Annotated in this window: 52 protein-coding genes and 3 pseudogenes (1 of these 55 only partly in view); 29 read left to right on the top strand and 26 right to left on the bottom strand. The window is 70.1% G+C overall.

Going from position 1 to position 57105, the window contains the following annotated elements:
* A protein-coding gene (locus tag E1295_RS09580) for an anticodon-binding protein (RefSeq protein WP_132629714.1) crosses the window boundary here: on the bottom strand, positions 1–102 show its beginning. 522 nt of this gene lie to the left of the window's left edge; only the first 102 of its 624 coding nucleotides appear in the window; its start codon is at positions 100–102; its stop codon lies off the left edge, out of view.
* Between the two features lie 10 nt (positions 103–112).
* Positions 113–1960: a hypothetical protein gene (locus tag E1295_RS09575; RefSeq protein ID WP_246079945.1), complete on the bottom strand. Its 1848-nt coding sequence runs from the start codon at positions 1958–1960 to the stop codon at positions 113–115.
* A 74-nt stretch (positions 1961–2034) separates the two neighbouring features.
* On the opposite strand from E1295_RS09575, the gene E1295_RS09570 reads away from it, so the two are divergent.
* Together E1295_RS09570 and treS are read left to right on the top strand one after the other, a co-directional pair.
* Positions 2035–3669 carry an asparagine synthetase B family protein gene (locus tag E1295_RS09570; RefSeq protein ID WP_132629712.1) on the top strand — a complete coding sequence of 545 codons (1635 nt, stop codon included), beginning with the start codon at positions 2035–2037 and terminating at the stop codon, positions 3667–3669.
* 261 nt (positions 3670–3930) lie between these two features.
* Positions 3931–5667, top strand: coding sequence for a maltose alpha-D-glucosyltransferase (gene treS, locus E1295_RS09565; RefSeq protein WP_132629709.1), 1737 nt, complete (start codon positions 3931–3933; stop codon positions 5665–5667).
* Here treS and E1295_RS09560 read toward each other — a convergent pair.
* The 3 genes from E1295_RS09560 to E1295_RS09550 are packed head-to-tail and all read right to left on the bottom strand — an operon-like array spanning position 5654 to position 9183.
* On the bottom strand, positions 5654–7921 hold the full coding sequence (locus tag E1295_RS09560; protein ID WP_132629707.1) for an ABC transporter permease: 2268 nt from the start codon (positions 7919–7921) through the stop codon (positions 5654–5656). The genes treS and E1295_RS09560 overlap by 14 nt on opposite strands.
* Positions 7922–7951: 30 nt before the next feature.
* The gene (locus tag E1295_RS09555) at positions 7952–8680 is read right to left on the bottom strand and encodes an ABC transporter ATP-binding protein (RefSeq protein ID WP_132629704.1); all 729 of its coding nucleotides are present in this window, start codon (positions 8678–8680) and stop codon (positions 7952–7954) included.
* The gene (locus E1295_RS09550; RefSeq protein WP_132629702.1) at positions 8677–9183 is read right to left on the bottom strand and encodes a PadR family transcriptional regulator; all 507 of its coding nucleotides are present in this window, start codon (positions 9181–9183) and stop codon (positions 8677–8679) included. The genes E1295_RS09555 and E1295_RS09550 overlap by 4 nt, the downstream gene beginning before the upstream one ends.
* Positions 9184–9314: 131 nt before the next feature.
* Here E1295_RS09550 and E1295_RS09545 point away from each other — a divergent pair, with 131 nt between their 5' ends.
* The 7 genes from E1295_RS09545 (at position 9315) to E1295_RS09515 (ending at position 15750) form a co-directional block, all read left to right on the top strand.
* Complete coding sequence (locus tag E1295_RS09545) at positions 9315–10562, top strand: ABC transporter substrate-binding protein (RefSeq protein WP_246079944.1); 1248 nt, start codon at positions 9315–9317, stop codon at positions 10560–10562.
* Between the two features lie 7 nt (positions 10563–10569).
* Complete coding sequence (locus E1295_RS09540) at positions 10570–11889, top strand: ABC transporter substrate-binding protein (protein WP_132629700.1); 1320 nt, start codon at positions 10570–10572, stop codon at positions 11887–11889.
* 12 nt (positions 11890–11901) lie between these two features.
* Entirely contained in the window at positions 11902–13278 is a 1377-nt protein-coding gene (locus tag E1295_RS09535; RefSeq protein WP_132629698.1) for an ABC transporter permease subunit, read from the top strand.
* Positions 13279–13304: 26 nt separating this feature from the next.
* Positions 13305–14204, top strand: coding sequence for a carbohydrate ABC transporter permease (locus E1295_RS09530; RefSeq protein ID WP_132629788.1), 900 nt, complete (start codon positions 13305–13307; stop codon positions 14202–14204).
* Positions 14205–14302: 98 nt separating this feature from the next.
* Positions 14303–14980 carry a uracil-DNA glycosylase gene (locus E1295_RS09525; RefSeq protein WP_132629696.1) on the top strand — a complete coding sequence of 226 codons (678 nt, stop codon included), beginning with the start codon at positions 14303–14305 and terminating at the stop codon, positions 14978–14980.
* A gap of 10 nt (positions 14981–14990) precedes the next feature.
* Positions 14991–15311 (top strand): hypothetical protein, encoded by a 321-nt coding sequence (locus tag E1295_RS09520; protein ID WP_132629694.1) that lies wholly within the window; start codon positions 14991–14993, stop codon positions 15309–15311.
* A 148-nt stretch (positions 15312–15459) separates the two neighbouring features.
* Positions 15460–15750 carry an MTH1187 family thiamine-binding protein gene (locus E1295_RS09515; protein WP_132334102.1) on the top strand — a complete coding sequence of 97 codons (291 nt, stop codon included), beginning with the start codon at positions 15460–15462 and terminating at the stop codon, positions 15748–15750.
* Between the two features lie 70 nt (positions 15751–15820).
* Here E1295_RS09515 and E1295_RS09510 read toward each other — a convergent pair whose 3' ends face one another.
* Positions 15821–17419 carry an alpha/beta hydrolase gene (locus E1295_RS09510; protein ID WP_132629692.1) on the bottom strand — a complete coding sequence of 533 codons (1599 nt, stop codon included), beginning with the start codon at positions 17417–17419 and terminating at the stop codon, positions 15821–15823.
* Positions 17420–17648: 229 nt separating this feature from the next.
* Between E1295_RS09510 and E1295_RS09505 the strand changes: the two genes are divergently transcribed.
* Complete coding sequence (locus tag E1295_RS09505; protein WP_132629690.1) at positions 17649–18437, top strand: helix-turn-helix domain-containing protein; 789 nt, start codon at positions 17649–17651, stop codon at positions 18435–18437.
* A gap of 51 nt (positions 18438–18488) precedes the next feature.
* Here E1295_RS09505 and E1295_RS09500 read toward each other — a convergent pair whose 3' ends face one another.
* Positions 18489–18704 (bottom strand): heavy-metal-associated domain-containing protein, encoded by a 216-nt coding sequence (locus E1295_RS09500; protein WP_132629688.1) that lies wholly within the window; start codon positions 18702–18704, stop codon positions 18489–18491.
* Positions 18701–19141 (bottom strand): nuclear transport factor 2 family protein, encoded by a 441-nt coding sequence (locus E1295_RS09495; protein WP_132629686.1) that lies wholly within the window; start codon positions 19139–19141, stop codon positions 18701–18703. The genes E1295_RS09500 and E1295_RS09495 overlap by 4 nt, the downstream gene beginning before the upstream one ends.
* A 78-nt stretch (positions 19142–19219) precedes the next feature.
* Between E1295_RS09495 and E1295_RS09490 the strand changes: the two genes are divergently transcribed.
* On the top strand, positions 19220–19804 hold the full coding sequence (locus tag E1295_RS09490; protein WP_132629684.1) for a TetR/AcrR family transcriptional regulator: 585 nt from the start codon (positions 19220–19222) through the stop codon (positions 19802–19804).
* Positions 19797–19979: pseudogene (locus E1295_RS51780) on the top strand (hypothetical protein); the annotation flags it as partial. The gene E1295_RS09490 and the pseudogene E1295_RS51780, both read left to right, overlap by 8 nt.
* A 144-nt stretch (positions 19980–20123) precedes the next feature.
* On the opposite strand, the gene E1295_RS50785 reads toward E1295_RS51780, so the two are convergent.
* Positions 20124–21266: an acyltransferase family protein gene (locus E1295_RS50785; RefSeq protein WP_246079943.1), complete on the bottom strand. Its 1143-nt coding sequence runs from the start codon at positions 21264–21266 to the stop codon at positions 20124–20126.
* Positions 21267–21287: 21 nt separating this feature from the next.
* Here E1295_RS50785 and E1295_RS09475 point away from each other — a divergent pair, with 21 nt between their 5' ends.
* Positions 21288–21995, top strand: coding sequence for a TetR/AcrR family transcriptional regulator (locus E1295_RS09475; protein ID WP_246079942.1), 708 nt, complete (start codon positions 21288–21290; stop codon positions 21993–21995).
* 222 nt (positions 21996–22217) lie between these two features.
* Complete coding sequence (locus E1295_RS09470; RefSeq protein WP_132629680.1) at positions 22218–23813, top strand: FAD-dependent monooxygenase; 1596 nt, start codon at positions 22218–22220, stop codon at positions 23811–23813.
* A gap of 112 nt (positions 23814–23925) precedes the next feature.
* On the opposite strand, the gene E1295_RS09465 is transcribed toward E1295_RS09470, so the two are convergent.
* Together E1295_RS09465 and E1295_RS09460 are read right to left on the bottom strand one after the other, a co-directional pair.
* On the bottom strand, positions 23926–24873 hold the full coding sequence (locus E1295_RS09465) for a hypothetical protein (RefSeq protein WP_132629678.1): 948 nt from the start codon (positions 24871–24873) through the stop codon (positions 23926–23928).
* 160 nt (positions 24874–25033) lie between these two features.
* Positions 25034–25444, bottom strand: a complete 411-nt coding sequence (locus tag E1295_RS09460) for an ATP-binding protein (RefSeq protein WP_132629676.1) — start codon at positions 25442–25444, stop codon at positions 25034–25036.
* A 163-nt stretch (positions 25445–25607) separates the two neighbouring features.
* On the opposite strand from E1295_RS09460, the gene E1295_RS09455 reads away from it, so the two are divergent.
* Both E1295_RS09455 and E1295_RS09450 read left to right on the top strand, forming a co-directional pair.
* On the top strand, positions 25608–26420 hold the full coding sequence (locus tag E1295_RS09455) for a helix-turn-helix domain-containing protein (protein ID WP_132629674.1): 813 nt from the start codon (positions 25608–25610) through the stop codon (positions 26418–26420).
* Positions 26410–26622, top strand: coding sequence for a DUF397 domain-containing protein (locus E1295_RS09450; protein WP_132629672.1), 213 nt, complete (start codon positions 26410–26412; stop codon positions 26620–26622). Before E1295_RS09455 ends, E1295_RS09450 begins: the two co-directional genes overlap by 11 nt.
* A 49-nt stretch (positions 26623–26671) precedes the next feature.
* Here E1295_RS09450 and treZ read toward each other — a convergent pair whose 3' ends face one another.
* From treZ to glgX, 3 genes are read right to left on the bottom strand one after another with little or no spacing between them, the layout of a single operon-like run.
* Positions 26672–28399: a malto-oligosyltrehalose trehalohydrolase gene (treZ, locus tag E1295_RS09445; protein ID WP_132629670.1), complete on the bottom strand. Its 1728-nt coding sequence runs from the start codon at positions 28397–28399 to the stop codon at positions 26672–26674.
* The gene (gene treY / locus E1295_RS09440) at positions 28389–30545 is read right to left on the bottom strand and encodes a malto-oligosyltrehalose synthase (protein WP_132629668.1); all 2157 of its coding nucleotides are present in this window, start codon (positions 30543–30545) and stop codon (positions 28389–28391) included. Before treY ends, treZ begins: the two co-directional genes overlap by 11 nt.
* Positions 30538–32631, bottom strand: a complete 2094-nt coding sequence (glgX, locus tag E1295_RS09435; protein ID WP_181957968.1) for a glycogen debranching protein GlgX — start codon at positions 32629–32631, stop codon at positions 30538–30540. Before glgX ends, treY begins: the two co-directional genes overlap by 8 nt.
* Positions 32632–32843: 212 nt before the next feature.
* Between glgX and E1295_RS09430 the strand changes: the two genes are divergently transcribed.
* Complete coding sequence (locus tag E1295_RS09430; protein WP_246079941.1) at positions 32844–33413, top strand: hypothetical protein; 570 nt, start codon at positions 32844–32846, stop codon at positions 33411–33413.
* A gap of 19 nt (positions 33414–33432) precedes the next feature.
* Entirely contained in the window at positions 33433–34392 is a 960-nt protein-coding gene (gene pip / locus E1295_RS09425) for a prolyl aminopeptidase (protein ID WP_132629666.1), read from the top strand.
* Here the strand turns inward: pip and E1295_RS09420 are convergent.
* A complete protein-coding gene (locus E1295_RS09420) occupies positions 34358–34906 on the bottom strand; it encodes a phosphatase PAP2 family protein (RefSeq protein WP_132629664.1) in 549 nt (182 codons plus the stop codon). The two genes, pip and E1295_RS09420, sit on opposite strands and share 35 nt — an antisense overlap.
* 179 nt (positions 34907–35085) lie before the next feature.
* On the opposite strand from E1295_RS09420, the gene E1295_RS09415 reads away from it, so the two are divergent.
* Positions 35086–35880: a universal stress protein gene (locus E1295_RS09415; protein ID WP_246079940.1), complete on the top strand. Its 795-nt coding sequence runs from the start codon at positions 35086–35088 to the stop codon at positions 35878–35880.
* Positions 35881–35883: 3 nt separating this feature from the next.
* Here the strand turns inward: E1295_RS09415 and E1295_RS09410 are convergent, their stop codons facing one another.
* Genes E1295_RS09410 through E1295_RS50780 form a run of 3 tightly spaced genes read right to left on the bottom strand, consistent with a single transcriptional unit; the run spans position 35884 to position 38243 of the window.
* The gene (locus tag E1295_RS09410) at positions 35884–37002 is read right to left on the bottom strand and encodes a glycosyltransferase (RefSeq protein WP_132629662.1); all 1119 of its coding nucleotides are present in this window, start codon (positions 37000–37002) and stop codon (positions 35884–35886) included.
* Entirely contained in the window at positions 36999–37973 is a 975-nt protein-coding gene (locus tag E1295_RS09405) for a glucosyl-3-phosphoglycerate synthase (protein WP_132629660.1), read from the bottom strand. The genes E1295_RS09410 and E1295_RS09405 overlap by 4 nt, the downstream gene beginning before the upstream one ends.
* A gap of 24 nt (positions 37974–37997) precedes the next feature.
* The gene (locus tag E1295_RS50780) at positions 37998–38243 is read right to left on the bottom strand and encodes a hypothetical protein (RefSeq protein ID WP_246079939.1); all 246 of its coding nucleotides are present in this window, start codon (positions 38241–38243) and stop codon (positions 37998–38000) included.
* Here E1295_RS50780 and E1295_RS52385 point away from each other — a divergent pair.
* The 3 genes and pseudogenes from E1295_RS52385 to E1295_RS09395 all read left to right on the top strand — a co-directional run.
* A pseudogene (locus E1295_RS52385) lies at positions 38139–38381 on the top strand (Gfo/Idh/MocA family oxidoreductase); the annotation flags it as partial. The gene E1295_RS50780 and the pseudogene E1295_RS52385 overlap by 105 nt on opposite strands.
* Before the next feature lie 39 nt (positions 38382–38420).
* Complete coding sequence (locus tag E1295_RS09400) at positions 38421–39059, top strand: Gfo/Idh/MocA family protein (protein WP_246079938.1); 639 nt, start codon at positions 38421–38423, stop codon at positions 39057–39059.
* Positions 39056–40165, top strand: coding sequence for a zinc-binding dehydrogenase (locus E1295_RS09395; protein WP_132629658.1), 1110 nt, complete (start codon positions 39056–39058; stop codon positions 40163–40165). The genes E1295_RS09400 and E1295_RS09395 overlap by 4 nt, the downstream gene beginning before the upstream one ends.
* Before the next feature lie 9 nt (positions 40166–40174).
* Here the strand turns inward: E1295_RS09395 and E1295_RS52380 are convergent.
* From E1295_RS52380 to E1295_RS09380, 3 genes and pseudogenes are all read right to left on the bottom strand, one after another.
* Positions 40175–41416 (bottom strand): annotated as a pseudogene (locus E1295_RS52380) (MGH1-like glycoside hydrolase domain-containing protein); the annotation flags it as partial.
* The gene (locus E1295_RS09385; protein ID WP_132629656.1) at positions 41347–42132 is read right to left on the bottom strand and encodes a sugar phosphate isomerase/epimerase family protein; all 786 of its coding nucleotides are present in this window, start codon (positions 42130–42132) and stop codon (positions 41347–41349) included. The pseudogene E1295_RS52380 and the gene E1295_RS09385, both read right to left, overlap by 70 nt.
* Positions 42129–43163 carry a zinc-dependent alcohol dehydrogenase gene (locus tag E1295_RS09380; protein WP_132629654.1) on the bottom strand — a complete coding sequence of 345 codons (1035 nt, stop codon included), beginning with the start codon at positions 43161–43163 and terminating at the stop codon, positions 42129–42131. Before E1295_RS09380 ends, E1295_RS09385 begins: the two co-directional genes overlap by 4 nt.
* Before the next feature lie 114 nt (positions 43164–43277).
* Here E1295_RS09380 and E1295_RS09375 point away from each other — a divergent pair, with 114 nt between their 5' ends.
* The 5 genes from E1295_RS09375 to E1295_RS09355 are packed head-to-tail and all read left to right on the top strand — an operon-like array spanning position 43278 to position 48510.
* Entirely contained in the window at positions 43278–44165 is an 888-nt protein-coding gene (locus tag E1295_RS09375) for a sugar phosphate isomerase/epimerase family protein (protein ID WP_132629652.1), read from the top strand.
* Positions 44166–44197: 32 nt separating this feature from the next.
* A complete protein-coding gene (locus tag E1295_RS09370) occupies positions 44198–45574 on the top strand; it encodes an ABC transporter substrate-binding protein (protein ID WP_132629647.1) in 1377 nt (458 codons plus the stop codon).
* An 8-nt stretch (positions 45575–45582) separates the two neighbouring features.
* Positions 45583–46494 carry a carbohydrate ABC transporter permease gene (locus tag E1295_RS09365; RefSeq protein ID WP_246079937.1) on the top strand — a complete coding sequence of 304 codons (912 nt, stop codon included), beginning with the start codon at positions 45583–45585 and terminating at the stop codon, positions 46492–46494.
* Positions 46491–47336 (top strand): carbohydrate ABC transporter permease, encoded by an 846-nt coding sequence (locus E1295_RS09360; RefSeq protein WP_166427157.1) that lies wholly within the window; start codon positions 46491–46493, stop codon positions 47334–47336. Before E1295_RS09365 ends, E1295_RS09360 begins: the two co-directional genes overlap by 4 nt.
* A 4-nt stretch (positions 47337–47340) precedes the next feature.
* Complete coding sequence (locus tag E1295_RS09355) at positions 47341–48510, top strand: ROK family transcriptional regulator (protein WP_132629644.1); 1170 nt, start codon at positions 47341–47343, stop codon at positions 48508–48510.
* A gap of 4 nt (positions 48511–48514) precedes the next feature.
* Here E1295_RS09355 and E1295_RS09350 read toward each other — a convergent pair whose 3' ends face one another.
* Positions 48515–49264 (bottom strand): helical backbone metal receptor, encoded by a 750-nt coding sequence (locus E1295_RS09350; protein WP_132629642.1) that lies wholly within the window; start codon positions 49262–49264, stop codon positions 48515–48517.
* Between the two features lie 64 nt (positions 49265–49328).
* Between E1295_RS09350 and E1295_RS09345 the strand changes: the two genes are divergently transcribed.
* A complete protein-coding gene (locus E1295_RS09345) occupies positions 49329–50240 on the top strand; it encodes a TIGR03619 family F420-dependent LLM class oxidoreductase (protein ID WP_132629640.1) in 912 nt (303 codons plus the stop codon).
* Here the strand turns inward: E1295_RS09345 and tpx are convergent.
* From tpx to icmF, 4 genes are all read right to left on the bottom strand, one after another.
* Positions 50210–50710, bottom strand: a complete 501-nt coding sequence (gene tpx, locus E1295_RS09340) for a thiol peroxidase (RefSeq protein WP_132629638.1) — start codon at positions 50708–50710, stop codon at positions 50210–50212. The genes E1295_RS09345 and tpx overlap by 31 nt on opposite strands.
* Before the next feature lie 70 nt (positions 50711–50780).
* Complete coding sequence (locus E1295_RS09335) at positions 50781–51755, bottom strand: helix-turn-helix domain-containing protein (protein WP_132629636.1); 975 nt, start codon at positions 51753–51755, stop codon at positions 50781–50783.
* A 95-nt stretch (positions 51756–51850) separates the two neighbouring features.
* Complete coding sequence (locus tag E1295_RS09330; RefSeq protein WP_132629634.1) at positions 51851–52513, bottom strand: hypothetical protein; 663 nt, start codon at positions 52511–52513, stop codon at positions 51851–51853.
* Between the two features lie 88 nt (positions 52514–52601).
* Positions 52602–55814, bottom strand: coding sequence for a fused isobutyryl-CoA mutase/GTPase IcmF (icmF, locus tag E1295_RS09325; protein WP_132629632.1), 3213 nt, complete (start codon positions 55812–55814; stop codon positions 52602–52604).
* A gap of 104 nt (positions 55815–55918) precedes the next feature.
* Here icmF and E1295_RS09320 point away from each other — a divergent pair, with 104 nt between their 5' ends.
* Positions 55919–56968 (top strand): glucose 1-dehydrogenase, encoded by a 1050-nt coding sequence (locus tag E1295_RS09320; protein ID WP_132629630.1) that lies wholly within the window; start codon positions 55919–55921, stop codon positions 56966–56968.
* The last annotated feature ends 137 nt before the right edge of the window (positions 56969–57105 follow it).

The following is a 57105-nucleotide window of genomic DNA, read 5'->3' as shown; positions in this document are numbered from 1 at the left end:
CCGCCTCAGCGCGGCGGCCGAGACGTACGCGGCCTCGTGCTCCCACGTCCCCTCGGGCGCCGGCGGCTCCCCCAGCACCTCGGCCAGCTCCCCGGGCGTCATGGGGACCGGCTCAGATGAGGGCGTGCGGCTCGGCGGAGCCGTACTCGACCAGGTGGGCGGCGCCCAGCAGCCAGCGGTCCTCGTCGCGTACGCGCACGTAGCCGAAGCGGTCGGCCGAGAACACCTTGATCCCGTCGGTGCGGCACTGACGCATCAGCACCTCGTCCCATCCGTCGGTGAGGTCGGCGAAGCGCAGCTCGCGCAGCGTGTTCCTGCGCGCGAGCAGGGACGCGCCGGCGATCTCGGGCAGGTAGGAGTATTCGGCATCCGGCTGTTTGAGCAGCGTGGCCTGCGGCTTGCGCAGGTGGGCGTAGTAGGCGGCCTTGCCCACGATGTCGGCGGTGCTGAACAGGAACGCCCTCCGCAGGTCGGACAGGTAGTGGGCGCCGTAGACGTCGCGCGGGTCCATGACCGCCACCAGGTCGGCCTCGCAGAGGTCGATGCCGGAGTTGAGCATCGCGCCCTCCGTCATCGACGGCTGCGGCCTGCGGTAGATCACGTCCACGTCGGGCAGCACGTCGCGGACCCGCAGCTCGGCCTCCGGCGGCCCGATGACGATGAGCTGGTCGACGCCCGACTGCTTGGCGACCTGGGCCAGCGCGTGCTCCATCAGGTAGGGGTCGAGGACGGGCAGCAGGACGGAGGTGTTGAGGGTGGCGCGGGCGCTGGGCAGCCCGATCGCGTCGAGCAGCTCGTCGATGCGCTCGGTCATCGTGCCCATCTGGTACGCCCTGCGCAGCGCCACGTGCGCCCGCCGCGCGTCGGGCTCGTCGCCGATGGGCGTGCCGCAGGCGGCGATCTCGGCCAGCCGCCACTGGGGCGTGCCAGGCGGGCAGTCGGCCGCGGCCGGCCAGCGGTAGGAGGTCAGCACGTCGGGGTAGGCCAGGTGGCCGGGCAGGAGCTGGTCAAGCGTGAGCACCCGGTCGATGCGCCCGCCGGCGAGCGGCAGCGGGTTGTGCACCCGGGGCTGCACCCCGAACTGCAGCCGCGGCCAGGCCACGGTCAGGTCGGTCGTGAAGCGGTGCTCGAACAGCTCGGCCGCCGCGGCGTAGGCGGCCACGTCGCCCCCGGTGTGCCAGAAGACCGTGCGGATGCCGCGCTCGGCGCACCAGGCCAGCAGCGCCCTGAGCCCGTCGCCCGGCTCGCCGGTGATCTCCTCCGCCCACGGGCCCTGCGTGACCGACTCGACCACGAGCAGGTGGGGCATCTCCAGCGGGAGCACCCTGGCGAAGTCGCGCGGCGTGAAGCCCGTCGTCTGCCGCCACTCGTAGCGCAGCAGCGCCTCGGCGTGGGGGTCGGCGATGACCGCGGCCGTCAGGTGGGGCCGCGTGTTGGGGCCGGTCGGCACGCGGAACGGCTTGAGCTTGAAGGAGGCGCCGTTGAGCGTCCTGGTGGTGCTGGTGGCCTGGAACGCCGCTCCAGGGCGCTCGTCCTTGGCCTTGCCCGCGCCGGCGACGGGCTTGCGCTTGGGCGCGGTCGGCCGCTTGACCGGCTTGGCGGCGCCCCTGAGGCCCTTGGCCAGGCGCACGGGGTTGCTCTTGCCGCTCTTGATGGCGTCGCCGAGCCGGTTCCAGCGCGCGACCTTGATCGAGGACAGCTTCCAGTTGGCCACCTCGGCCTGGAAACGTTGCTCGGCCAGCTCCCTGCGGAGCTTGTCGGCCGCCGCCTGCTCGGCCTCCAGCCGTTGCTCGGCCTCGCTCAGCTGCTCGGCCAGCGCCTTGGCCTCCTCGGTGCTCTGCTCGGCCGCCGCCAGCTTGGCCTGGGCGGCGTCCAGCAGCCTCGCCAGCTCGGCGGCGCGCTCGGCCTGTGCCACGGCGTCCCGCAGCGCCCTCCGCGTGCTCTCCAGCTCAGTAGACAAAAACTGGCCCTCCGCTCTCTCGGCCCGGCAAAGGATACTCTTTTGCTGCAAGCGTCTCGAAGGGATGAGATCCGGTGCAGTTCAACGTGCGGCCCTACGTATGCGGCGCTCTCGGCCGGATCGACACCGCCATGCTGGGCAAGCTGACCGCCGCGGGCCCCAAGGTCCGGCCGGCGCTCCAGACGGCCGAGGCCGCGCTGTTCAGCTCCACTCCGCTGCCGCCCTACCACCGGGCCGAGAGCTCGTTCGCGTTCTCCTGGGGTGAGCGCAAGCCCGCGGCTCCCGACGACTGGATGACGGTCGCGGAGACGTACGAGACCCCGGGCCTGATCGGCGACGGCCGCCGGGTGACGCTGCACACGGGGGCGCTCGGCCTGGTCGACGTCTATTACGTACGCCACGGCGAGGCGGTCTACTTCTCGTCCCTGATCCAGCCACTGCTCAGCCTGGTGCCGATCGCGATCGACTGGGCGGCGTGGGCATCGATCATCCAGGTGACGTTCCCGATGGGCGAGGCGACCCCGTACACCGAGGTCAAGCGCCTGCCCGGGTCGAGCGCGCTGGTGTTCGAGCATGACCGGCCGATGGTGGAGCGCAGGTTGCCGCGCTGGTTGCGCACCGAGCCGTACGAAGCGTGGATCAGCCCGCAGGAGATCGTCGAGCTGCTGCACGAGGTCTACGCCGGCTACGAGGGGCGCCCGCTGCTCGTGCCGGTCAGCGGCGGCTACGACTCGCGCCTGCTGGCGAGCGTGGCCAAGGCCCGCGGCGCCGACGTCGAGTCGTGGACGACCAGCCCCGACGACGGCACCGACACCGACATCGCGTTCGCCCGGTCGATCACCAGGGAGCTGGGCATCCCGCACCGGGTGATCAATCAGGACGCCGCCGACTACCCGGCCGACACGGTCGACGTGGCCCGCAGGCTCGAATATCTGACGCCCCACCACGCCTGGTACGCCCCCTTCGCCAAGGAGGTGCACCGCTCGGGCCGCATCCTGATCGACGGTCTGGCGGGCGGGCCGCTGCTGAAGAACTTCATGGTCAGCGGGGCCGCCCTGGAGGCGAGGACCCAGGCCGAGCGCTCGGCCGCCGTGCTGAGGTCGTTGTCGCTGGGCGCTCCGTCGCAGCCGTTCCTGTCCAAGTCGGCGGCGGAGTGGATGGAGGAGACCGTACGCGAGCAGTTCGTGGCGGCCACGTCGATGCTCCACGGGCACCGGGCCGAGCTGCCGCTGTCGGTGCTGCACACCAGGACCGTGCGGGGCATCGCGCGCTCGGCGGTCAACCTGGTGGGCCCGGAGGCGTCGTTCGCGGCGCCGTTCATCCATCCCCGCTTCTTCGACGCGGCGCTGTCGGTCGGCGTGGCCCGCAAGGACAAGGGGCGCTTCTACCGCGAGGTGCTCCACGCCGCCAACCCGCGGGTGGCCGCGCTGCCCTCGACCAACGTCGTCAAGCAGCCGCTGCGGCGGGTGCCGCTGCGGTCGACGGCCGCTCCTGCCCGAAATTATTCGCACCGGATGCTGGAGACTCTGGTGAACCGGGTCCCCGGTCTGCTGTCGGATGAGCTGCACGAGGTGATCTCGGGCGGCCCTGACGCGCTGACCAGGTTCAACGGGTGGAACGATCGCTTCTGGGTGCGCGGTTTGGTGTTGTTCGGGCTCTGGCTGAGCGACTTCGAAAACGACCTCTCGGACGTCGCGCCACCTTTTTAGTGAACTCTGGGTAACAGGGTGATTACATACGGATCTCTCGGGTATGAACCCGGCACAGCAGAAGCGGGTTCCGGAAAGCCAACGGGCTGGTAGTGTTCGGCCCGTAAGCGCCGCACAAACGGGCACCAGATCACAAATCCGGTCTCGTTCATGGGCATGGGGTTCGCAGGGATGACGACTCCAGGCGGCGCGGTCACCAGATAAGAACGCCGGGGTAACCGGTGACTTCGTCCTGCCCACATCTCTTCCTGTGAGCGACATATGATCAACGCATCCCCAACACCGGAGCCGATCTCCGAGGCGTTCGTCTCGGAGGATCCAGCCTGGTACAAGCGGGCGGTGTTCTACGAGGTCCTCGTCCGGGGGTTCAAGGACTCCAACGACGACGGCACCGGCGACCTGCGCGGCCTCATCGAGAAGCTCGACTATCTCGAGTGGCTGGGCGTGGACTGTCTGTGGCTGCTGCCACTGTACGAGTCCCCGCTGCGCGACGGCGGTTACGACATTTCGGACTATATGAAGATCCTCCCCGACTTTGGGGATCTGGGCGATTTCGTCCAGTTGATCGAGCGGGCGCACGAACGCGGCCTGCGGATCATCACCGATCTCGTGATGAACCACACCAGCGATCGGCACCCCTGGTTCCAGGCCTCCCGGCACGACCCCGAGGGGCCGTACGGCGACTTCTACGTGTGGTCCGACCACCCCGGCGCCTATCCTGACGCGCCGATCATCTTCATCGGGGCCGAGGAGTCCAACTGGACCTACGACCCGGTGCGCAAGCAGTACTACTGGCACCGCTTCTTCCACCACCAGCCGGACCTGAACTACGACAACCCGGCGGTGCAGGAGGCGATGCTGGAGGTCCTGCGCTTCTGGCTCGACCTCGGCATCGACGGGTTCCGGCTGGACGCGGTGCCCTACCTGTTCGAGCGCGAGGGCACGGCGTGCGCCGGGCTGCCGGAGACGCACGCCTACCTGAAGAAGATCCGCGCGGAGGTCGACCGGCTCTACCCCGACCGGGTGCTGCTGGCCGAGGCCAACGGCTGGCCCGAGGACGTCGTCGAATACTTCGGCGACCCGACCACCGGCGGCGACGAGTGCCACATGGCCTTCCACTTCCCGCTGATGCCGCGCATCTACATGGCGGTGAAGAAGGAGACCCGCGAGCCGATCTCCGAGATCATGTCGCTCACTCCGAAACTTCCCGAGACCGCCCAGTGGGGCATCTTCCTGCGCAACCACGACGAGCTCACGCTCGAGACGGTGACCGAGGAAGAACGCGACTACATGCACAAGGAATATGCCAAGGACCCGCGCATGCGGGCCTACCTCGGCATCCGGCGCCGGCTCGCCCCGCTGCTCGACAACGACAGGGACCGCATCGAGCTGTTCACGGCACTGCTGCTGAGCCTGCCGGGCTCGCCGGTCATCTACTACGGCGACGAGATCGGCATGGGCGACAACATCTGGCTGGAGGATCGCGACTCGGTCCGTACGCCGATGCAGTGGAGCCCCGACCGCAACGCCGGGTTCTCCAACGCCGACCCCGGACGCCTCTACCTGCCCGCCGTCATGGACCCGATCTACGGCTTCCAGGCGGTCAACGTGGAGGCCCAGCAGCGCCATGAGGGTTCACTGCTGCACTTCACCCGCAAGATGCTGGAGATCAGGCGCAGGCGCCCGGTGTTCGGGGTGGGGGCGTACACCGAGATGTGGTCCTCGAACCCGTCCGTGCTCACCTACGTGCGCGAGGACCGCGACGACGCGATGTTGTGCGTCAACAACCTGTCGAAGTTCCCGCAGCCGGTCGAGCTCGACCTGCGCCGCTTCGAGGGCATGGTCCCCGTCGAGGCGCGCGGCGGGGTGCGGTTCCCGCCGATCGGCGAGCTGCCCTACCTGCTCACGCTGCCGGGCCACGGGTTCTACTGGTTCGCGCTGAAGCGGGAGGAGCCCGCGCGGGCGCGCCCGGTGAGCGAGCCGGTCAGCGCGCGGTGACCGGCACCTGGGCACGGGCCGCGCGGCGGGCGGGGATCAGCGCCACCGCCAGGGCCGTGCCCACGGCGATCAGTATGGCCACGGCCAGCGTCAGCGGCGAGGGGGGCCGGCCGATGCCGGCGCCCACGCCGCTGGTGTGACCCTGCAGGTCGATCAGCCAGGTCACGACGGAGGCTCCGGCGGCGGCACCCGCGCCGACGCCGAGCACCACCAGCAGCCCGGTGCCCGTCACGAGCGTGGCCATGACCTGCCGGGGCGTCAGGCCCATGGCCTTCAGCACGGCCAGGTCCAGGGCGTGGTCACGCAGGCCCAGTGCGCTCGCGGTGAGCAGGTTGGCCAGGCCGATCAGGGCCAGCACGGCGATCAGTGCGACGATCACGACCCTGATGACCGACAGGCGGTCCGCCGGGTTGACCGCGGCCTGCACGTCCAGGCCCTCCGCCGACTCCGCCAGCAGCCGCCCCCGCACCTCCGCGCGGTCGGCGCCCGGTTTGAGGGCGAGCGCGTAATATTCGGGCGGTACGGAGTCCTTGGCGGCCAGGCTGTCCAGCCCCACCGACAGCACCACGCCGTCCTGGTCCGGCTCGACGGTCCTGCCGACGATCCGCAGGATCAGCGGCGAGCCGCCCACCGTCAGCCGCACCCGATCGCCGATCTTGATGCCGAGCAGGTCGAGCAGGCCCTGCCCGGCGACGGCCTCGCCCTGGCGGGCATAGCTGCGCCCCTCCACCACGGGGAACGGGTAAGGCTCCGTCGAGCTGCCGACGGCCCGCACCCGCACCGAACGCGCCTCCCCCGGCGCCAGGGCGTTGACGTCGGTGCCCGGATAGACCGCGGCCACGTCCCTGTCGCGCCCGGCGATGCGCCTGGCCTCCGACGCCTCCAGCTTGCCCGGCCTGACGTAGAGGCCGGCGTGCTGGCCGACCTGCTCGGGATGGCTGAGAAAGTTGTCGAGCGTGGCCCACACGCCGAGGCCGATGGTGATCATCATCATCGGCACGGCCAGCCCGAACGCCGTCAGGAACGCCGGCACCCGCCTCGTGAACGCGTCTCTGGTGCCGAGGACGAGGGCCGGCGGGAGGCGTACGAGCAGAGCCAGCCTGGCCAGCCTCGACAGGTGGCCGCGCGGCGGTGAGGCGGGCGCCGCGGGGATCGGCGGCGTGCGGCCGCCACGCCACGCGGGCAGTCCCACCGCGGCCAGCACCACCAGCGCGGTGCCCGCGACGATGGCCAGCACTGGCACCGGCGCCACGGAGGTCGGGCCGAGCACCACGGCCATCACCCCCCAGCCCCCCAGCGCGCCGAGCGCGACCCCGAGCAGGCCGAGCGCGCCGTGCTCGACCACCAGCAGCAGCGTGACCTGGCCCCTGGTGAAGCCCATCGACTTGAGCGTGGCCAGGTCGCGCAGCTGGCCGAGCACCCGGCCGCCCGCCGCGTTGGCCAGCGCGAGCGCCGCCGCCACCAGCCCGACCACCCCGAACAGCGCGAGCAGCGTGCCGAGCAGCCGGTTGTCCAGCTCCATGGCGCTCCTGACCTCGCGCCAGGTGTAGACGCGCTGGAGCCGGTCCTCCAGCATGACGACCACGCGCTGGGAGACGACCTGGGCGGCGTCGGGGTCGGCCAGGCGCAGCCCGGTCACCCACTCGCTGCGGCCCAGCATGGGTTCGATGTGGTCGAGCGTGGCAGGCAGCACGTAGGCCAGGCCAGGCGTCCACTCGGGGTAGAAGCCGTGTTCGGCGGTGTCGGCGATGCCGCGTACGTACAGGGTGTGGCGCTCGCCGCTCAGCGCGATGATCGTGAAGGGCGCCCCGACCCCGAGCCGCAGCGAGGACGCGAACGACCGCTCCACCACCACGCCGTCCGGCTGGGCGGGGTCGAGCCAGCCGCCCTCGGCCACCAGCGGGTGCGCCACCCGCGCCGGCGTCTCCGGCATCGCGCGCAGCGCCGCGGGCTCCCGCTTGCCGTCCTGGGCCACGGTCACGGGCGCCGAGCGGTAGGGGCCCGCGATCTGTGTCACGCCGTCGATGCCGCCCAGGGCGACCTCGGGGCTGTCGCCGGTGTAGAACCACACGTGGGCGCCGTCGGTCTGGGCCGACAGGCTCCGCCACGGGTTGGTGCCGTCCTCCAGCAGGGTGACCGCGGTGATCAGCGCGGCCACGATGCCGGCCACGGCCAGCACCGTCAGCGCCGCCTGGCCCTTCCTGGCCCGCAGGTCGGCCCTGACCCACCGGCTGCCGGCCGGCACGGTGCTCATCGCCCGCCCGCCGTTCGTCTCATCGTCGGCTCACCGGAGGTCGATCACTTCACCGGCCGTGCGCGTACGTCTGCGGGTGAGGCGGCCGTCGTCGACGATCTCCCCGTCGAACAGGGAGACCACCCGGTCGGCCAAGGCGGCCACGCGGGCGTCGTGGGTGACCATGACGATGGTCTGGCCCTTCTTGTGCACCTCGCCGAGCAGGCGGAGCACGTCGCGTGTGTTGCGGCTGTCGAGGTTGCCCGTGGGCTCGTCGGCCAGCAGCAGGCTGGGCTCGTTGGCCAGCGCCCTGGCCAGCGCCACCCGCTGCTGCTCGCCGCCGGAGAGCTGGGCGGGGGCGGCGTCGGCCCTGTCGGTCAGGTCGAGCGCGCCGAGCAGGCTCTCCCTGCGCTCGCGGGCCACCTTGGGCGAGGCCCCGGCCAGCAGGGCGGGCAGCTCGACGTTGTCGCCGACGGTCATGTTGGCGACGAGGTTGAAGAATTGGAAGACGAATCCGACCTTCTTGCGCCGCAGCAGCGCCCACGCGCTCTCGGAGAGGGTGTCGACCCGTTTGCCGTCGAGCCAGATCTCGCCGCTCGTCCTCGCGTCGAGCCCGCCGAGCATGTGGACGAGCGTGGACTTGCCCGAGCCGGACGGACCCATGATCGCGATGAACTCACCCGGCTCGACCTGGAGATCCACCCCGCGCACCGCGGGCACGGGGATGGCACCATCCTGGTAGATTTTGACCAGATTGACCGTTTTCAGCACGGTGCTCATGCCAGATCCTCCTGGCAACGTTCCAGCCAGTCAAGATCCGCCTGGAGGTGCAGCATGGCGCCCTCGATGAGGAGGATCGCCACCCGGTCGGACGGGGAGGTGCGGTCGAGGAGGTCGTTGAGGTCGCTCATGAGCGACAGGTAATGACGGCGCTGCCTGTTGATCAGCGCCATGCGGTCGGCGATGCCGGTCAGCGGGGCGAGGACGAGCTTCATGAAGAACTCGTCGCGCACCCGGGGACCCTCGGTGGGCTCGTCGACCCAGGTGGTGAGGTGCTCGCGGCCCTTGGCGGTCAGGTAGTAGACCTTCTTGTTGGGCCGGTTGGACTGCTCGACTCCCACTGCCCTGACCAGACCGTCCTTCTCCAGCCTGCCGAGCGTCACGTAGATCTGGCCGATGTTGGGGGACGGATAGGCGCTGCCGAAGGTCTGCTCCAGCGCCTGCTTGAGCTCGTAGCCGTGAGCCGGCTCTTTGGCCAGGAGTGCCAGCAGGTGAAGCCGCACCGCCCCACCTCCCCGCTGTGTTACGCATGCGTTACGAAGCTATCCGTTGACCTAGAGATTACCGCTGTGCATAACATGAATGCATCTACCTAACACGAATGTAAACCCTCTGAACACACGGAGGAAACAGAGTGCATCGTCCGCTCGCGCTCCTGCTGGCCGTGGTCCTCACGGCCGGATGCGCGGCGGCGGGCGACCAGGGCGGCGGCACGACGGGAACGGGCGGCACCGGCCCCATCACGTTCGCCACCGGACGCGACACCACGGCTTACCTGCAACCGCTGCTGGACCGCTGGAACCAGGCCCACCCGGCCGAGAAGGTGACGCTGCTGGAACTGCCCGAGGCCGCCGACGAGCAACGTGCCCAGATGGCAGCCAACCTCCAGGCCCGGAGCAACCGTTACGACGTGCTGGGGCTCGACGTGGTGTGGACCGCCGAATTCGCGGAGAACGGCTGGATCATCCCCCTGGAGCGCGGGTTGTTCCCGCTCGACAGGTTCCTGCCGCCGGTCGTGGAGACGGCTGTCTACAAGGGCAAACTCTGGGCCGTCCCCTACACGAGCAACGCCGGTCTGCTGTACTACCGGACCGACCTGGTCGGCAAGCCGCCGAAGACGTGGGCCGAGCTGCGCGACCAGGCGCGAGAGATCACCAAAAAACACGACATAAACGGCTACGCCGGGCAGTTCCTGGCGTACGAAGGGCTCACGGTCAACTTCTCCGAGGCCGTCCAGTCGGCGGGCGGCCAGATCGTCAGCCGCGACGGCAAAGAGGTGACCCTCGACCCCGCCCAGGGCGCGACCGCGCTCGGCTTCCTGCTCCAGGGGTTGCGCGAGGGCTGGATCCCCAAGGAGGCGCTGAGCTACAAGGAGGAGGAGTCACGCCTGGCCTTCCAGGAGGGCAGGCTGGCCTTCGCCCGCAACTGGCCCCACGCCTACGGCCCGGCCAAGGCCCGGCTGGGCGACAAGGTCGCGGTCACCAGGTTGCCGGGGCTCGAGGGGCCGGGGTCGAGCACGCTGGGCGGCGCCAACCTGGCCGTCAGCGCCTTCTCCAAGCACCAGCACACCGCGCAGGAGTTCATCCGCTATTTCACGAGTCTGGAGAACGAACGCCGGGTGCTCACCGAGGGCTCGTTCCCGCCCGTGTGGACCGAGCTCTACGACGACCCCGCCCTGATCAAGCGCTTCCCCTACCTGCCGGTGCTCAAGGAGAGCATCCTCGCCGCCAAGGCCCGGCCGGTCAGCGCCAACTACAACCAGCTGAGCCTGGTGATCGCCAGTTCGGTCGCCAAGGCGCTCGGCACCCCCGACACCGAGTCCGCCGACGACGTCGCGGCCTCCATGAAGTCCGAACTCGAAGAGATCATCAGAACCCAGTGAGGCAGCCATGCGAAGAAGCAGAGCAGCAGCGATCCTGGCCGGGCTGGCGGTAGCGGTCGCCGCCTGCGGCAACGCGCCGACGACGACGGAGCCCACCGCCTCGGGGTCGGCGCCCGCCGGCGGCGACAAGACGCTCGAAGGCGTGACCCTCGAGGTCGCCGCCAAGTGGACGGGGGCCGAGCAGAAGAACTTCGAGCAGGTGCTCAAGGCCTTCACCGACAAGACGGGCGCCAAGGTCACCTACGCCTCCACCGGGGAGGACACCGGCGCCTACCTCGGCCCGCGCATCCAGGGCGGCAACCCGCCCGATGTGGCGATCCTGCCGCAGCCCGGCCTCGTCCAGCAGTACGCCGACCAGGACGCGCTCAAGCCGCTGAACGACGACGTCATCAAGGAGATCGACACCAACTACACGCCCTACTGGAAGGAACTCGGCTCCGCCGACGACAAGGTCTACGGCGTACTGATCAAGGCGGCGCACAAGTCGCTGGTCTGGTACCGCTCGCAGGCGTTCGAGGACGCGGGTGTGCAGGCGCCGACCAACTGGGACGAGCTGGTCAAGGCGTCGCAGACCATCGCCGACTCCGGCACGCCGCCGTTCTCCTTCTGCGGTGCCTCCGGCTGGACGCTGACCGACCTGTTCGAGAACGTCTACCTCTCCACCGCGGGCCCTGAGAACTACGACAAGCTCTCCAAGCACGAGATCCCCTGGACCGACCCCACCGTGGCCACCGCGCTGGAGAAGATCCAGCAGATCGTGAGCAAGGAGGAGTTCCTGGTCGACGGCGTCTCCGGCACCATGCAGACCGACTTCCCCTCCTGCGTGAGCAAGGTCTACGGCACCAAGAAGGCCGCCATGGTCATCGAGGCCGACTTCGTGGCCGTCGAGGCCGACCAGGCGGGCGCCAAGGTCGGCGAGGACGCGAAATACTTCCCGTTCCCCAAGGTCGGTGACACCGCCCCGGTGGTGCTCGGCGGCGACGTCGCGGTGGCCATGAAGGACTCCCCCGGCGCCATGGCGCTGCTGCAGTTCCTGGCGTCCAAGGAGGGCGGCGAGGTCTGGGCCAAGCTGCCCGGCTACCTGTCGCCCAACAAGAACGTCTCCCCCGACAACTACCCCGACGAGCTGACCAAGCAGCTCGGTCAGACGATCGTCTCGGCCGGTGACGCCGTCCGCTACGACATGTCCGACCTGGCGCCGAGCGCTTTCGGCGGCACCGACGGCAAGGGCGAGTGGAAGGTGCTGCAGGACTTCCTGCGCAAGCCCAGCGACGTCAAGGGCGCCCAGGAGGCGCTCGAAGCCGAGGCCAAGAAGGCCTGGAAGTAAAGAGGTAAGGCCGTGACCGAACGGTTGGACGGCCCGCAGGACCCGCCCGCGGACCCCGCGGGCGGGCCCTCCACCGGACCGGCTGAAACCCCCCAACGCAAGCGACGCCTCGGCCCATCCCCGGCGGTCGCCATCGCCTTCCTCCTCCCGGCGGCGCTGCTGCTGGGCATCTGGGTGATCTATCCGATCGTCTACTCCCTCTTCCGTAGCCTGTTCGACGCGACGGGCACCGGGTTCGTGGGACTGGGCAACTACACCACGATCTTCACCGACGCCGGCACCCTCACCACCATCCGCAACAACCTGATCTGGGTGGTGGTCGCGCCCATCGTGGTGACCACGATCGGCCTGATCTTCGCGGTGCTGACCGAGCGGATCAGGTGGGCGACGGCGTTCAAGCTCATCGTGTTCATGCCGATGGCCGTCTCCCTGATGGCGGCCGGCGTGATCTTCCGGCTGGTCTACGAGGAGAGCCCCGACAAGGGCCTGGCCAACGCCGTGCTCACCACGGTGCACGACACGTTCTCCTCCTCTCAGGGCTATCCGGAGGCCCGCCCGCGCGGGGGCGAGGAGTCCCCCGTCGCCGAGCAGGACGGCGCGGTCGTCACCAAGCAGCCCGCCCAGAGGGGTCAGCCCGTGCTGATGCCGATCGTCGGCGTCAAGCCGGAGCTGGTACCGGCCGACGCCCAGCCCGCGCAGGCGCCCACGGGCGGCGACGGGCTCTCGGGCACCGTGTGGTTCGACTTCACCCCCGGTGGCGGGGGCACGAACAACGCGGTCGACGGCGCCGAGAAGGGCCTGCCCGGCATGACCGTCGAGGCGGTGCGCGACGGCCAGGTCGCCGCGACCGCGACGACGGCCGAGGACGGCTCCTTCGCCTTCGAGGGACTGGCCGCCGGCTCCTACGTCGTACGGCTGCCCGCCTCCAACTTCGAGGCCGCCTACGGCGGGTTGAGCTGGCTCGGCCCCACACTCATCACGCCGGCGATCATCGGCGCGTTCGTCTGGGTGTGGGCCGGTTTCGCCATGGTGCTGATCGCCGCCGGGCTCGCGGCGATCCCGCGTGACGCGCTGGAGGCGGCCCGCATCGACGGCGCGAGCGAGTGGCAGGTGTTCCGCAAGATCACGGTGCCGCTGCTCTCCCCGGTGCTGCTCGTCGTCTTCGTGACGATGATCATCAATACGCTGAAGGTGTTCGACCTGGTCTTCATCATCGCGCCGGCCTCGGTCCAGCCACAGGCGAACGTGGTCGCGCTGGAGATGTGGCGCGTGTCGTTCGGCGGCGGCAACAACCAGGGCCTGGGCAGCGCGCTGGCCATCTTCCTGCTCATCCTGGTCCTTCCCTTCATGATCATGAACATCCGCCGGTTCAGGAGGGAGGACACGTGAGCGAGCCCAACGACAGGGAGGGGCAGATGACCACGGCAATGGTCACGGCGCCGACCGAGACGCAGGCGGGAGCGCCGCGCAGGAGCCTCGCAGGCAGGCTCGTCGACCGCCTCGGCGGCGGGGCGGTCCAGGTCGTGATGGTGCTGCTCGGCATCTTCTGGCTGGTGCCGACGCTGGGCCTGCTCGTCGTCTCCATGCGTACGTCGCAGGTCAACAGCGCCGAAGGCTGGTGGACCGTCTTCACCAAGCCGGCCGAGCTGACCATCTCCAACTACGCCAACCTGCTGGGCAGCGGCTTCACGGCGTCCTTCTGGAACACCGTGCTGATCACGGTGCCGACCACCGTCCTGGTGATCGGCATCGCGGCGATGGCGGCGTACGCGTTCGCGTGGATGGACTTCCCCGGCCGCGACACCGCGTTCCTCGTCGTCGTCGGGCTGCTCATCGTGCCGATCCAGATCGCGCTGATCCCCGTCGCGTCCCTCTACGGCGCCGCCGACATGTTCGGCTCGATCGCCGGCGTGGTGCTGTTCCACGTGGCGTTCGGGCTGCCGTTCGCGATCTTCCTGCTCCGCAACTTCTTCGTCGGCATCCCCAGCTCCCTGCTGGAGGCGGCGCGGATGGACGGCGCGTCGGAGTGGAAGATCTTCGCGTCGGTGGTCTTCCCGCTGGGCAAGCCCGCCATCGCCTCGCTGGGCATCTTCCAGTTCCTCTGGGTGTGGAACGACATGCTCATCGCGCTGGTCTTCGCCGACACCGGCAACCAGCCCATGACGAAATACCTGCAGTCGCAGATGCGGCAGTTCGGGTCGAACGTCGACATCCTGTCGTCCGGCGCGTTCCTGTCGCTGATCATCCCGCTGGTGCTGTTCTTCGCGTTCCAGCGGTACTTCGTCCAGGGCATGATGGCCGGCTCGGTCAAGTGACCTCGCGGGCGCCCGCCGTACCGATGTGATCATTCCGGTACGGCGGGCGACCGCGTTTCGCACGCAAGCCGTACCAGACATGGCTAAGCTTCACGGCCATGGCTGGTCGTCCCCTTCATGAAGTCGTCGAGGCCGGATGGGCGCGGGCACTTGAGCCCGTCGCCGCGCAGATCTCCCAGATGGGCGAGTTCCTGCGTAGCGAAATCGCCGAGGGCAGACAGTACCTACCGTCCGGCGCGCACGTGCTGCGGGCCTTCAACCAGCCCTTCGACGACGTCAAGGTGCTGATCGTCGGCCAGGACCCCTACCCCACGCCCGGCCACCCCGTCGGGTTGTCGTTCTCGGTCGCGCCCGACGTTCGGCCGCTGCCGGGCAGCCTGGTCAACATCTACAAGGAGATGGAGAGCGACCTCGGCCTGCCCCGGCCGGCCAACGGCGATCTCACGCCGTGGGCCGAGCAGGGCGTGCTGCTGCTCAACAGGGTGCTGACCGTGATGCCCGGCAAGCCCGCCTCCCACCGGGGCAAGGGCTGGGAGCAGGTCACCGAGCAGGCCATCCGCGCCCTCGTCGCGCGCGACAAGCCGATGGTCGCCATCCTGTGGGGCCGCGACGCGCGTAACCTCGCGCCCATGCTCGGCGACGTGCCGCGCGTCGAGTCCGCCCACCCCTCGCCGCTGTCGGCCCGCAGCGGTTTCTTCGGTTCGCGGCCGTTCAGCCGCGCCAACGAGTCGCTGGTTCAGCAAGGTGCGGCCCCTGTGGAGTGGAAGCTCCCATAACATCGTCGCCATGACTGATGAACCGAAGTTCCTGCGTCTTACGGTCGAGCTGACCGTCGAGGTGCTCGACGTGGACGCATTGCAGGCGGCGGCGCTGGCCGAGATCCGGCACCCCGACGCCGACCTCTCCGAGGAGGAGCGCACCGAGCAGGCCGAGCTCGTCTCCTCCGACGACTCCGGTGCCTCCGCGCTGCAGTGGCTGATCGAGCCCGACCACGTGCTGCAGCTCGTCGACCACATCACCGAGATCGAGCCCCGCGAGGCCGTGCTCGGCGTGGAGCCGTCCGAAGGGCCCAGCGAGGAAGAGGAAGAAGAGCACGACCACGGGTGACGTTTCTCGGCATGGTGAGCGGCGGCCACGGCGTTCGACGGCGTCGTGGCTCTTCGCGCAGCTGCCGATACGATCGAGGGCCCGGCATGACGCGGAGCAGCGGGAGCGGCTCCTGCGCGAATCGGTCGTCCATCGCAGGAGGCACACAGTGATCGTCGCATTCTCCATCACCCCGCTGGGCGTCGGTGAAGGGGTGGCCGAGCCCGTCGCCCGCGCCGTCCAGGTGGTCCGCTCCAGCGGGCTGCCCAACCGCACCGACGCGATGTTCACCACGATCGAGGGCGAGTGGGACGAGGTGATGGACGTCGTCAAGCGCGCGGTGGACGCGGTGGCGGAGGTCGCCCCCCGCGTCAGCCTGGTGCTGAAGGCCGACCTCCGCGAAGGCGTCACGGACGGCATGACCTCCAAGCTGGAGGCCCTGGAACGCCACCTCTCCTGATATCAGCGGGGCGGCCGGACGCACACGGACCCTACGCCATCATGATCGTGTGCGCACCGGAACCGATGGCTCAGAGCTTGCACCGGGCCCCTTCGGACGGGGACTTCAGGGCGATCAGATAGGCGGCCACGGTCCTGTTGACGCAGGCGTTGCCGGCCATGAGGGCGCCGTGCTGCTCGCCCTCGACGGTGAGCAGACTGCCGCCGAGCGTCCTGGCCAGGGCGATGCCGCCCTCGTGCGGCGTCGCGGCGTCGCCCGTGACGGAGATCGTCAGCGTGTCGGGCAGGCCCTTGATGCCGGTGGCGTACGGATAGCCGAGCGTCGGCTTGACGGGCCAGTACTCACAACCATCGCGCGCCACCTTGATCGGCCGGCCGGGGTCGGAGAACGGCGCCGCCTTGTTCCACGCCCGGTTCAACGCGGTCTCCTCCTTCGGCGTGTGGCGATCCTCGTCCAGGCAGTTGATCGCCAGCGTGGCCTCGAGCGAGTCGGGATAGGCGCCGTCGGCGCTCCGCCCGTGATAGCTGTCGCGCAGCTTCAGCAGGGTGTCGCCCTTGCCGGCCTTCAACTCGGCGATGCCGGCGATCGCTGCGGGCCAGAGCGCCTTGCTGTACATCGCGGCTATCACCCCCTCGACCGCCTGTCCGTACGTCAGCCCGCGCCCGCCGGACGTACGCGCAGGCTTGTCGATCAGCGGCCGGACGAGGTCCTGGAAGACCTTGGTGGCGCGGCCGGGTTCGGTGCCGAGCGGGCAGTCCTGGCTGGTGGCGCACGACGCCGCCATGCGCTCGAACGAGCGCTGCATTCCGGTGGCCTGCTCGACGCGCCGCTCGTAGGTGTCCTTCAGCGGATCGAACGCCCCGTCGAGCACCAGCGCGCGTACCTTCTTCGGGAACATCTCCGCGTAGACGGCGCCGAGCCGGGTGCCGTAGCTGGAGCCCGCGAAGGAGAGCTTCTCGTCGCCCAGGGCCTGGCGCAGCACGTCCATGTCCCGGGCGACGTCACGGGTGCCGACGTGCGCGAGCACCTGCCTGCCGCCGGAGCGCTCGGCGCACCGCTCGGCAAGCCGTCGGGTCTCCTGCCTGGTCCAGTCGTCCACGCCGGCGGGAACCGAGGAGAGCTTCGCGTCGCGCTCGCGCTCGGCGTCGGTGAAGCAGTCGAGCGCCGGCTTCGAGGCGCCGACGCCGCGCGGGTCGAACCCGACGATGTGGAAGTGCTCGGTGATCGGGGAGTTCGCCCACGCGGCAGCGGTGAGGGCCGCGTACTCCGTGCCGGGGAAGCCGGGACCGCCGGGGTTCACCACCAGCGACCCGATCGGGTCCTTACCGCGCGCGGGGACGCGCAGCAGTGCCAGCTCCGCCTGCCTGCCTTTCGGGTTCCGGTAGTCGAGCGGCACCTTGAGCCGCGCGCACCCGGCCTTGACGGGCGGCGCGTCCGGCGTCGGCTTCGGCGCGTCGCACGGCTTGAACGCCGGCTTCTGCCCGTGGAAACGGTCCAGGCCGGGACCGATGGGGGTGGACCGCTGACCGGCCTGGCCTATGCCGGACGGGCTGGATTGGCCGGCTGCCTGGCCGGCCGTTCGGCCTTCTGGCTGGCTGGCGCAGGCGCCGATCAGCAGTGCCAGAGCCGCGACGCCCACGACGACGGCCGGTGGCTTGCGATAGGACATGGACGTTCTCCCATGGTTGCAGGCGATGTCCTCAGGAGATGCGGCCTGAGGGCCCGAGCAGGCTCACGTGAAGCGTGAACGTGCTGTTCGACACCGACCCAACAGCGTGCCCTTGGGACACGGTCAAGGAGGCGTCACACGACCGGCGGTCTCGTACGCGATACGTACGGGCGCCGCTTGAGCATGCCCTTGGGGCATGGTGTGAACTGGACGACGAGGGAGGTGGACGATGGCGTGGAGCACCCGGCAACTGGCCGAGCTCGCGGGCTCGACGGTGAAGGCCATCCGGCACTACCACCGGCTCGGGTTGCTGGAGGTGCCTGAGCGCGCGGCCAACGGGTACAAGCAGTACCAGGTCGCGCACCTGATCCGCCTGCTGCAGATCAAGCGGTTGCGTGACCTCGGAGTGCCGCTGTCGCAGGTCGCGGCGATGGGGCCGGCCGGCGAGGAGCCGGACGAGGCGATCCGGGCGCTGGACGCCGAACTGGAGGCGACGATCGAACGGCTCAGTCGCGTACGCGCGGAGCTGACCCTCATCCTGCGCCATCGCGCGCCGATCCATGTGCCGCCCGGGTTCGCGGCTCTGGCTCAAGACCTCTCCGACACGAACAAGTCCCTGTTCATGGTCTATTCGACGGTGTTCAGTGAGGAGGGCCTGGAGGAGTTGCGCCGGATCATCACGGTGCGGGACAACACCGGCGAGGAGTTCGAAGCCCTTCCCCCGGACACCGACGATGCCACGATCGACCGGCTTGCCGAGCGCATCCTGCCGGCGGTCCTCAGGATGCGGGAAGAGCACCCATGGTCGAACGACCCGGTGGCGGATTCACCACGGGGAGCGGAACTGGCTGGGAACGCGATGGCACATGCGGCGGCGGAGTTCTACAACCCCGCGCAGCTACGCGTCCTGCGGCGTCTGCACCACCTCCTCGACCAGGCCACGGATCCGCACGACGACCCACCCGGGCATGGCGCCGTCCACGATTCGGCCCCGGACGTACGGTTGCGCGAGGAGTGACGGCCGGCACGCCTGGAACCTCGCTCATCAGGAAAACCGCGCATCGCCACCTCACGTGTTGTGGACGGTGAGCTCGTAGCCCGCCTCCTCGACGGCGGCGCGCACCTGCGCGAGGTCCAGCTCCCGGTCGCTGGTCACCGAGATCCGGTCCGCCTCGACGTGCACCTCCACGGCGGTGACGCCGGGGACGCGTTCTAGCTCCTCGGTGACGGCGTCCGCGCAGTGCCCGCACGCCATGCCGAGCACGGTGTAGGTGCTGTTGATCACGCCGGCGCCGCCTGTTCGCCGAGCGCCGCAGTCGCCTGGTCGCCCTTCTCTCCTGCGGGGACGGTGCGGGTGAGCATGTGCGCCCTGCGCATCCGCCCGTCGCCGGTGAACTGCCCGAAGAAGTACACCTCCATGGCGAACTCCTTCTTACGCTGCTGCACGTGCAACGTATAGCGCGCGGCGATCCGGTCGCCGTCCGCCACTGCTTCGTGCACCTCCATACGGCTGATGGGCCGGTTCTTGCGCACCGGGCGGGTGTGCGCAATGAGTTTGTCCCGGTCCATCCGGTGACCGTCGGCTATCTCGATGATGTCCTTGGTGTGATAGCGGTCCACGATCGCCGCCGGATCCTCGTCGTCGCGCAGGAGTTCTTCGGAGAAGGAGGTGAAGAACCCGGCGATGAACTCCTTGGGGTCGCTGTCACTGAGTGGACGCACGTGGGCTCCCGTCGATCGTATTAACTTTGACAGCATGTAAGATATGCATACGTGGTCAACTTTGGCAAGGTGTAAGAATTGAGTTCATCCCCGGCCCGCGCTCGCCGCGCCGACGCCCGGCGCAGCAGGGCGGTCATCCTGGACGCGGCGATCCGGCTGCTCAACGCCCGGCCCGACGCCAGCGTCGACGCCATCGCCACCGCCGCGGGCGTGACCCGCCAGACCGTCTACGCCCACTTCCCCTCGCGCCAGCGGTTGCTGGCGGCGGTGCTCGACCGGCTCACCGAGGAGACCGTGGCCGAGATGGACGCCGCCGGCCTCGACACAGGGCCCGCCGCGGACGCGCTGCTACGGCTGATCGACGCCGGCGCCAGGACGGCCGGGCGCTATCCCGTACTGATGCAGGTGCTCAGCACGCTGCCCGTTCCCGCAGAAGAGGACCAGGCCCGCCACACGGCGGTCGCCGACCGGCTCAGGCGCGTCATCGAGCGAGGTCTGCGGACGGGGGAATTCGGCCATCACCTTCCGGTCGGCTGGCTGGTCACCGCCACCATCACGCTGAGCCACGCCGCGAGCGAGGAACGCACCGCCGGGCGCCTGCCCGACGAGGAGGCCGACGAGGCGCTCCGCATCAGCCTGCTCCGCCTGCTCGGCGCTGAATGACCGCCCGGCCGGGGCGTCCCGCAGCCGGGGCAGCCCCGCGACCGGGACGGCCGCCCAGACGCTCCTGGCCTGGCGCGGAGTGCCGGTGACCCTGGTCGAACGGCACCCGGGCACCTCTATCCGGCCCAAGGAGTTCGGCGTCGGGCCACGGGCGATCGAGCCGCTCCGCGTGGTAGGTGTCGCGCAGCTTCAGCAGGGTGTCGCCCTTGCCGGCGATCGCGGCGGGCCGGAGCGCCTTGCTGTACATCGCGGCTATCACCCCCTCGACCGCCTGTCCGTACGTCAGCCCGCGCCCGCCGGACGGTCTGCGGAACGCGGTCTAGCTCGGGCGGGCCACGCCGCCTGCTGCGCCGGGCCCGGCGACGGTCGACGGCTTCCGGCGGCCGAGGCCGAGGACGAATCTGGTGAGGCCCCAGCGCCGCACGATCTCGTAGGTGATCAGGCTCAGCGCGAACGACACGGTCATGATCACCACGTACGGCAGGGGCCCGGCGTCGGCGTGCCGTAGGACGTAGAAGCCCACGGCGACCAGGAAAGTCTGGTGCAGGACGTACAGGGGAAAGGCCGCCTCATTGCAGTACGCCACCGCCTTCGACCCGCCATTGAGGTACCGCCTGCCGTACCCGAGCATGGCCAGCAACGCCGTCCAGCAGGCAAGGTCGCGCACGGCCGTGGCCGGCAAGCTCTCCTGGCCGCCGAGCAGAAGAACCCCCGCGGCCCCGCATGCCGCCAGCGCCAGGAACAGCGGCCGCCACCGCTCGACCATGTCCATGATCGAGTCGTCGGTGGCAATAAGGAAGCCCAGCATGAAGTAGGCCGCGAAGACGAAGATGTTCTTCCCGCCCACCTCAGGCAGGTACGACAGCGCGGTCAGCAGCGCGACGGGCAGCAAGGCGGGCAGGGGCCGCCGCAACCACCTCGGGGTGTATCCCCGCCTGGCCAGAGCCAGCATCGGCTGGACGAGCGCGGCCGAGATGAGGAAGAGGAACAGGATGAACCACAGGTGCGCCGGCGAGATCCCGCCCGCGTATTCCGACCAGTCAGAGAAGTCGGTGAAGTACCTCCACAGAAAGTCGGCGTAGGAGCCCTCGTAGCCGCGATGGAACCGCAGGGCGTAGTACGCCTGCGGCGGCACGACCACCAGCACGCCGAACAGCAGCGGTACCAGCAGCCTGGACACCCGCTCGCTGACGTAGCGACCCGCCGACCTGCGTTTGAGCGCGTAGAAGCTGGCCGAGCCGGCCAGCAGGAACAGCAGCGGCATGAACCAGTAGGACAGTTGCACCAGCACGGTGGAGAAGTTGTTCACCTCGCCCTTGACGTAGAACGAGGCATCGCCGTTGAACACCCGCGCCGTGTGGTACGGGAACAGGAACAGAATGCCCAGGTTGCGCAGCCAGTCGATGTGGTTCTGGCGCCCACCGCCTCGCCTGGACGTCGTCGTCGTTGTCGCTGTCGTCAAAGGGTCCTCCGCTATCGAAAGGTGATCAAGTTGCGCCATACGATACCGAAAGTATTGAGTACTTTCGGTATGCTGGGTGTCGTGAACGGCGATCAGCAGAGGAGTCCGAGTCGGCGCCTACCGCGCGAGGAGGTGCGCCGCCGGCTGCTGGCCGAGGCGGCGCGGGTGTTCGCCGAACGCGGCTACGCCGACGCCCGCATCGAGGACATCGCGGCAGGCGCCGGCTTCACCAAGGGGGCCGTCTACTCGAACTTCGGCGGCAAGCAGGAACTGTTCGGCGCCATCCTCGGCGACGGCGCCGCGACCGAACTGGCCGCCGTACGGGAGGAAATCCGCGATCTCGACGACCTGCCCGCAGTGATCGGCCGAGTGGCGTCTCTGGTCACCCGGCACATCGTGCAAGACAGCGGCCACGGGCACCTCGGCCTGGAATTCGCAGCCCGCGCGGCCCGCGACGAGCAGACCAGGGAGGTTCTCACCCCGATGCGCCGGGCCCAGCGCGAAGGAGCCGCCCGCTCGATCGCCGAAGTCGCTGAGCGGACCGGCGTCCGCCCCACCATCGATCTGGACCAGGCCGCGCTCATCCTGCACTGTCTGACCAACGGCCTGGTCAACGAGCACATCGCCGATCCCGAGGCGGTCGACGCCGAGACTGTCGAACGAACGTTGACCACCGTACTGACCTGCCTGCTGCCGCTTCCCCCGAGCGACGACCCTCCATGCCCCTGATCGCGAACGTGACCATCCCCGGCGAACCGGCCGGGGCGCTCCGCAACCGGGGCAGCCCCCGCGGCCGGGACGGCCGCGGGGCACAGCAGGCGGGACAGCGCTGATGACCGGATGGCGTCGATCGCAGAATGAGCGCTATCGAGATATATCTTGACCTAGCCACGGACGCGACATATCGTGTTGCCCGTCAACGCGATAGTACGTGTACGGAGGTGGCGGGCAATGGAGCGAGAGCGGGTGCCGATCCTCGTGGTCGGCGGCGGATACGCGGGGCTGAGCGCGGCGACGCTCCTGGCCTGGCGCGGAGTGCCGGTGACCCTGGTCGAACGGCACCCGGGCACCTCCATCCAGCCCAAGGCGTTCGGCGTCGGGCCACGCGCGATCGAGCTGCTCCGCCCCGTGCCGGGCATCGAGCAGGAGCTGAGCGACATCTGGGCGGGCATCGGCGACAACCTGCGCATCGCCATCGCCAGGAGCCTCGTCGATCCGGACCCCCACTTCGTCATGGAGGACGGGCAGGAGGAGCTCGCCTTCCTGACCGGCATCACCCCCGCGGCGAACGTGGCCGCTCCCCAGGCCGCGATCGAGCGGGTGCTGCGGCGCAGGGCCGAGGCGCTCGGCGCCGACCTGCGCTTCTCCACCGAGCTGGTCTCGCTCGACCAGGACGACGACGGCGTGACCGCGGTGATCCGCGGCAAGGACGGCGAGCGCGTCGTGCGGGCGGACTACGTGGTGGCCGCCGACGGCTACCGCAGCCCCCTGCGCCGGATGCTCGGCGTCCCCACCTCGGGCAAGGGCGTGCTCGGCGCCATGTGCTCGATCATGTTCGACGCCGACCTGACCGGGCTCGTCGAGGACCGTACGGTCACGCTCTGGTATCTGCAGAACGACGTCTTCACCGGCGCCATCGTGACCGGCACCGGAGTGGGCGCCCACGTGCTCGGCGTCAACCACGCCGAGGGCGAGAGCGCGGCCGGCTACACCGACGAACGCTGCGCCGAGCTGGTGCGCGTCGCGACCGGCCGGCCGGACCTGAACGTGCGCATCCTGGACAAGACGACGTTCGCCCTGGCGCACGTGCTCGCCGACACCTATCGGGCCGGCCGGGTCTTCTTCGCCGGCGACTCCGCCCACACCATGCCGCCCACCGGCGGGCAGGGCGGCAGCACGGCGCTCCAGGACGGCTGCGACCTCGCCTGGCGGCTGTGGCTGGTCGTCACGGGCCAGGCGGGTCCGGCCTTTCTCGACACGTACGACGCCGAACGCCGCCCCATCGGCGCCATGACGGCCGACGCCCAGCTCGCCAACCTGGGCGTACGCATGCCTCCCGAAGCCCGCCACGGCTATCCGGAGCCCTTGCAGGACTCCGCGGCCGGGCTCATCGGACACCGTTACCACTCCACCGCGATCCTCGACGAACCCGACGACGACGGCTCGGTCCTGGAGGATCCCCGCGTACCGCACGGCCGCCCCGGCAGCCGGGCCCCGCACGTGGTGCTCGACTGGGAGGGGCGGCGCATCTCCACCATCGACCTGTTCGGCTCCGGCTTCGCGCTCCTGGCCTCCGGGGAAGGCGGTCGGGCTTGGGTGGACGCGGGCCGCCAGGTCAAGGAACGGCTCGGTGTGCAGCTCATGCGCCTCCTCGTGGACGTCGAGCTCATGGACGTGGAAGGACGGTTCGGCCAGGCTTACGGCGTCAACAGGGGCGGCGCCGTACTGGTCCGGCCTGACGGGTATGTGGCATGGCGCTCGCCTGATCCCGTCGAGGACCCGGCGGCCACCCTGGAGCGGGTCATGCGGCAGATCCTCAGCCGCTGACCGGCTCCGGGAGCCGTCAGGGCCGACGTGAGAGTGGCGGCCTGGGGTCACTGGTGGGAAGGGTGGTCAGGCCGTCAGGCGACGATGCCGGGACCCGAAGGTGGATCGCCGGTCACGCGGCCAGGGCCGAACCTGGAGGGTGGGCGTCGGTCACTGAGGCGTGGGAGGTGCCCTGGGTGGCGCAGAGCCAGTCGTTGGTGGAGCCGGTGAAGCCCGAGGGCGGCCCGACCTTGAGGCAGGTGATCCGCCCCGTGCCCGGCGCGGGCCCGACCTTCAGCCGCCGGACGCCATTGGGTCCCACCGCGCCGGCTTCGTACGGGGTCAGCCGGACGCGGAACGGGAGGCCGCTGTCGGGCTGGATGTGCAGGAAGTCGTCGATCGTGCGCCGGGTGGCTCCCGGATGGGTCGTGACGTAGGCCAGATGGTCGGTGACCAGGCAGTGGGCCACCGTACGCAGGAGGTTGGTCGCGCACAGGTTGTGGGCGCAGGCGGCACCGTCGAGGGTGATCTCAGGAAGGCCGAACCGGCGCAGCCCTCGCGAGGTCACCCGAAGGCAGGAGCAGTCGCCCTTCCCCGCCGGATCCCAGGGCGGGCAGGGGACGGCCTCGTGGACCTGGACGTCCCAGGCCAGCCAGTCGTCGTTGAGGTGGAAGGTCGCGGGCTCGCCGGGGCATCGCCCGCAGGTGAGGATGGCGGCGCCGGTCATGGGATCGATCAGCAGCCCGTCGCACTCGCGGGCCAGTGCTCTGGCCGCGGCCCTGGCCGCCTGCACGCCGGCCGGAAGCCTGTGCGGCGGCGCGGTGGCGGACACGACGACATGGTTTTTCGTCCGCCTCAGGAGCCGTCTCTCCTCGTCGCCGAGGGTGGCGCCGGTCGGTCTCCATGGGCTCGGGTGATGGGTCACGGTCAGGGCCCCGCGCCGCACAGCGCTGATCGCGGCCTTTCTGTGCGGGTCGCCGACCCGCCAGGGCACGAAGGTATCGGCGTCGAACGTCAAGTGCTCCATGGCCACGACGAACCGGGACGTCAGGGTGCGGGGCAACGGGAAAGTGAGCTTCATGAGCGGCCTCCGTACGGATCGAGACGAGTGTCGAAGCGGTGAGGCGCTCAGAATCGACGAGCCCGGAAACCCGTGGGCGGGTAGAGCGGCGTTCTGTGGACGGCGACGGGTTCTCCACAGGGCAGCGGACGTCCGCGCGGAACCCGGTGGTGGCACGACGTCAACGAAGCAGAGCCCACACCACGCGTTCGCTCATGCCGCTGACGTAGTGACCCCAGTTGCCGCAGGTGAGCCTGTCGACGATCAGAAGCCCACGCCCTCCGTCGTCATCCGGCTCGCGTAGGGCCGGGGTCGTTCCGGCGCGACCCGGATCGGCGACGGAAAGAATGAATCCGTCGTGTTCCGCATAGAGGCTTATCCGCACCCATCGATGTTCGTCGCTCATGCCGTACTCGATGGCATTGGTAACCAATTCGTCAACGACCAGCCGCAGGTCATCAGCGCGCGGGTGATGTGTTCCCACCCAGCCCGTGACGAGGTCTCTCGCCTTCGCCGGGATACGGCGGGAATCCGCCCGCCCGATGACGTACGTATGCCGCCCGAACCTCGGAGTCTGGGTTGCCACCTGCATGGAGTCACCTCGAAACCTACATGCCGAATCAAATCTGTACGGCTTGGGTCCCCAGCATGACCTGCTGCTGTAGTGGATTCCACGGAAACTCCCCTCCAGCGCATGCACAACATGTGTTCAATATGTGCGTGGGGATGTGGGCGATGCCCAGAGGAGGCACGACATGGAGGAAAATCACACCAATCCAGCAAAAGCCGCCGTGGAGGAATATCGACAACGCATGCACCGTCACCGAACGGCCAAAGGTCTTACACACGCCGCACTCGCGATGCTTCTCCCCGCCAGCGAAAGCCTCGTGGGGGCCGTGGAACGAGGCACCAGGCCGCCGACGGAAGGCTTCACCCGAGCCCTGGAAAAGGCTCTTGGCCTCGAAGGCGAACTGCTAGAACTCCTCCCGGCCATCAGGTCACTCGCGCCCAGATGGTTCCGGAAGTGGCCGGCCATCGAGGCGAGTGCTCAGGTCATCAGAACCTACGAGCTGGCATTGATTCCGGGTCTCCTCCAGACCGAGGACTACGCGCGGGCCATATTCAACGGCGAGCCGAGCGCGGTCCCCCAGGAGGCGGAGAAGCGCGTCCAGATCCGGCTTCGACGTCAGGCGATCCTGTCAAGGACGAACCCTCCCGCCGCCTCCTTCATAGTGGACGAAAGCGCCTTGCGCCGGCAGGTCGGCGGCCGTGAGGTGATGCGGGCGCAGCTTCAATACCTGCTGGACACGATGACCCGTCCGTGTATTACCGTGCGGGTTGTCCCATTGTCCTCCGGAGCGACGGCGGGTCTGATCGCTCCCTTCGTGATCGCACAGGTCGACACGGAGACCGTGGGGTTTCTCGAGAATGCGGAGAGTGGAGAGGTCGCCAATCATCCAGACATGATCCAATGCCTGTCCGAACGATGGGAGCTCCTGTCCGGCCTGGCACAGCCTACGTACGAGACCAAGAAGATCATCCGGGAAGTGATGGAGCATGGTCCATGAGGAGGAGCTGGCGACTGCCGTGTGGCGGAAGGCTCTGGCCAGCGGGGGAACCGGAGGCAACTGCGTGGAGGTTGCTCCCCTCAGCGGTGGTCGCGTCGCTGTAAGAGACAGCAAGAACCGTGGTGGCCCCGCCCTCACGTTCACCGCAGCAGAGTGGGCCGCCTTCAAGAATGGCGTGATCAACGGAGAGTTCGACTTCTGAACAACACCGCGCGAAAGGGGACCCGCGCATCGACGGGTCCCCTTTTTTTTTATCGCGTCCGTACGTGGGCGGGTGGGCGGCAGATCAGCAGGGACTGGCCCGGTAGCCGCACGCCCTCCCCGTCGGCCGTCACCGGTTCGTCCGAGGCCAGCACGATCGTTCCCGGCGTCAGAGGTAGCGTCACCGAGTCGGGCGTGCAGTTCACCAGTACGGCCAGCGAGCCCCGCCACATGATCAGCCAGGCGCCGTCCGGGTCCGTCTCAACGCGCACCCGGTCGAGGCGCGGGTCCGACAGTTCGGGCAGGGCCTTGCGCAGCGCGATCAGGTCTCGGTACCAGCACAGCAGCGACCAGTGCGCCTCCTCCTTCATCTCGCTCCAGTCGAGTTTCGAGGCGAGGAACGTCTCCTCCGCGGAAGGGTCGGGCGCATCCCACGCGGGCCAGAACCCGACGAACTCCCGCTCCCGCCGTTCCGCCTCGGTCTCGCGCAGGTGGGGCTCGACGTGGTCGGAGAAGAACAGGAACGGCGAGCGCGCCCCCCACTCCTCGCCCATGAACAACATCGGCGTGAACGGCGAGGTCAGCAGCAGGCCGGCGCCGAGTTTGAGCGCGGGGACCGGCAGCCGGTCCCCTTGGGGCCGGTTGCCGATCTGGTCGTGGTTCTGCAGGCAGGCGACCAGCCGGTGTCCGGGAACGCCGGCGTACGAGCGCCCGTGTACGCGCCCGCGGAAGGTCGAGTAGGTCCCGTCGTGCAGCACGCCCGAGGTCAGCACTTTGGCCAGCGCGGGCAGGTGCGCGAAGTCCTGGTAGTAGCCGTGGGACTCGCCGCTCACCGCGCAGTGCAGCGCGTGGTGGACGTCGTCGTCCCACTGCGCCGTCATGCCGAGCCCGCCGGCCTCCGGCGGGCGCACCATGCGGGGGTCGTTGAGGTCGGACTCGGCGATCAGCGACAGGGGCCTGCCGACGGAGCAGGCCAGCGCGTCCACCTCCTCCGACAGCTCGGCCAGCAGGTGCTTGGCGCGCTTGTCGTGCAGCGCGTGCACGGCGTCGAGCCGCAGCCCGTCGATGTGGAAGTCGCGCAGCCACTGCAGCGCGTTGCCGGTGAAGTAGCGCCGGACTTCGTCGGAGCCGGGCCCGTCCAGGTTGACCGCTTCGCCCCAGTAACTTCCCTCGAAACCGGCGAAGTACGGGCCGAAGGGCCGCAGGAAGTTGCCCGACGGCCCGACGTGGTTGTACACGACGTCGAGGATGACGCCGAGGCCCGCCCGGTGGCAGGCGTCCACGAACGTCTTGAGCCCGTCGGGCCCTCCGTACGTCTCGTTCACCGCGTACAGGTCGACCCCGTCGTAGCCCCAGTTGCGCCCGCCCGGCACGGGAGCGACGGGCATGAGCTCCACGAAGTCGACGCCGAGCTCGACCAGGTGCTGCAGTTTCTCCGCGGCCGCCGCGAACGTGCCCTCCGGCGTGAACGTGCCGACGTGCAGTTCGTAGATGACCGCGCCGCGCAGGTCGCGGCCCTTCCAGTCGTGGTCGGACCAGGTGAAGCGGCCGTGGTCGTAGACGGCGCTCGGCCCGAAGACGCCCTCGGGCTGACGGCGGGAGCGGGGGTCGGGGTAGGGTCCGCCGCCGTCGACCACGAAGCCGTATGTCGTCCCGTGCCCCGCCCCGGGCACGTCGGCCGACCACCAGCCCTTCTCACCGGGGAACATCGCCCGGCGCCCCTCCATGACCTCCACCTCGACTGCCGTGGCCTTGGGCGCCCAGACCTCAAAGATCATGTCTCTCCAGGAGTGCGACCGGATACTGACCGAGCAGGTGCGCGAGCGGGATGCGCCCGGTGTGCCGGGCACCGGTGAGCAGGTCGCGCCAGGCCCCCGCGGGGAGCGTGAGCGTCGTGGCGCCCCAGCCCGTCGCGGCCAGGCGCACGGGGAGCCGGGTGGCGACGGCGACCGCGCGCGGGCGCTCGCCGGAGTCCTCGCCCGGGCCCTCGCCGCCCCGGGCGAAGGCGATCACGTGCTCCGCCGCCCGCCCGTCCGCCCGCAGCGGCAGGTACGCCCCCGCGCCGCCGAGCCGCCGCCGCAACCGCAGCGCCTGGGTGGTCACCAGGTGTTTGGCCGTGTCCCATGCGGTCACGGGCTTGGGCGGGTAGGACACCGGCCGCCGGTTGTCCGGGTCGACCAGCGAGAAGTCGGTGATCTCGTTGCCCTGGTAGACGTCGGGCACGCCGGGCATCATGAGCTGGACGAGCTTGGCCCCGAGGGAGTTGGACATCGCGTACGGCTCGATGCGCGCGGTGAACTCGCCCACGGGCAGCCGCACGGCCGCCTCGGCGAAGTCCCGCAACTTGCGCTCATAGGACGGATCCGGATTTATCCAGGAAATAGCGGTTTTCGCCTCGCGCGCGGCCTTCAGCAGGTAGTCCGTGAACCGCTCGGCCGAGATCGGCCACGCCGCCATGAGGTTCTGCCAGGCCAGGTAGTCGAGGCACGGGTCGAAGCTCAGCGCCGACGACCACTCCGCCACGGCGGCGGCCCACTCGTCCGGCAGTTCCGACAACACCGACAACCGGGCGCGCACGTCCTCCGACCGTTTCGTGTCGTGCGTGGACAAGGTGGTCATCGTGTACGGCCGCAGTTCGCCGCAGAAGTCGTGAAAGTCCTCCACCGGTACGCCGAACACGTCCGGCTCACCGCCCACCTCGTTGAGGCAGGCCAGCGGGAACCACCGGTAGAGCGCCGTGTCCTCGACGCCCTTGGCCATGACCGGGCCGCAGGTCTGCTGGAAGCGGACGATCGCCTCGGCGGAGCCGTACAGGACCTCGCGGACGAGCGGGCGCACGGCGGGAGAGCACGCCTCGGCGGCCAGTTCGACGGTCTCGGCCGACTCGGGCGGCGGCTCCTCCCCCGGCACGACGTACGCACGGTAGACCGGCATCGCGGCGAGCAGTTCCCGCACGGCGGCGGGCTCGCAGCCGGTGGCCCTGGCCAGCCGGTCCACCTCGGCGCCGAGGAACAGGTCGAGCACCTCCCGCTTGGCCTGCGCCATCACGGGCCGGTAGTCCGGCGGCTGCCCGGTCCGCTCGCTGAAGAGCCGGACGAGCGGCTCCTTGCCCGCCGGGTCGACGAACAGGCCGTTGACGCGGTTGAGCACGTCGTAGCCGGTGGTGCCGTCGCAGGCCCAGTCGTCCGGCAGCCGCTCGGGCCCGATGAGGATCTTCTCGACGACCGTCCACGCGCCGGCCGCGCGCCTGCGCAGGCGTTCGAGGTAGTCGCGCGGGTCGGCCAGCCCGTCGGGGTGATCGACCCGCAAGCCGTCCACCAGTCCCTCGTCGAGCAGCCAGAAGATCACCTCGTGCGTGGCGAAGAACACCGCCGGGTCCTCGACGCGCAGTCCGATTAATGACGAGACGTCGAAGAAGCGCCGGTAGCCGGGGCCCTCGCGCCAGCCGACCAGCCGGTAGTGGCCCGGGTGGGGATAGGCGTGCTCGTGGTAGCGCAGCACGTCGCCGTCGACGACGGGCTCGACGTCGTCTCCCAGCACCGGCAGCGCCACCGTGCCGTCGGCCCAGTCGAGGTCGAACCAGCGCGCGTACGGCGAGGCCGGCCCGTCCTTCAGCACCGACCAGAACTGCGCGTTCACCGTGTTCATGTGGTTGGGCACGATGTCCACGACCACGCCCAGGTCGTGCGCGGCCAGTTGCTGGGCCATCTCCCTGAAGCCGGTCGCCCCGCCGAACTCGTCCCTGATCCGGGAGTGGTCGGTGACGTCGTAGCCGTGGCGCGACTCCGGGGTGGACTGCAGGATCGGCGACAGGTAGACGTGGCTGACGCCGAGGTCGCGCAGGTAGCCGGCGATCTCCGCCACCTGGGCGAACCCGAAGTCGGGCGTCAGCTGCAGCCGGTAGGTCGACGTGGGTCTAGACACGGCGCAACACCCGTACGCTGCGGCCCGGCACCGCGACCGCCTCGCCGGCCCGGCACATCCGCGAGCCCACGTTGATGGGCATGGCCGTGTCGATCTCCGTGTGCCACATCTCGCCGTAGTCCTTGGGGATCGTGAACTGGATCGTGTCGTGGTGCGCGTTGAACAGCAGCAGGAACGAGTCGTCCCTGATCGGGCGGCCCCGACGGTCGGGCTCGGTGATGGCGTCGCCGTTGAGGAAGACGGCCAGCGACTTCGCGTATCCCACGTTCCAGTCGCTGTCGGTCATCTCCTCCCCCGACGGGGTGAGCCAGGCGATGTCGCTCAGGCCGCGCACCGGCTTGCCGTAGAAGAATCTTCTGCGCCGGAAGACGGGATGTCGTTTGCGCAGCTCGGCCAGGCTCTGCGTGAACTCCAGCAGCAGCCAGTTCTCCCTGATGTCCGACCAGTCGACCCAGGTCAGCGCGTTGTCCTGGCAGTAGCCGTTGTTGTTGCCCTGCTGCGTGCGGCCCAGCTCGTCGCCGTGCGAGAGCATCGGCACGCCCTGGGAGAGGAAGAGCGTGGTGAGGAAGTTGCGTTTCTGCTGCTCGCGCAGCGTCTCGACATCGTCGTCGGCCGGGCCCTCCGCGCCGCAGTTCCACGAACGGTTGTCGTCGGTGCCGTCGCGGTTGCCCTCCTTGTTGGCCTCGTTGTGCTTGCCGTTGTACGAGACGAGGTCCTGCAGGGTGAAGCCGTCGTGGCAGGTGACGAAGTTGATCGAGGCGGCGGGGCGGCGGCTGTCGTCCTGGTAGAGGTCGCTCGACCCGGTGAACCTCGACCCGAACTCCGGCAGCGTGGCCGGCTGCCCGCGCCACAGGTCGCGGATCGTGTCGCGGTAGCAGCCGTTCCACTCCGTCCACCGCGACGGGAAGTTGCCCACCTGGTAGCCGCCCGGACCCACGTCCCACGGCTCGGCGATCAGCTTGACCTGCGACAACACCGGGTCCTGCTGCACCAGGTCGAAGAACGAGCTCAGCCGGTCGACCTCGTGCAGCTCCCGCGCCAGCGTCGAGGCCAGGTCGAAGCGGAACCCGTCGACGTGCATCTCGATGACCCAGTAGCGCAGCGAGTCCATGATCATCTGCAGTACGTGCGGTGAGCGCATGAGCAGGCTGTTGCCCGTACCGGTGGTGTCGACGTAGTAGCGCTTGTCGTTCTCGACCAGCCGGTAGTAGTCGGGGTTGTCGATGCCCTTGAACCCCAGCGTCGGCCCGAGGTGGTTGCCCTCGGCGGTGTGGTTGTAGACGACGTCGAGGATGACCTCGATGCCCGCCTCGTGCAGGCCCTTCACCATCGCCTTGAACTCCAGCACCTGCTCGCCGCGCTGCCCCTGGCTGGAGTAGCGGTTGTGCGGCGCGAAGAACCCGATCGAGTTGTAGCCCCAGTAGTTGGACAGGCCGCGCTGCTCCAGGACGTGGTCGGTGACGAACTGGTGCACCGGCATCAACTCCAGCGCCGTCACGCCCAGCTTGGTCAGATGGTCGAGGATCTCGGGGTGGTGCAGCGCCGCGTACGTGCCGCGCACGTGCCTCGGGATCTTGGGGTGGCAGATCGTCAGCCCCCGCACGTGCGCCTCGTAGATCACGGTGTCGTGGTACGGCGTCGCGGGCGGCCGGTCGTGCCCCCAGCCGAAGAACGGGTTGATCACGATCGAGCGCGGCACGTACGGGGCGGAGTCGAGGTCGTTCCTGCTGTCGGGCTGGCCGAACCGGTAGCCGTACACCGCCTCGTGCCAGCGCACCCCGCCCTCGATGGCCATCGCGTACGGGTCGAGCAGCAGCTTGGCCGGGTTGCACCGCAGCCCGTTCGCCGGGTCGTACGGCCCGTGGACGCGGTAGCCGTACCGTTGTCCCGGGCCGATCCCCGGCAGGTAGCCGTGCCAGATGAACCCGTCCACCTCGGTGAGCGGCACCCTCGACTCGGTGTTGTCCTCGTTGAACAGGCACAGTTCGACCTTGTCCGCGACCTCGGTGTAGAGCGAGAAGTTGGTGCCCGCGCCGTCATAGGTCGCCCCGAGCGGATAGGGGTCTCCCGGCCAGATCTCGATCATCGAGGCTCCCTTGCGGTCTCTCCCCATGTTCCGTTCCCCCGCTCAACCGGACAAGCCCGGACCCCAGTGATGACCTTGTACCTTCCCCCCATCGGCCCTTCATTACTCCGCTGAACATTCACCCAGGTCAAAAGGGTGTACCGGGCCACGGTCGGCCGGTACGAAGGGCCCCGCGTCGCGCGTACGCGGCGGTGGTTCGACAAGATGGTCGGATGAGCGTTGAGTTGATGGTCTGGGACGAGCCGGTGCCGATCAGCAGGGACCAGGCGCGCGCCACCTACCTGGCGGTCAAGCGCGGCGAGCCCGGCGGCGAGGTGCCCGCCGTCGCCAAGGAACTGCCCGGGCGGATCACGCCCTATCCGGGGCACGTGCTGGTGGCGATGGACCTCGACACGATGGACGAGCTGTCCGGGCAGGTGTTCACGATCGCGCGGGCGCACGGGCTGGTCTGCTACGACCCGCAGCGCGACCTCGTGCACAACGTGGCGCCGCTGGGCGTCTATGAGGGCATGCAGCTGCACACGGGTGACGGCATGGTCGTGCACGACCCCGACCTGGCGCTGGTGCACGACGTGCTGGCCACGCTCTCCCCGCAGAACCCGTTCGCCGCCCTGGTCAACTTCGGCCGGCACTTCCTCCAGGTCTCACCCGGCTACGAGCTGGAGTACAAAGAGGGCACGCTCGTCAGCACGACGGTGCCCGACCTGGAGCAGGTGCGGCAGGCCTTCCACGAGTACGCCACCGGCGACCGGTCGTTCCTGACCCGCCACACATGGGCGTGAGGTGGCAGGATCGGACGGCATGAGAACTCTGTACCCGCCCCTCGAACCGTACGACTCCGGCCTGCTCGACGTGGGCGACGGCAACCAGATTCATTGGGAGGTCTGCGGCAACCCCGACGGCAAGCCCGCCGTCATGGTGCACGGCGGTCCCGGCGGCGGGTGCAGCGCCAAGCACCGGCGGCAGTGGAACCCCGAGCTCTACCGGATCGTCCTGTTCGACCAGCGCAACTGCGGCCGCAGCCGGCCGCACGCCTCCGATCCGGCCACCGACCTCGGCGTCAACACCACGTGGCACCTGGTGGCCGACATGGAGCGGCTGCGCGAGCACCTGGGCATCGACGCCTGGCAGGTTTTCGGCGGCTCGTGGGGCAGCGCGCTGGCGCTGGCGTACGCCCAGACGCACCCTGACCGGACGACCGAGCTGGTGCTGCGCGGGATCTTCACCCTGCGGCCCCAGGAGTTGCGCTGGTTCTACCAGGAGGGGGCCTGCCATCTCTTCCCCGACCTGTGGGAGCGGTACGTCGCGCCGATCCCCGTCGAGGAGCGCGGTGACCTGATCACGGCGTACCGGGTGCGGCTGGAGGGCGACGACCCCCGGGCGCGGCTGGAGGCGGCCAGGGCGTGGGCGCAGTGGGAGGGCGCCACGATCACGTTGCTGCCGGATCCCGAGCTGGTGACGGAGTTCGGCGAGGAGGAGATGGCCGTCGCCTTCGCCAGGATCGAGAACCACTACTTCCACCACGGCGGCTGGTTCGAGCCCGAGCAGCTCATCAGGGACGTCGGCAAGATCCGGCACATCCCGGCGGTGATCGTGCAGGGCCGCTACGACGCCTGCACGCCCATGACCACCGCCTGGGACCTGCACAGGGCCTGGCCCGAGGCCGAGTTCCACGTGGTGCCCGACGCCGGGCACGCCTACTCCGAGCCGGGCATCCTGGACCGGCTCATCGCGGCGACAGACGACTTCGCACGAGCTTGACGGCGGGGGTGACGGCGCCCACCGTCAGCAGGGCGAACAACGGCGCGAGCGCCAGCCCGAGCAGGAAACCCGCGGCGACGTCGTGCGGATAGTGCACGCCGACGAACACGCGCGAGAACGCCATGACGGCCGCCAGCGGGAACACCACCCAGGCCAGCGAGCGCCAGACCAGCACGAGCGTGGCCGCCGCGCCCGCCGCGATCACGGAGTGGTTGCTGGGGAACGACCAGTCGTCCAGGGGCGGGCAGGCGGCGATCGTCGCGATGCCGCCCCGGCACGGCCGGTCCTCCCTGACGACCAGCTTGAGCACTTCGCTGACGACGTACGCCAGCACCACCCCGGCCGGGCCGGCGATCACCAGCGCCAGCTCACGGGCGGGCCCTCGCCACGCGCGCCAGGCCGCCACCCCGAACAGCGCCACGAACACGAATAACCCGGCGTCCGTGCCGACCTCGGCGAAGACGTGCAGCCACGCGGGCGTGGCCAGGGCGAAGTCGACGATCTCCTCGTACACAGGTGTCCAATCGGTGAATGAGCGATGGACATGACCTTATGAACTGAGATCATCCAATGCCTCCATCATGGGGTGGAAAGTACGGGAAAGCCTCAGCCGAAAGACCGACCTCGCGGCCGGGCGGCAAGGGAGCGGGAGACCTCGCGTATCTCCTGTTCGAAGCGGGTAGGGAGGCAGTCGTGATCGGTGAGCACGTGATCGTCGGCTACACGAACGACGCGGGTGGGCGGGAGGCGCTGGCGCTCGGCGCCGCGATCACGCGCATCACCGGCGGCGAGCTCACGGTCGCCACGATCTACCCGCCGGGCAGCCCGGGGCTGGCGGTCGAGGCGCAGGCCAACCTGGCGCACGCGGCGGACGAGCTGGGGGACACGCCGGCCGAGTACATCACGTTCGAGAGCAGGGGGACGGGACGCGGGCTGTCGGTGGTGGCCGGCAGGATCAGAAGCGACCTCATCGTGGTCGGCTCGGGGGCGGGAGGCCGGCAGGGCCGCATCACGATCGGCTCGACCTCCAACCACCTGCTCCACCTGGCGCCCGAGGCGGTCATGCTCGCGCCCGCCGGTCACGTGCCCGTCGGCGAGCTCGCCCGGCTGACGCTGGCCTACGTGCACCGGCCGCAGTGCGACGAGGCAGTCGAGCGGGTGGCGCAGGCGGCGCTGCGGCTGGGGGTGCCGCTCCGGCTGATCACCCTCGACCTGCGTACGGACGACCAGGGCAAGCTCAGGGACGACCTCGCGCTGGCCGTCCGGCTGGCCTGGGAGAGCACGGGCATCGAGGCCGAGTCGGAGGTGGCCGAGGGGCACGACGTGGCCGCCGCGATGGAGGACCTCGACTGGCTGCCCGGCGAGCTGCTGGTCTGCGCGGCCGGCGAGGACGCCCAGCCGCACCGGGTGTTCCTCGGCGAGCTGGCCATGAAGGTGCTGAGGGCCGCCCCCTGCCCCGTCACCGTGCTTCCCCGCGGCTTCTCCTGAGGGTCAGCGAGCGCCCGCGACCTGCTCGTACAGCTCCAGGTAACGATCGGCCATGACGGACGGGGCGAAGCGGCGGCGGGCCTCGCGGCGGCACTCCTCCGGGTCCAGCTCGTCGACCCGCAGGATCCACTCGGCCAGCTCCTCCTCGGTGTCGGCCAGGAAACCCGTACGGCCGTGGTCGACAATCTCCGGCAGGCAGCCGCGGCGCAGGCCGACCGGCGGCACCCCGAGCGCGAGCGCCTCGACGACGGCCGTGCCGCCGGGCTCGTCCCACTGGAGGGGGAAGAGCGCGGCCCTGGCGGAGGCGTAGAGCAGGTCCCTGGCCTGGCCGCCGACCGCGCCGACCCACCGGACCAGCTCCTCGTCGAGGTAGCGGGACACCTGGTCGAGGTGGTAGCGCACGTCCGGGTGGCTGTGCAGCGGGTGGTACGGGTTCTGCGCCACCACGTCCAGCTCGGCCGCGGAGTTCCGGCCGCACACCGGGCCGGCCAGCACCAGCGGCAGCCCCAGCTTCTGGCAGATCCTGGCCGCCACGTGCTGGCCCTTGAGCCCGCAGATGCGGCCCATGACGACGAAGTGCTCGCCGCGCTCGGTCCTCAGGTCGGCGTCGGCGAGCGGGGTGGCCAGGTGGATCGCTCCGAGCGAGGCGGCGCGCAGGGCTTCGGGGGCGCGGGCGAGCTGCGACTCCGACACGCCGTTGACCGCGACCGAGCGCGGGAACGAGCCGTAGAAGGCCGGATGTTTGTGCAGGTCCCAGTGGAGGGTGTGCAGGACGGGCGGCCCGGCGAACGCGGACAACACCGCGGGCCCCACCACTTCGAGGTGGTCGTGCACGAGGTCGATGTCGTCGCGGGCGCGCAGCTCGCTCACCACCCTGGCCTGGTGCGCGTGCGCGATGCCCATGACCTGGTTGTACGGCTTCTGCAACTCGGAGAAGCGGCCCTCGTCGTAGACGCTGACCAGCTCGTCCACCTCGAGCGTGCTCGATCCGGCGGCGGCCAGCACGACGGCGACGCCGCGCCTGCGCAGCTCCGGCACGAGCGTGGCGACGACGTTCTCGATGCCGCCGTAGCCGGGAGGCGGGGTGGACAACCACGGCCCCGCGTTCATGAGGACTTTCATGCCAGATCCTCCTCCAGGACGAGGGAGGCGAGCGGAGGTCGCTCCGCCACGGCCACGTCCACCAGGTCGGCCCGCCCTTCGAGCCCGAACTGCAGCAGCGTGTGCGCCGGGGCAGCGGGCGCGAGCACCCGGCCCTGCCGTTCCAGGCGCGACCAGGCCGTCTGCATGATCTGCCCGGCCATCCGGCCGAGCGCGTCGATCGGCTGGTGGGTGTGCGTACGGTGCCCCAGGTCCACCTGGGCCATCGCGTCGAGCCCGGCAAGCTGGAGCAGGTCGACGAGGAGGCCGAACTCCACGCCGTACTCGGTGACGAAGGGCACCCGCTCCAGTGCGCGGCGCCGCGCGGCGTACTCGCCGCCGAGCGGCTGGGCGAACCCGGCGAGCTCCGGCCAGAACATGTTGAGCAGCGGCCTGGCCACGAGTTCGGTCACGCGGCCGCCGGCGCCGCGCCGTACGACGCCGTCCTCCCCCGTGTACGGCCGTTCGTAGGCCGCCTTGACGAACTGGATGCCGGGGTCCGTCAGCAGCGGCCCGAGCAGGCCGGACACGTAGTGGGCGCCGAAGCTGCGCAGGTCGGCGTCCACGAACACGACGACGTCGCCGCGGGAGGCGGCCAGCCCCTTCCACAGCGCCTCCCCCTTGCCTGCCAGGGGCGGCAGGTGGGCGAGCACCTCGTCCTGGGCCACCACCCGGGCGCCCGCCTCTCGGGCGCGCTCGGCGGTCGCGTCGGTGGATCGTGAGTCGACGACGAGCACCTCGTCGACGAGCGGCGTCCGCTCGACGAGGTCACGGCGGATCGCGGTGACGATGTCGCCCACGGTGCTCTCCTCGTTGCGAGCGGGCAGGACGACGCTCACCGTGGTGGTGCCCTTGGCACGGTTTAAGGTCTTGACCGGCCACTCGGACGCGGTGCTCGAGTGCGGGCCGTACCACTTCCGGACCTTGGCCAAAGCGCGCAGATCTGTCTCCATGCAGTCAGCCCCGATCTCATGAGGTCACGACAACTGCCCGGTACAGGCGCTTATGAACATGTTTGTTTGATGACCGTCAGATGTGGCATATGCGGGACTGTGTCCCCAATGACCCGCATTGGCATCATAGGCGCCGGAAATGTCGCCGCTCGCCATGCAGACGTCCTGTCCGAATTCGCCGACGTGACGATCGCCGGGATCGCCGACACCGATCCGCGCCGGGCCGAGGATCTGGCCGCGCGGCACGGCGCCCGCGCGTATGGCGGCCATACGGACCTGCTCAGTGCCGGCGGCCTGGACGCCGTCTACATCTGCGTGCCGCCTTTCGCGCACGGCGCTCCAGAGTTTGATGTTTTGTCATGTAATCTCCCAATTTTCGTGGAAAAACCGCTTTCCTTGGATCTCCACACCGCGGAAAACATCTCCGCGGAAATCGACAGGCGATCCTTGCCGTCCGCCGTCGGGCACCACTGGCGCTACCGCAACCTCGTCGACCAGGCCCGCGACCTGCTCGACGGCCGTCCCGTACGCCTCGCGCTCGGCCACTGGCTCGGCACGGTGCCCCCGGTCGGCTGGTGGCTGCGGTCCGCCATGTCCGGCGGCCAGATCGTCGAGCAGGCCGTACACGTGCTCGACCTGGCCCGCGTCCTGGTGGGCGAGGTGACGATGGTGCACGCCGTCCCCTCCGAGCACGCGGGACAGGACGGCGAGATCGACCGGGCCACGGCCGCGGTGATTCGGTTCGCCGGAGGCGCGGCCGGGCTGCTGGCCACCTCCTGCCTGCTCCCCCAGCAGCACCGGGTGGGGCTGGAGGTGTGCGCCGAGGGCATCGCCCTGGACGTCAGCGAGACCCGGCTGCTGATCGACGGCCGGCGCGTCATCGAGGACGACGGGCAGGCGAAGACCCGGGTCGACCGGGAGTTCGTCAACGCCGTACAGGGTCGGCAGGCGGACGTGCGGGTGCCGTACGGCGAGGCGCTGCGCACGCACCGGCTCGCCCTCGCCCTCGCCCGGTCGGCCGCCGAGCACAGGCCGGTCGACCTCGACCCCGACGCCGGCCGGCTGCCTGCCGGGGTGGGCCCATGAACACGACCACCGTCGTCAGCATCGAGGCGCCGGGCCAGGTCTGCCTGGTCGAGGAGAAGCTGCCCGGCGTGCCCGAGGGCGGGTTCATGGTGGAGACGGTCTACAGCGGCGTGTCCGCCGGCACCGAGCTGACCTTCGTCAAGGGCGGTAACCCCTACCTGCACTCCAGCTGGGACCCGGCGCTCGGGCTGTTCACGGAGGGCGTGCCGTCGGTGGCCTATCCGGTGCGCGGCATCGGCTACATGCAGGTGGGCCGCGTGGTGGAGGCGCGTACCCGGGCGGTGGCCGAGGGCACGCTGGTCGCGATGTGTTACGGGCACCGCACCGCGTACGTGGCCGACCCGATGACCGACAGGTTCGTACGGGTGCCGGACGACCTCGACCCGCTGCTCGGCGTCTACGTCGCCCACATGGGCCCGATCTGCGCCAACGGCCTGCTGCACGCCGCCCACGACCTGCACGGCCCGGCCGTCAGGGACCTCGGCGACGGCGTGCGCGGGCGGCGGGTGGCCGTGGTGGGCGCCGGCGTGGTCGGGCTGCTGACCGCGAGTTTCGCCCTCTCCGCCGGCGCGGCCGAGGTCGTGGTCGTGGACGAGACCCCTGAGCGGCTGGCGGTCGCGCAGGCGCTCGGCGCGGACGTCCTGACCGCCGGCGACGACCCGGCGGTGGCGCTGAAACGCCGCTGGCGGCACGGCCAGAACGACCGCGGCGCCGACGTGGTGCTCCAGTGCCGCGGCCAGTGCCGGGCGCTGGCCCTCGGGCTCAGGCTGCTGCGCCCGCAGGGCACGCTGGTGGATCTGGCCTTCTACACGCAGGGAGCGCAGGAGGTGCGGCTCGGCGAGGAGTTCCACCACAACGGGCTGTCGCTGCGCTGCGCCCAGATCGGCCGGGTGCCGCGCGGCCTGGCCCACGCCTGGGACAGGGAACGTCTCTCGCACGAGACGATCCTGCTGCTCAGGGAGCGCGGCAGGCTCCTACAAGACCACCTGATCACCGATGTCGCCGGCTTCTCCGACGCCCCCCGGCTGCTCATCGACCTCGCCGCCCGCCGCAGGCACACCCTCCAGGCCGTGCTCCGCCACGACGTCGAGGATGAGGGCGGCTGACCAGCTGAAGTCGTGGCACCCGTGGCCGCGCAGCGTGAAGGGGTCGAAGTACTCGCGGAACCCGGCGCCGGACACCGCACCGATCATCCCTTCGGCGAGCGGCGCGGCCAGGTCGGGGCGGCGGTCCTTGAGTCCCTGCCAGACGAGCCAGGCCAGGTTGATCCAGCTCGGGCCGCGCCAGTAGCGGGCGGTGTCGAACTCGGGCGCGGACGGCGAGTAGCTCGGCAGCACCCCGTCCTTGAGCGCGAACCGGTCGAGCGCGGTGCCGACCAGCGCGTTGACGATCTCGCGCGGCAGGCCGGGCAGCAGGAGCGGGGTCAGCCCGGCGGCGCTGCTGGAGCGGACCAGACAGCCCGTACGCACGTCGCGGGCGTGGAAGAGGCCGTCGTCGTAGAGGTGCTCGACCATGGCGGCGGTGACCGCCGCCGCCTCGCGCTCGTGCGGCGCCGGGTCGAGCCCGCACTCCGCGGCGATGCCGGCGAGGGTGGACTCGGCGACGCCGTACGCGGCGTTGAACAGGGGGTCTTCGACGTGGAACGCGCCGGGGTCGCGGTAGCCGGAGTCGCGGTAGGCGCGGGCGAGGGCGACGTACCGTTCGTAGTCGCGGTCGGTGGGCCGCTCGTCGGCGCTGACGGCGTCGAGGTCCCTGCGCACGAAACCGTCCGCGCCCGTCTCGACGGCCTGGAGCGGCAGGTCCCAGGCCGGGCTGTTGTCCATGCCCGACTCCCAGGGGTGCACGATGGAGATCAGGCCCTCGGGCGACCGCCTGGCGGCGCGCAGGAACTCCTGCTGGGCCACGAGCCGCGGGTAGATCCGGCGCAGGAACGCCACGTCGGGCTCGGCCAGGTGCGTCTTCCACGCCGCCAGCGCGTGGACCGGCGGCTGGACGAGGCCGGAGGTCGCGGAGCCCGACGGTGCTCGCGAGCGCCAGAAGGCGGGGCCGGGGAAATAGGCGCCGTCCGGCACCGCGGGGTTGAACACGATGTGCGGCACCCGGCCGTCGTGCCACTGCGCCCCGAACAACGACAGCAGTTCCGTACGCGCTCTGCGCGGGGACCAGCGGGCGTTGCCGATGGCGACGAAGGCGGAGTCCCAGCTCCACTGGTGCGGGTAGAGACGGCGGGAGGGGATCGTGTAGCCGCCGCCCCAGTTGCTCACCAGGACGCGCACGGCCGCGCGGATCACAGGTATTTCCTGACGAAGGCCGCGGTCTCGGGAAGGACGATCTCGGGCTCGCCGCGCAGCCGGCATTCGAGCGCGAGATAACCGTCGAAGCCGACGGCGTCGAGCGTGGCCAGTTGCGCGCCCCAGTCGAGGTGGCCGGTGCCCGGCTGGTTCCTGTTGGACTCGCTGATCTGCATGTGCGCGAGGTAGGGGGCGGCCTCGGCCAGCGAGCGGCAGGGGTCGTCCTCCTCGATGTTCATGTGGTAGGTGTCGCCGACGATCCTGATGGAGTCCATCGCGCAGTAGGAGACCGCCTCGGCCAGCGTGTTGACCATGTGGTTCTCGTAGCGGTTGAGCGGCTCCAGCATGATCAGCACGCCGTTGCGCTGCGCGTGCTCGCCGAGGATGCCGAGCGCCTCGGTCAGCACCTCGCGGTCCTCGGCGGCGCTGCGCGGCGGCTCGAACGGCGGCAGCCTGCGCGAGAACTGCCCCCAGGAGGCGGGGGTCATGACGCCGATGCCGCCGAGCTCGCCGATCACGCTCAGCTGGGACCTGAGCTGCTGGATGGCGTCCTTGCGCCTGGCCCGGTCGAAGTCGCCGATGAAGTGCGGCATGTCCACGCACACCGTCGGCATGACCACGCCGTCGGCCAGCGCCCGCTTGAGCTCGGTCAGACGGCCCGCGAAGTGGAAATCGCCCTTGCCGCGCAGCTCGATGGCGTCGAACCCGGCGTCGACCGCGAACGCGTACTTCTCCTGCAGCGTGCGGCCGGGAAGAAGCTGCTCCTGTACGGCGAGCTTCACTGTGACTCCTTGAAATCGAAGACGAGCTGGAGCACCTCTGACGGGTGCCGGTCGAGCAGGTCGTAGGCCTCGGCGGCCCGCTCGGCGGGGACGACGTGCGTGACCAGGTCACGTGCCTCGACCTCGCCGCGGTGCACGAGCTCCATGAACGTGCGCTGCAGGCGTTCGACGTCCCAGCGGTGCGCCAGCCACGACGCGACGCCGCCGATCTGGGAGGAGACCAGCTGCACCTGGTTGTGGTGGAACTCCTCGCCCAGGCGCAGCCCCATGCCGTCGCCCTGGTAGAAGCCGGCGGCCACGACCCGGCCGCCCTTGCGCACGGTCCTGATCGCCTCGTGCAGGCCCTGGTGGGTGCCGCTGAGCTCGATGACGGTGTCGGCGCCCTCGACGCGCTTGCGCATGAACTCGGCGACCGACCCCGAGGTGACGTCGAACGTCTCGGCGGCGCCGAAGGCCCTGGCCCGTTCGAGCCGGTCGGCGATGGCGTCGGCGGCCACCACCCTGGCGCCGCTGAGCACGGCCAGGCGGGTGGCGAGCAGCCCGATGACGCCCTGGCCGAAGATCGCGACCTGGTCGCCGAGGTGCACGTCGGCGGCGTGCACGGCGTTGAGCGCGATGGCCCCGACCCGGGCGAGGACCCCGCTCAGCGGGTCGGCCCCCTGCGGCATGACGTGGCCGGCGAGTTTGGCGGCCGGGACGACGGCCTCGGCGCGGTGGCCCCAGATGCCCCAGACGATGCTGCCGGGAGGAGGGGCGGCGACGTCGGGCGCCGCCTCCACCACCTCGCCGACCTCCTGGTAGCCCCATCCTGACAGCGGGTAGGCATGCGTCTGACCGTCGACGAAGAGCCGGCGCTCGGTGTCCCACTTGCGGCTGAGATAGGGGTTGGTGCCTCGATAGGCGGTGAGTTCGGTGCCCGCGGAAACTCCCGAGAAGATCGTGCGTACGCGCACGGAACCCGGCACGAGGTCGGCGGGCGACTCGGAGTTGACGCGGACTTGGCCTGGCTCTTCAAAGGTGATGACGCGCATTCCCCAACACTTACGCTTTTTGATCAGACAAAAGTCAAAGATTTAGTCGTTGTTTGCACACCATAGTTGCGCCTGTAACGGTCGCAAGTCTACGACTTCTGCTTGGAGCTGCTGATGAAATTGGGGTTTCTGACAACGTGTCTTCCGGAAAGCGACCTTACCGACATCGCTCGATGGGCGGCAGGACAGGGCTTCGAGGCCCTCGAAGTGGCGGGCTGGCCGTCACCGGACGACCGAAATCACATCAGAGTAGATCGTTTCGATGACGCAGAACGTGATCGGGTCGGGCGTATCTTCGCGGAGACCGGACTGACGCTTTCCTCGATCGCCTACTACGAGAACAATCTGCACCATGAGCAAGGGGCGCAGGTGAACGCCCACGTCAGGCGGTGCGTCGATGCCGCCGCCGCGCTGGGCTGCCCCACGGTCGGCACGTTCGTGGGCCGCGACCCGGGGCTGCCGGTGGCCGACAACCTCAAGCGGGCCGCCGACGTCTTCGGCCCGCTGGTGGAGTACGCCACCCGGCACGGCGTGGAGATCGTGATCGAGAACTGCGTGATGAAGAGCTGGCATCCCGATGGTTATCCCGGGAACCTGGCCTACTCCCCCGAGCTGTGGGAGTGGATGTACACCCTGGGGCTCAAGCTCAACTACGACCCCTCGCACCTGGTGGCGCTCGGCATCGACCCGGTCGCGGCGCTGCGGCCCCATCTCGCGAACATCGCGCACGTCCAGGCCAAGGACACCGAGTTCCTGCCCGGCAAGCTCGACCGCTACGGCTTCCACGGCCCGATCAGCGGCGAGAAGGGCTGGTACCGCTTCCGCGTGCCCGGTCTCGGCCGGGTCGACTGGACCCGGGTGATCGATGCCCTCTACGAGGGCGGATATGACGGGGTGGTCTCCGTGGAGCACGAGGACCCCGTCTGGAGCGGCAGCACGGCGCGGGTGCGAACCGGTCTAGGGATCGCTTACCGCACGTTGCGTCATCTCATGCCGGGGTAAATGCGGGCCTATCCCCAGCAGAGGAGCGCGCCATGCCGAAGAAGGTCACCGCCGTCCTCTCCGCCGCACTGTTGTCCGTCGCTCTGACGGCCTGCGGCGACGACGGCGGCGCATCCGGGAACGACCAGATCACGGTCTGGACGGAGGAGAACCTCCCCGACCGGATGGCCGTCCAGAACGCCGTCATCTCCGAGTTCACCCAGAAGACCGGGATCAAGGTGAAGCTGGTCGGCGTGGCCGAGGACCAGTTCAGCCAGACCCTGACGGCCGCCGCCGCGGCGGATGACCTGCCGGACGTCATCGGGGCGCTGCCGCTGGCCGCCGTACGCGAGATGGAGGCCAACGACCTGCTCGACACCGAGACGCCGGCCCAGGTCGTCGACCGGCTCGGCAGGGACACGTTCGACCCGCGCGCGCTGGAGCTCGACAGCTCCGGGGGCACGCTGCTCGCGGTGCCCAGCGACGGGTGGGCGCAGCTGGTCCTCTACCGTAAGGACCTGTTCGACCAGGCGGGGCTGCAGCCGCCGGACACGTACGAGCGGCTGGAGGCCGCGGCGGCGAAGCTCAACACGGGGCTCAACACGGGCGGGGTGGCCGGCATCACGCTGGCGATCGCGCCGAAGGATTCGTTCACCGCGCAGAGCTTCGAGCACGTGGCGCAGGCGAACGGCTGCCAGCTGGTCGACAATTCCGGAAATGTCACCCTTGACTCGCCGCAGTGCGTGCAGGCCTTCGCCTTCTACGGCAAGCTGGCGCGCGACCACTCCGTCAAGGGCAAGCAGGACGTCGACTCCACCCGCGCCAACTACTTCGCGGGCAGGGCCGCCATGACGATCTGGTCGTCGTTCATCCTCGACGAGCTGGCCGGCCTGCGGAAGGACGCGCCGCCGAACTGCCGGGAGTGCCGCTCCGACCCCCAATGGCTGGCCGCGAACACCGGGGTGGTCACGGCGCTGAAGGGTCCCCAGGGGAGCACGCCCACGCAGTACGGCGAGATCGTCTCGTGGGCGATCACCCGCGGCGCCGCCAAGGACCCGTCCGCCGCCTTCGTCTCCTACATGATGAACGAGGGGTACGAACGCTGGATCGGCATGGCGCCCGAGGGCAAGTTCCCCACCCGCGAGGGCTTCGCGGACCGGTGGAACAAGCTGCCCGCCGGGGTCGACGCCAAGAAGCCGCTGGCCGACGTCTACCCCGCCGACGTGCTCGACGCCCTGCGCGAGAGCCCCGGCACGTTCGCCCGCTGGGGCATCCCGCAGGGGCAGGGCAAGCTCGTCGGCGCCACGATGGGCGAGCTGCCCGTGCCGAAGGCGCTGAGCGCGGTCGCCGACGGCTCCCTGACCCCGCAGGCCGCCGCCGCGCAGGCGAAGAGCGAGGTGGAGTCCATCAAGCGCGGGATCCGCGAATGAGCCCGCTCATGCGGACCCGGACCCTGCGCGAGCAGGAGGGGCGGGCCGGCCTGGCGCTGCTCTCGCCCACTCTGGTGATCACGCTGGTCGTGGTGGTGCTGCCGCTGCTCTGGGCGATCATGCTGGCGTTCCAGGACGTCCGGCTGATCAACATCCGGCAAGTGGGCCTCTTCGGGCGCTACACGCTGGAGAACTTCTCGTACGTGATGTCCGAGCCGGGCTTCTGGCCGGCGCTGGTCAACACGCTCGTCTACACCGTCGCGGGCACGGCGTCGTCGATCGCGATCGGGCTGGTGGCCGCGCTGGCGCTGCGCGACAGGTTCAGGGGGCGGACCCTGGTCAGGGCCTCCGTCCTCATCCCGTACGTGGCCCCGGTCGTCGCGGTGGCGTTCCTGTGGGAGACGATGCTCAACCCGCAGTACGGCATCGTCAACACCTGGCTCAGCGAGCCGATCGCGTTCCTCACCCAGGCCAGGGGCGAGTTCCTGGGCGTCGAGGTGCCGGTGGCGCTGCTGACGGTGATCGCGTTCGAGGCGTGGCGGTATTTCCCGTTCGCGTTCCTGTTCATCCTGGCCAGGCTGCAGGCGCTGCCGGCCGAGCTGGATGAGGCCGCGGTGGTCGACGGAGCCACGCCCACCCAGCGGTTCCGTTACGTGATCATGCCGCAGCTGTGGCGGATCATCGCGCTGCTGTCGGTGCTGCGGTTCGTGTTCACCTTCACCAAGTTCGACGACGTCTACCTGCTGACCGGCGGCGGGGCCGGGACCGAGGTGGTCAGCGTGCGGGTCTACACCTTCCTGACCGCGCGCGACGACATCGGCGCCTCCGCCGCGCAGGCCATCGTGCTGGCGGTCTTCCTGGTCGTGTTCCTGGCGCTCTACCTGCGCTTCTTCGCGGGAAGCACGGGTGAGCGGCCGTGAGCAGGGACAGGTTCGAGCGGCGGTTGTTCGCGGTGCTCAGGCCACTGGTGATCGTGTTCCTCTTCCTGATCACCGCGTTCCCGTTCCTCTACATGGTGATGTTGTCCGTACGCGACATCCAGGAGCTCATCCTGGAGCCGGGCTCGCTCTGGCCGCGCGATCTCACCCTCGACACCTACGTGGACGTGCTGACCCGGCAGGGTTTCCTGACCTTCCTCGGGAACAGCACGATCGTGGCGGTGTCCTCGGTGGCGGTCACGCTGCTGGTCTCGATCCCCGGCGCGTACGCCGTCGCGCGGCTGCGCTTCTTCGGGCGGCGGCAGGTGCACTTCCTGTTCCTCGCGGTCTACCTGTTTCCCGCGATCGTGCTGGCCATCCCGCTGTTCGTGCTGCTGACGATGCTCGGCCTGCGGGGCTCGCTGGCCGGGCTGATCCTCGTCTACATCGCGCAGACCGTGCCCGTCACGGTGTACATGCTCCGCAACTACTTCGAGACCGTGCCGCAGAGCGTCGAGGAGGCGGCCGCGATCGACGGGTGCACGAGGTTGTCCACCATCTGGCGGGTGGTGTTGCCGCTGTCCAGGCCCGCGCTGATGGCCACCGGCCTCTACGCCTTCATGATCGCCTGGAACGAGTTCCTGTTCGCCCTGCTCTTCCTGGTGGAGCGGCGGGAGAGCTGGACGGTCTCCCTGGGCCTGTCGCAGCTTGCGGGCAGCATCGAGGTTCCGACGACGGTGCTGATGGCGGGATCGGTGGTGCTGACACTGCCCATCGTGATCGTGTTCTTCGCCGGGGAGCGCCTGCTGACGGCGGGGCTGACGGCCGGGGCGGAGAAGGGATGACGGCATGCTGACGGCAGGGCAGGTCCTCCAGTACATCCGCCAGGGCACCTGCCGGACACGCAAGGAGCTGATCGAGCACACCGGCCTGTCCCGCTCGACGATCACCGACCGGGTCGACCGGCTCATCGACGCCGGCTACATCCACGAGTCCGGGGTGGCCGTGTCCGGAGGCGGCCGGCCGCCCTCGGTGCTGGCCGTGGACGCCACCAGGCGGCTGATGCTGGTGGCCGATCTGGGCGCCGCCCACGCCAGGGTGGCGCTGACGGATCTGGCGGCCAGGCCGCTGGCCGAGGAGCGCGCCGACATGCGCATCGAGCTCGGGCCCGAGGCCGTGCTGTCGTGGGTGCGGCAGGCGTTCCAGCGGCTGCTGGACCGGGCCGGGCGGGCCGCGGACGAGGTGTGCGGGATCGGCATCGACGTGCCCGGCTCCGTCGACCACGCCACCGGCAGGCTGATCCGGTCGTTCCTGATGCCGGGGTGGGACGACCATCCGGTCGGCGAAGCCCTCGGCGCGGACCACGACGTGCCGATCATGGTGGAGAACGACGCGAACGCGATGGCGCTGGGCGAGTGGTGGTCGAGGTGGCGGGACACGGAGTCGCTGATCCTCATCAAGGTGTCGACCGGGATCGGAACCGGCATCGTACTCAATGGATCGATCTATCGCGGCGTTGAGGATGCCGCCGGAAATATCGGGCATGTGCGGTTGCGCGAGGCCGAAGACCGCGTCTGCACCTGCGGCTCGCGCGGCTGCGTGGCCTCGCTGGCCAGCGGCCAGGCCGTGGCCGCCGACCTCGGTCTTGGGGCCGGCCGCGACGTCGTCCGCCTCGTGCAGGCCGGCGACCCCGAGGCCATCGCGTGCACCCAGGAGGCGGGACGCACGCTGGGCGCGGTGCTGGCCACGGCGGTCAGCCTGCTCAACCCGGGCGTCCTGGTGCTGGCCGGCGACATGGCCGACACCAGGGAGCACTACCTGACGGGCATCAGGGAGATCGTCTACCGGCGCAGCCTGCCGTACACGACGGCGAACCTGGAGATCGTCACCACGTCGCTGGGCGAGCGGGCGGGGATCGTCGGGATGGCGGTCATCGTCATGCAGCACGTGCTCTCCCCCGCCGCCGTGGACGCCGCGCTCGGCGCGCACGGCCCCGCCACCCGGGGGCGTGTGCGGTGACCGGTCAGCCCAGGGCGCGGCGGAGCAGGGAGGGGGCCTCCACGAGCGAAGGGCCGTACCACGTGAGCAGGCGCCCGCTGACCAGGGCACAGGTGAGCCCGGGGAAGGCCTCGGGCCCGTCGGCTCCGGAGAACGCGTACGGCTCGTCCGGCAGCACCACCAGGTCGGGCCGGCGCTCGTTCAGCTCGGTCAGCGGGATCTTGGGGTAGCGCTCGGCGTGGCCCGCGTAGAGGTTGTCCACGCCGAGCCGCCGCAGCACGTCGCCGGTGAACGTGTCGCGGCCGACCACCATCCACGGCCGCCGCCAGATCGGCACGATCGCCGTACGCCGGGGGCCTTCCTCCGGCGTGCGCCACGCCCGCTCCGCCGCGTCGAGCCACCCGGGCCGGTCGCTGCGGCACGCGTACGCGAACATGCGGTCCAGGGAGGCGAACGCGTCGTCCAGGGTCTCGATCCTCGTCACCCAGACCGCGACGCCCGCCGCGCGCAGCGCCTCGATGTCGGGCGGGCGGTTCTCCTCGGCGTTGGCGAGGACCACGTCGGGTCTCAGCTTCCTGATCGCGTCGAGGTCGGGGTTCTTCGTGCCCCTCACCCTGGCCACGTCGAGGCCGGCCGGGTGGGTGCACCAGTCGGTCGCCCCGACCAGCGCCTCGGGCACGGTCGCCGCCACCGACTCCGTCAGCGACGGCACCAGCGACACGATCCGGCGTACGGTCTGCGGGATCTCCACCCGCGCACCGGTGTCGTCTTCCACGACACGAGCCTAAAGGCATACGGACCCGTAGAATCCACGCCATGCGCCGGAGGACGATCGAGTGATGGACGTGGGGCTGGCCGTGCCGCAGTACGGCAGGTTCGCCGCGCTGCCGAGCGTGCTGCGGGTCGCGCGGGAGGCGGAGTCGATGGGGTTCGCCGGCCTGTGGGCGGGCGACCGGCTGCTGACGCCGCTGCGGCCGAAGGACCGTTATCCGGGGGGTGACGGCCGGGTGCCGGAGGCGCACCGGGTGTTCCTCGACCCGTTCGCGGTGCTGTCGGTGGCGGCCTCGGTCACCTCCGCCGTGCGCCTGGGCACCAGCGCGCTCAACGCCTGCTGGTATCCCCCGGCGGTGCTGGCCCGCTCGCTCACCACCATCGACCACCTCAGCGGCGGCAGGCTGGACGTCGGGCTCGGGCTCGGCTGGTCGTCCGACGAGTACGCCGCCGCCGGCGTGCCCTGGCGTGACCGGGCGAGCCGTTACGACGCCACGATCGACGCCCTGGAGGCGATCTGGCGCGACGATCCCGTGTCGTTCGAGCACGAGCTGTGGACGATCGTGCCCAGCCACATCGAGCCCAAGCCGGCCCGCCGCCCGCCGCTGTATCTGGGCGGTTTCGCCGAGCCCGCGCTGCGCCGCATCGGCCGGCGGGCCGACGGCTGGCTGACGGCCTCGCTGCCGATCCCGATGCTGAGCGCGATGTGGCGCACGGTGCGCGAGACGGCGGAGCGGGCCGGGCGTGACCCCGGCGCGCTCCGCATGGTGCTGCGGACCAACCCCCAGATCACCGATCGGGGCGAACCGCCCCTGAGCGGCACGGTCACCCAGATCTGCGGCTATCTCGCCACCGCGGCGGAGGCCGGGGTCCACTCAGTGATCATCGACCTCCAGCACACCGCCACGAGCGACGAGCATCTACTGGAGCTGGCCGCGGAGTTCAGGGCTCACTTGAGCGCGGCCAGCGCGGCGTCGTAGTCGGGCTCCTGCGTGATCTCCGGCACCAGCTGGGAGTAGACCACCTTGTTGTCGCCGTCGAGCACGATGACCGCGCGCGCGGCCAGCCCCGCCAGCGGCCCCGACTCCTGCGCGACACCGTAGTCGGCCAGGAACTCACGGCCCCGCATGAGCGAGAGCGTGGTGACCTTGTCGAGCCCCTCCGAACCGCAGAACCGCTTCTGCGCGAACGGCAGGTCGGCGGAGACGCAGAGCACGGCGACGTCGGGGTGCTCGGACGCCACCTGGTTGAAGCGGCGCACCGAGGCCGCGCAGACGCCGGTGTCGAGGCTCGGGAAGATGTTGAGCACCTTGGTCTGCCCGCCGAAGTCGGCGAGCGTGCGCTCGCTCAGGTCGTCGCCGACCAGGCGGAACGCCGGCGCGCTGTCGCCCGGCTTGGGGAAGGAGCCGCCTACGGTGATGGGGTTGCCCTTGAACGTGACGTCGGACATGAGTGCCTCCTGGTAGCGATGTTCGATTCACTGGATATCAGGTCACGCCCCTGTTCCACGAACCAGGGGGTCAGGCCCAGCCGTGGCGGGCGGCGTGCCAGCCGAGTTGCACGCGCGTACGCACGCCGGCGAGGTCCATCAGCGCGCGCAGCCGCCGCTGGAGCGTGCGCAGCGACAGGTCGAGCTGACCCGCCACGGCCTCGTCGGTCAGCCCCGACAGCAGCAGGCCGAGGATCTTCCTGTCGAGTTCGGTGACCGCCGGCTCCCGCTGCTCCTCCAGCGCGCCGGAGTCGTCGAGGCGGAGCGGGTAGGCCCGCCGCCACACCGCGTCGAACAGCGCCTCCACAGCGCTCAGCAGGCCGCTGCGGTGCAGCAGCACGGCCGCGGGCTCGCCGCCCGGCTCGGTGGTCAGCGGGACGAGGGCCAGTTCCCCGTCGGCCATGATCAGTTTGATGGGCAGGTCGTCCACCACCCTGACCTGCACGCCCCTGCGTACGGAGTCGAGGGTCATCGCCGCGACGCCGGGGGTGGCCAGCACCTCGCGCTCCAGCACCACGAGATATTCCACGCCGCGGTCGACGGCCTGGTCCTCGGCGGTGTTGTCGCCGGGCGGCACCGCCACGAACGGCGCCGTGGAGAACGAGCGCACCTGCTTGCCCGCCGCCCACTGGATCTGGAGGAACCGTTGCCGTACCGCCTCCACGCCGGTCACGACCTCGATGAGATCTCCGGCGGCGCGGTCCGTGGCGGCCATCCTGTGCTGCTCGGCGAGCGCCACGATGGCCAGCTCCGCGGTACGCAGCTCCTCCCTGCGGGCGGTGAGCAGGCCGCCGAGCGCGACGGAGGGCGGCGCGGCCATGTGCCGGACGGGGGCGCCGGCGATCCGCGAGACCAGGCCGCGCCCGATCAGGGCGACGAGGTCCTCCTCGACCGAGGAGCGCGGCCGGTCGAGCGCCTCGGCGAGCTCGGTGGCGTCTCGGGGCACGCCGATGAGGAAGCGGTAGACGGCCTCCTCGCCGGCGGTGAGACCCAGCGCTTCGAGCACGGTGCCCGCCTCCCCCTTCCTGGCTGGAACGCCGACCAGTATGCGAGAGAAGACAGCATCAAAGGCGACATCAGTCCTTAATCGTGACTGCACGGTTATTCAGCCACGATCGCCCGGATGATGTCCTGGCTCACCGTGCCACCCCCGGCGTCGGCCGCGGTGGCCCTCAGCGACAACGACCCGCCCGCGCGTACGGTCGCGCTCCACCTCCCCTTGCCGCCGGGCACCAGCCGCGCGTCCTGCCAGGTCCTCCCCTCGTCGTACGAGACCGCCAACGTCGCCTTGTCCGCCTTGACCGGCGAGTCCAGCCACTCCTGCGTGGTCGCCGACACCGTGATCCTGGCCAGCGGGCCGAGCCGCTCGACGTCGTAGTCGAGCTGCAGCATCGGGATGTCCGTCTCGTACGGGCTGCCCTCGGGCGGCTTGGCCGAGAGGAAGGTCCACTCGGTGCGGGTGCGCGTCGACGTGCCCCACCGCTGGGCGTCCCGCTCGACGTCGAGCGTGACCCGGTACGGCGACGGCTCGTCCGGCAGGCCGCTGTACACCGTCAGCGACCGGCCGGGCGACTGCTTGACCAAGGTGTCGCCCTGGTAGAGCGCGATCGACATGGTGGCCCGCTCGTCGCCGCCACCGCCGGCGTGGCCGGGTGTGCCGTCGCTCAGCGGCGCGATGTTGAGCCCGCCTGCTTCCGCGGGGGCGGTCAGGGCGGTCGCCGCGAGGGCCACGGCGAGCGCGCCCGTCAGCGAGGTGAGGGGCATGGTACGGATTTCACCGCTTCCGCCCCGCCCGCGGGTAGGTCATTCCCCGGCGGGAACCCTCCCTGACGGGATCCCGCCGCCGCACGCCTCAGACGTTGCGGCGGTACTGGCCTCCCGCCTCGAACAGCGCGTCGGTGATCTGGCCGAGCGAGCAGACGCGGGCCGCGTCCATCAGCACCTCGAACGCGTTCTCCTCCGACATCGCCGCCTCGCGGAGCCGGGCCAGCCGGGCGGGCGCCTCGGAGCGGTTGCGCTCGTGGAAGGCGCGCAGCCGGTCGAGCTGCGAGCGCTTCTCCTCCTCCGTGCCCCTGGCCAGCTCCAGCTTGTGGGCGTCGGAGTCCTCGCCGTGCGCGCCGTTGCGGAAGGTGTTGACGCCGACGATGGGCAGCGAGCCGTCGTGCTTGCGCGTCTCGTACAACATCGACTCGTCCTGGATCTTGCCGCGCTGGTAGCCGGTCTCCATCGCGCCGAGCACGCCGCCCCGGTCCGACAGCCGCTCGAACTCGCCGAGCACCGCCTCCTCCACCAGGTCGGTGAGCTCCTCGATGATGAACGAGCCCTGCAGCGGGTTCTCGTTCCTCGCCAGGCCCCACTCCTTGTTGATGATGAGCTGGATCGCCATGGCCCGGCGCACCGAGTCGGCCGACGGCGTGGTCACCGCCTCGTCGAAGGCGTTGGTGTGCAGGCTGTTGCAGTTGTCGTAGATGGCGATGAGCGCCTGGAGCGTGGTGCGGATGTCGTTGAAGTTCATCTCCTGCGCGTGCAGGGACCGGCCCGAGGTCTGGATGTGGTACTTCAGCTTCTGCGAGCGCTCGCCGGCTCCGTACCTCTCCCGCATGGCCACCGCCCAGATGCGGCGGGCCACCCGCCCGAGCACGCTGTACTCCGGGTCCATGCCGTTGGAGAAGAAGAACGACAGGTTCGGGGCGAAGTCGTCGATCCTCATGCCCCTGGCGAGGTACGCCTCCACGTACGTGAAGCCGTTGGCCAGCGTGAAGGCCAGCTGGCTGATGGGGTTGGCCCCGGCCTCGGCGATGTGGTAGCCGGAGATCGAGACCGAGTAGAAGTTGCGCACGCCGTTCCTGATGAACCACTCCTGGATGTCGGCCATCATGCGCAGCGAGAACTCCGTGGAGAAGATGCAGGTGTTCTGCCCCTGGTCCTCCTTGAGGATGTCGGCCTGTACGGTGCCCCTGACCGTGGCCAGGGTGCGGGCGCGCAGGTCGGCGTCCTCCTGCTCACCGGGGTCGCGGCCGTGCTCGGCGCGGAACCGGTCGCGGGCCTGGTCGACGGCGGCGTTGAGGTAGAAGGCCAGGATCGTGGGCGCCGGCCCGTTGATCGTCATGGACACCGACGTGTTGGGCGCCGCCAGGTCGAAGCCGTCGTAGAGCACCTTCATGTCGTCGAGCGTCGCGATGGAGACGCCCGAGGTGCCGACCTTGCCGTAGATGTCGGGCCGCGGGTCGGGGTCGTGGCCGTACAACGTCACCGAGTCGAACGCGGTCGACAGCCGGGTCGCGGGCTGGCCCTCCGACAGCAGCTTGAAGCGCCGGTTGGTGCGGAACGGGTCACCCTCGCCGGCGAACATCCTCGTCGGATCCTCGTCGGCGCGCTTGAACGGGAACACCCCCGCGGTGAAGGGGAACATGCCCGGCAGGTTCTCCCCGCGCAGGAACCGCAGCAGGTCGCCGTGGTCGGTGTAGCGGGGCAGGGCGACCCTGGGGACCCGGTTGCCGGACAGCGTCTCGCGCCACAGCGGGGTGTGGATCTCGCGGTCGCGGACCTTCACCACCAGCTCGTCGGCGGTGTAGCGCTCCTTGACGGCCGGCCAGCCGTCGATCAGCGCCCTGCTCTCGTCGCTGAGCTCCCGCCCGGCCCGCTCCTCCAGCTCGGCCAGCCGCCCGTCCCCCTCCTCCAGCAGCGACCGTACGGCGGCGAGCTGCTGACGGCGGCGGGCCACCTCCGCCTGGGCGAGGGTCTCGGCGTGGTACGCGCGCACGGTCTCGGCGATCTCGGCCAGGTAGCGCGCCCTGGCGGGCGGGACGATGGCGGCCGAGGCCCTGGAGGTGCGCTCGGACACCCTGGGCAGCAGCCCCGGCCCGGCGCCCGGCATCAGGAGCGGCTTGAGGTGCTGGTAGAGGGCCGTCACGCCGCTGTCGTTGTAGCGGGCGGCGATGGTGCCGAAGACCGGCATCTCGTCCGGGGAGACGCCGAACGCCTCGCGGTTGCGTACGAGCTGGCGGCGCACGTCGCGCAGGGCGTCCTCCGCGCCGCGCCGCTCGTACTTGTTGATCACCACGGCCTCGGCGAAGTCGAGCATGTCGATCTTCTCCAGCTGGGAGGCCGCCCCGAACTCCGGCGTCATCACGTAGATGGGCACGTCGACGTGCGGGACGATCCCGGCGTCGCCCTGGCCGATGCCGGGCGTCTCCACGATCACCAGGTCGTGGCCCGCCGCCCGGCAGACGGTGATCACGTCGTCGAGGCAGGCGGGCACCTCGTTCGCGGCGCCGCGGGTGGCCAGCGAGCGGAAGTACGTCTGGGGCCCGAGGCTGTTCATCCTGATGCGGTCGCCGAGCAGCGCGCCGCCGCCGCGCCGGCGGGTGGGGTCGATGGCGATGATCGCGATGCGCAGCTTGTCGTCGTTGTCGACGCGGAACCTGCGCACGATCTCGTCGGTCAGCGACGACTTGCCCGAGCCGCCCGTACCCGTGATGCCGAGCACCGGCGCGCTCGCGTCACCCTCCTTCGCGCCCGCCGCCCGCAGGCCCTCCAGCAGCGCGGCGGGGGCGCGCCCGGACTCCACGAGCGTGATCGCGCGGGCCAGCGCCGCCTGGTCCCCTGAGACCACGGCCTCCACCGAGGGCGGATCGTCCAGCTCGACGTCGCACTCCTCGATCAGCTTGTTGATCATCCCGGGCAGTCCGTAACGCTGGCCGTCCTCGGGCGAGAAGATGCGGGCCACGCCGCGCGAGTGCAGCAGGTCGATCTCCTCGGGGACGATCACTCCCCCGCCGCCGCCGTACACCCTGACATGGCCCGCGCCGCGCTCGCGCAGCAGTTCCACCAGGTAGGAGAAGAACTCCACGTGCCCGCCCTGGTACGAGCTGATCGCTACCCCCTGGGCGTCCTCCTGGATGGCCGCCGTGACGATCTCGTCGACCGAACGGTTGTGCCCGAGATGGATGACCTCGGCCCCCTGTGACTGGAGGATGCGTCGCATGATGTTGATCGCCGCGTCATGGCCGTCGAACAAGGCCGCGGCGGTCACGAAACGGACTGGGTGTACCGGGACGTGCACGCCTGTTCACTCCTTCGTGAGGGTGTCATCTCCGAAGATACTAGGACGTCCTACTATTTCCCAAGCCTGTCCGGGGTAGGGTCCCGCTTGAGGGGGTGAGCGTGATGCGTGCACTGACGTTCGCACCGGGCAAGGCGGGGACGCTCGGCATCGAGGAGCTGCCCGAACCCGAACCCGGCCAGGGCGAGCTGCTCGTCCAAGGACTGGCCCTGGGCATCTGCGGCACGGACCGCGAACTGGCCGCCGCCGAGTACGGCTGGCCGCCGCCGGGCCGGGAACGCATGGTCATCGGACACGAGTCGCTCGGCCGGGTGCTCGAAGCGCCCGAAGGGTCCGCCTTCTCGCCCGGGGACCTCGTGGTGGGCGTGGTACGCCGGCCCGACCCCGAACCCTGCGGTGCCTGCGCGCGGGGCGAGTTCGACATGTGCCGCAACGGCCGCTACACCGAACGGGGCATCAAGGACCTCGACGGGTACGCCAGCGAACGCTGGGTCATCGAATCCGGCTACGCCGTGCGCCTCGACCCGTCGCTGGAGAGCGTCGGCATGCTGGTCGAGCCCACGTCCGTGGTCGCCAAGGCGTGGGAGCAGATCGAGCGGATCGGGTCGCGGGCCTGGTTCGAGCCGCACACGCTGCTCGTCACCGGCGCGGGGCCCATCGGGCTGCTCGCCGCACTCCTCGGCAAACAGCGGGGGCTAGAGGTGCACGTGCTCGACCGCGCCCCCGAAGGGCTCAAGTCCAGCCTCGTGGAGGAACTCGGCGGGACCTACCACTCGGGCACCTCTCTGGAGCCGTTCGCCGCCGCCAAGCCGGACATCATCATCGAGTGCACGGGCGTGGGGACGCTCGTCATCGACGCCATGCGCACCACCGCCGCCGCCGGCATCGTCTGCCTGTGCGGCCTGGCCCCCGGAGGGCGTTCGCACCGGGTGGACGCCGGGGTGATCAACCGGGACATCGTGCTGGAGAACGACGTGGTCTTCGGCACGGTCAACGGCAACCTGCGCCACTTCAGGGACGCGGCGGCGGCCCTCGCCAAGGCCGACATCCGGTGGCTGGAACGGCTGATCACCCGCCGGCTGCCGCTCGAACGCGCCCTGGAGGCCTTCGAACCGGACCACGACGTCAAGGTCGTCATCGACCTCCCGTCCTGACCCGGCCGGGGCGTTCGAGCCGGGCCCTGGCGCGTCAGCGGTCCGGCGAGCGTTCGGGTTGAGCGGGTTCGACCGTCCTGGCGCTGACCGGGCGGGATCAGCGGGTTTCGTACGGGCGGCGCCGGGTGGGGGTGGCC

Source organism: Nonomuraea mesophila, from assembly GCF_004352805.1.
GTDB classification, from domain to species: domain Bacteria; phylum Actinomycetota; class Actinomycetes; order Streptosporangiales; family Streptosporangiaceae; genus Nonomuraea; species Nonomuraea longispora.
This window is presented reverse-complemented; position numbering and strand designations above follow the sequence as displayed.

Coding starts and splice junctions, on each gene's coding strand:
- E1295_RS09330 (WP_132629634.1), bottom strand. CDS start 52,513: ATGCCCCTCACCTCGCTGACGGGCGCGCTCGCCGTGGCCCTCGCGGCG.
- E1295_RS09455 (WP_132629674.1), top strand. CDS start 25,608: ATGGAGGAAAATCACACCAATCCAGCAAAAGCCGCCGTGGAGGAATAT.
- E1295_RS09450 (WP_132629672.1), top strand. CDS start 26,410: ATGGTCCATGAGGAGGAGCTGGCGACTGCCGTGTGGCGGAAGGCTCTG.
- E1295_RS09370 (WP_132629647.1), top strand. CDS start 44,198: ATGCCGAAGAAGGTCACCGCCGTCCTCTCCGCCGCACTGTTGTCCGTC.
- E1295_RS50780 (WP_246079939.1), bottom strand. CDS start 38,243: ATGGCCGCCATACGCGCGGGCGCCGTGCCGCGCGGCCAGATCCTCGGC.
- E1295_RS09560 (WP_132629707.1), bottom strand. CDS start 7,921: ATGAGCACCGTGCCGGCCGGCAGCCGGTGGGTCAGGGCCGACCTGCGG.
- E1295_RS09405 (WP_132629660.1), bottom strand. CDS start 37,973: ATGGAGACAGATCTGCGCGCTTTGGCCAAGGTCCGGAAGTGGTACGGC.
- E1295_RS09410 (WP_132629662.1), bottom strand. CDS start 37,002: ATGAAAGTCCTCATGAACGCGGGGCCGTGGTTGTCCACCCCGCCTCCC.
- E1295_RS09355 (WP_132629644.1), top strand. CDS start 47,341: ATGCTGACGGCAGGGCAGGTCCTCCAGTACATCCGCCAGGGCACCTGC.
- tpx (WP_132629638.1), bottom strand. CDS start 50,710: ATGTCCGACGTCACGTTCAAGGGCAACCCCATCACCGTAGGCGGCTCC.
- E1295_RS09320 (WP_132629630.1), top strand. CDS start 55,919: ATGCGTGCACTGACGTTCGCACCGGGCAAGGCGGGGACGCTCGGCATC.
- E1295_RS09375 (WP_132629652.1), top strand. CDS start 43,278: ATGAAATTGGGGTTTCTGACAACGTGTCTTCCGGAAAGCGACCTTACC.
- E1295_RS09345 (WP_132629640.1), top strand. CDS start 49,329: ATGGACGTGGGGCTGGCCGTGCCGCAGTACGGCAGGTTCGCCGCGCTG.
- treS (WP_132629709.1), top strand. CDS start 3,931: ATGATCAACGCATCCCCAACACCGGAGCCGATCTCCGAGGCGTTCGTC.
- glgX (WP_181957968.1), bottom strand. CDS start 32,631: ATGATCGAGATCTGGCCGGGAGACCCCTATCCGCTCGGGGCGACCTAT.
- E1295_RS09520 (WP_132629694.1), top strand. CDS start 14,991: ATGACTGATGAACCGAAGTTCCTGCGTCTTACGGTCGAGCTGACCGTC.
- E1295_RS09380 (WP_132629654.1), bottom strand. CDS start 43,163: ATGCGCGTCATCACCTTTGAAGAGCCAGGCCAAGTCCGCGTCAACTCC.
- E1295_RS09365 (WP_246079937.1), top strand. CDS start 45,583: ATGCGGACCCGGACCCTGCGCGAGCAGGAGGGGCGGGCCGGCCTGGCG.
- E1295_RS09470 (WP_132629680.1), top strand. CDS start 22,218: ATGGAGCGAGAGCGGGTGCCGATCCTCGTGGTCGGCGGCGGATACGCG.
- E1295_RS09395 (WP_132629658.1), top strand. CDS start 39,056: ATGAACACGACCACCGTCGTCAGCATCGAGGCGCCGGGCCAGGTCTGC.
- treZ (WP_132629670.1), bottom strand. CDS start 28,399: ATGATCTTTGAGGTCTGGGCGCCCAAGGCCACGGCAGTCGAGGTGGAG.
- E1295_RS09505 (WP_132629690.1), top strand. CDS start 17,649: ATGGCGTGGAGCACCCGGCAACTGGCCGAGCTCGCGGGCTCGACGGTG.
- E1295_RS09510 (WP_132629692.1), bottom strand. CDS start 17,419: ATGTCCTATCGCAAGCCACCGGCCGTCGTCGTGGGCGTCGCGGCTCTG.
- pip (WP_132629666.1), top strand. CDS start 33,433: ATGAGAACTCTGTACCCGCCCCTCGAACCGTACGACTCCGGCCTGCTC.
- E1295_RS09465 (WP_132629678.1), bottom strand. CDS start 24,873: ATGAAGCTCACTTTCCCGTTGCCCCGCACCCTGACGTCCCGGTTCGTC.
- E1295_RS09530 (WP_132629788.1), top strand. CDS start 13,305: ATGACCACGGCAATGGTCACGGCGCCGACCGAGACGCAGGCGGGAGCG.
- E1295_RS09525 (WP_132629696.1), top strand. CDS start 14,303: ATGGCTGGTCGTCCCCTTCATGAAGTCGTCGAGGCCGGATGGGCGCGG.
- E1295_RS09555 (WP_132629704.1), bottom strand. CDS start 8,680: ATGAGCACCGTGCTGAAAACGGTCAATCTGGTCAAAATCTACCAGGAT.
- E1295_RS09460 (WP_132629676.1), bottom strand. CDS start 25,444: ATGCAGGTGGCAACCCAGACTCCGAGGTTCGGGCGGCATACGTACGTC.
- E1295_RS09430 (WP_246079941.1), top strand. CDS start 32,844: ATGAGCGTTGAGTTGATGGTCTGGGACGAGCCGGTGCCGATCAGCAGG.
- E1295_RS09540 (WP_132629700.1), top strand. CDS start 10,570: ATGCGAAGAAGCAGAGCAGCAGCGATCCTGGCCGGGCTGGCGGTAGCG.